We start from the raw sequence: 57,671 nt of genomic DNA, 5'->3' as shown, positions 1-57,671 counted from the left end.
CCTGAAGGCTAAAAAGGACAAGTACGATAAATAATTTTATAGTTTTCATGGCTCTGTTATTTCAGTCGTTTACAAAAAAGGTGCTTTTGAAATCTTTGTAACTAATTGACAGTACAAATATATATGTTTTCTAAGGTACATTGCAATACATAGTACCTTGTTTTTAACATTTTTTTTAAATATTTTTTTCAAACATGCTTATTTTACTCAATGAACGGTCGGTCAGACGGTTGAGAGATGGAAAATTAGTAAGAAAGGTTGCACGGGTAAATAAAAAAATGCCGAACCGCAGGAATTAATATACCAACTGTACAAAAAAGAGGATCAAGCAAAAATGCAGTTTCCCTTAAAACGCAAAAAACCGGCCCAAAGCACTTCCGCCCGGAACCGGTATTCATGTTATTTCTTTAATGTAATTTTCAGAAGGATTTCATTATTCCGAAACCGGAGCCACTTTGACCTTATCGTTACTGAAATACTCTTTCAACTTCAAAAAGTAAGATTCGAAAAAGTAATAACTCAGTGATGCAATGACGTAGGTAAACACCAGGCTTCCGAGCAGGTTGACCGCCCAGTATTTTGTAATGAAAAAGATCTCGAAAAGTTTGAAACAAAAAGGGTGAAAAACGTATAACCCATAGCTTACCTTTCCTGTGTAAATAAGCGGCGTCTGCGTCAAGATTTTTTTTAGCCAGTTGCCTTCCTGCAAGCAGATCACAAAGCCGATAAGGCTGCAAAAAGAAATGGACGTTTGTAGAAAACTCAGCGAATCAACAATGGAAGGACCAACAAACCGGTTCAAAACCCAAACCATATTAACCGGTATCAGCAGCAACAGAAAATATATAGCATTCCTGCGTTTTACAAATCCGTGGTATTCAAGGAGCGCCAGAATCGCGCCGATTGCCAGATCATCCATTCTCGTGAAAGTGAAATGATGGATAAGCGGGTAATGGCGGCTCAGGTAAATCCTGAGAATAAATGATGTGACGATGATAACGCTAATCCAGAAACTTATCGCACGTTCTCTTAAATAATAAATCAAAAACGGCCAGACCAGATAAAAATGCTCTTCCACGGCCAATGACCAGAATTGCCCCGGCCCTTCCGATTTCCAGCCAAACGTGGTTGAAAAATCCTGAAGATAGATCCAGTAATAAATTTGCAGGCCAAATTCAGGAATGGAGCCGCCGAAAAATAATGGCGTCAGATAATAGATAACCAGAAACAGATAATACAGTGGGAATATCCGGAGCGACCTTCTGACAAAAAAGTTGTAGAAATAATTTTTACTTTCTCTGGTCGATAACAAAATCCGGGTGATCAGGAAGCCGGATAAAACAAAAAAAAGGGTTACCCCCGTTTCACCTTTAAGCGCAAGTCGTTTAAGAAATTGAAAAATGCTTCCGTCTGTTTCAAAATCAGAAAAAAAGTGGAAAAACATTACCATCAAAATGGCAATTGCCCTAACTCCATCCAGTTCTGTATAATAGCTTAGTTTACTTTTTTTGTCACCTGAAACCATTAATGTTTAAAAATTAACGTAAACAATTTAAATGAAGCGCGGGTCGATGGATCTTACTATTTTTCAAGCCGCAGCATCCGGAAGAATGTCTGCGGCTTGAAGGTATTTTATTTCTCTCTGAAGAAAATGGTGATCGGTACACCGGCGAAATCAAAGTTTTCACGCATTCTGTTTTCCAGATAGCGCAAATACGGATCTTTCACATGTTTTGGATTACTGCTGAAAAACACAAAAGTCGGTGAAGGCGTCGGCAGCTGGATCATATACTTGATATTGATATACTTTCCTCTGTGTGCCGGCGGCGGGTATTTTTCAATTTCAGCCTGCATCACATCATTCAGTTTTGAAGTGCTGATTTTCTTGGTTTTGTTTTTATAAACCTGCATCGCCATTTCCATCACCTGGTGAATACGTTGTTTTTCAACAACGGATGCAAAAATGATCGGCATGTAGTTCATCGGTGCAAGTTTTTCCAACAGCTGCTTTTTGAACGTATCGGCTGTTTTGGAATCTTTTTCAACAAGATCCCACTTGTTCACCATGATCACAATCCCTTTTTTCGCTCTGTCAGCCTGACCGATGATGGTGATATCCTGCCCTTCCAATCCCAATGTCGCGTCCAAAAGAATGATACAAACATCAGATTCTTCCATGGCTTTGATCGAACGAAGCGTCGAATAATATTCGATATCTTCATTCACACGGGATTTACGACGCAAACCAGCGGTGTCCGTCAGGATAAACTCCATTCCGAAAGCATTGTAATGCGTGTGGATGGCGTCACGTGTAGTTCCGGCGATGTCCGTTACAATACTGCGGTCAGTTCCTGTCAAAACGTTCAGGAAAGATGATTTCCCAACATTTGGACGGCCCATAATCGCAATACGCGGAATACCCGCTTCCGGATCTTCAATACCAGGTGTTTCAAAATGTTTGATTACCTCATCCAGCAAATCACCCGTTCCAAAACCTGTTTGGGCGGAAATCGGATAAATATGGTCGCCCATACCCAGTTCATAGAACTCCGCTGCTGACTGGTAACGATCTGTCGTTTCAGCCTTATTGGCAACCAGATAAACCGGTTTGTTGAAACGGCGCAATACATTTGCAAAATCTTTATCAAGATCGGTAAGTCCTGTCATGGTATCCACCATAAACAAAACCACGGTTGATTCTTCGATTGCAAGTTCAACCTGATCCCGGATTGCTCCTTCAAAAATATCCTCTGACCCTACTACATATCCTCCCGTATCGATCACGGTAAAATACTGGTCCGTCCATTCACCATAGCCATAGTGACGATCGCGTGTAACGCCGCTCTGGTTATCCATGATGGCCTTGCGGCTCTCGATCAGACGGTTAAAAAGTGTAGATTTACCCACGTTTGGGCGCCCTACTATTGATATAACATTTGCCATTTTTATTTTTCTAATCCCTGGCCGCAAGTTTTGACCAGAAACCCATTTTATTTTTATCTTAATGATAGAACCCTGACTGTCAGGATCTGAATGACGGATTGAGAATGACGTTCCTTACTCTTCATATCCAAACTGACGAAGCTTATTTTCTTTGCTTCTCCAATCCGGTTCTACTTTTACGTGTTGTTCAAGGAAAACTTTTTTGCCAAAAAATTCTTCCATGTCCTTGCGTGCCTCGCTGCCGATTTTTTTCAGCATCACGCCTTTTTCCCCGATGATAATCCCCTTTTGGCTTTTACGCTCAACAAGAATCTCGGCCCGGATCACAATCATATCGTCGCGTTCCTTAAATTCTGAAATAACCACCTCGCTGCTGTATGGAATTTCCTGGCGGTAGTTCAGAAATATTTTTTCGCGAACGATTTCCGAAGCAAAGAAACGTTCAGGTTTATCGGTTAGTTCATCTTCATCGAAGTATGGTGGATGAAATGGTAACCGGGTAATGATTGCATCAAACAAAGTCTGTACGTTAGCATTCAACAACGCAGAAATCGGAATAATTGCAGCAGGCTGAATTTCCTTTTCCCACTCTTCTGTTTTACGCTTCAGTTCTTCCTCGTTTGATAAGTCAATTTTATTCAGCACCAAAATAATCGGTGCCGTTGTTCTCTGAAGCAAAGGTATTACTTCATGGTCTGCTGCTTTTTCTCCAACTTCGGTAACAAACAACACCACATCCGCGTCTTCCAGAGAGCCTTTTACAAAGGTCATCATGGAATCGTGCAATTTATACGCGGGTTTTACAACACCCGGCGTGTCAGAATAAACAAGCTGAAAAGGAATTCCTTCATGTTTTCCATTCAGGATCCCCATAATACGGTGACGCGTTGTTTGTGCTTTTGAAGTGATGATCGACATCTTCTCTCCCACCAGCACGTTCATCAGAGTGGATTTACCTACGTTAGGTTTACCTATAATGCTCACAAATCCGGCACGAAAGTCGCGGAGAGCAATTGGATTTTCTATATTTTCGTTCATAAGATTTTTATTGTATTTCGTTGATTCAGAAGTAATCTCAGTTCTAACAACAACGAAACTATTAAGGTGTTACAGTCAGCTTATCGTCCAGCATACGGTTAATATATTGCTGTGCAAAAGCCTTCACCTGTAATTCCATTGGGCCTTGTATGGCGGGTAATTTATCCTTTAAATTATTTTTCAAGAGCTTATCTTCCTGATAATTATACAAACCTACGGTTTTCTGGCCATCAAATTGCAATATATATGGACCATTGAACCATTGATATACACCATCGTAGTTTACCGCGAAGTTAATCGGCGGCTTTTTGAAGATATTTTTGCCGAATGCAAAATAGGGTTTATCGTAGTTGAGATAACTCAAAACGGAAGGCATAATATCGATTTGCTGCACCAGTGTGGAGGTATCGCGACCCGCCAGTGTGCTGTCGCCCGGCGCATAAAAAAGGATCGGGATCGAGAAATTACCAGCCGAAGTCTGATATTCGGGGTAATGTGCAAATGTTGCCGCATGATCTGCGGTGATGATAAACAAGGTATTTTTATACCAGGGCATCGTTTTCGCTTTGGCAAAAAACTTTTTCAGCGCAAAATCCGAATAACCCATAGTCTGGTAAACAGGCAGCGGACCTTTCGGGAATTTTCCTTCATAACGTTGCGGCACCTTATAGGGATCGTGAGACGATACCGTAAACAACGTGCTCATAAAAGGCTCTTTGAAAGTCCCCATTTTATTTGCCCAGAACTGTAAAAATTCCTCATCCCAAATTCCCCAGATTCCATCGTAGTCTGCGTCGTTGTTGTATTCCGTTTTGCCATAATATTTTTCCACACCGATCAGATTAACAAAAGCCTGAAAACCCATCGACCCGTTTGGAGCTCCGTGGAAGAAAGAGGTGGAATAACCTTTTGTTTTTAATATTTCCGGGAAACTTGGCAGTTTGTTATCCGTATAACGCATCGTCACAAATGGCTCTTTGATACCCGGAATACTTGTCAAAACAGACGGAATCGCCTCGATCGACTTGGCACCATTCGCAAAAGAATACCAGTTCACCTTGCTGTGCTGCATCAGCGAGTCAATAAAAGGTGTGTAACCCTTGTACGTTCCGTTTTCAAGATGCCGGTTATAACCACCCACCATCTCCTTTCCGAAACTTTCCCAGATCAGGATCACAACATTCATCGGCTTGAAAGGTGGCTGGCCGGCCTCAGGGGTATGCACGGGATTGAAAATTTTATCGGCATCAGCATATCCCGCAAAATATTTGGCACGTTCATAATCGCTTCGACGGATCGTTTTGTAAATGCAGAACGGCGTATTGAGGACAAGGAACATTTCCTTGGGCTTTTGCACGTATTCACCGGCATTACTCAGCGTGATCGGCCGGATGCTATGGGCAAAACCTCCGCGCACTCCTCCGATGAAGAGGTAAACAATTGCACCCATCCATGCTGCATGCACGAGAAAAAATCCCCACCAGGGTAGTTCCGGACGGTTACCAACGCGGATAATTTTTGTGATTTTAACGAGCGAAACGACCAGCAGAATCCATATCACGGCAACATACCAGTACCTCACAATAAATCCACCGAACAGCGTACCCATGTTATCCTGATTCGAAAATTCTTTCAGGATCGACCAGGTTGTCCGTTTGATCGTAAAACGATAATAGATAAAATCCATACAGTTTGCCGAAAGGGCAATGCTGTTGGTGATGATAAAAAGATAGTCCAGGAATTTCTGATAACCCTTCCGGTATTTGAACGTGAAGGGTACGCACATTAAAAAAATGAAGAGAATATTGGTGTAAAAAACGGCGACGATATCAAATTTTATCCCGCCACCCATCAAACGCAAAGCATGCGCAAAAGAAATTTCAGGAAAAAAAACGGCGTTGAATGAATAAAATAAAATGCGGCAAACCATGAACAAAATCATGATCCAAAGTATCCTAAACAGCAGTACAACGTGAATACGCCCCCTTAACGCGGCAGGTGACAAAGAAAAATTCATATATAATCGGCAGATGTCAGAAGGTCGATGAAAATATTTTTTTGAAATTTTTTACAAAAATAGTTGTTTTTATTGAAACATTAGTCGTATGTTTGCACTCCAATTCAACGACACCGCGGGATGGAGCAGTTGGTAGCTCGTTGGGCTCATAACCCAAAGGTCGCTGGTTCGAGTCCAGCTCCCGCTACAAGAAAGAGGTCACTATCGAAAGATGGTGGCCTTTTTGCGTTTCCGGGCTGATCCAAATTATTTTGCGCAAAAGTCTCGCTCCGTAGGAGCATCCTGTTTATAGCCGGATCACAAAACTCATTTTCCCCGGCTCCATCGGAGCCTCCCTGCAAGGAAAATCCAGATCAGAAAACTCCTAAAGGAGTTACGGAACAAACATGCATCACTCTTCTATAAACAGGATGCTCCTACGGAACGGTGACGTTCGAAGAATTAAAATTTTACTCAAATCAAAAAAATCCAAAGAACCATAAGCTGCGGATGCATATCTCAAATGCGCTGACTCGCCTGGGCGGGTACACAAATACAAAAGGCTGCCATTTACAGCGGCAGCCTCCATATAAAACATTATATTCTTTATCTCAATCCTCAATCAAATCCCTAAGCACCACCGAGGCACAAGTAGCGCCAAAAGTTGCCGGCAAATAGGACATCGTGCCGTATGCCGACTTTTTATAGTTACTGCCGTCTGTCAGCATCAGCGATTCTTTCAGTTGCTCTTCCGTTGAAAAAACGGCTTTGATACCTTTATAAATCCCCTCTCTTTTCAGATTTTTTCTGATCTGCTGGGCGAAATTACAATTGTAGGTTTTAGAAATATCAACAACCTTTAACATTGTAGGGTCCATCCTGCCTCCCGCACCCATCGAACTGACGATGCGCATCTTCCGCTGAAACGCCTCTTTTAAAAATGTAATTTTCGGCGTTACACTATCGATCGCATCGACGATATAGTCATAAGGATGCGCGGAAAGAATCTCTGCCACCGCATCCGGATTGATAAATGTTTTAATCACATGCAGTGTCAATTCAGGGTTGATCGCTTTCAGACGTTCAGCCATGATATCCGCCTTACTTACGCCATGATTGGTTGAAAGCGCTGGCAATTGCCTGTTTCTGTTACTTGGATCGACCGTATCTCCATCTACGATGGTCATCGTACCGACGCCGCCCCGGCAAATAAACTCTGCGGCAAAAGACCCTACGCCTCCCAAACCAATAACCAAAACATGCGCTTTGCTCAGTCTGACTAATTTTTCTCTTCCAATTAACAATTCGGTTCGGGACAGCCAGGCGAAATCTTCCATCATCGGTCAAATACGTTTAAAAAATTTTTTTCGAGCTGCAAAAGAATCTCTTTTTCAGAAATATTCTTAATCCGGGACGCTGATTTATAAATTTCTTTGATGTCAACATCGGCATCATCGGTTTCCAGAAAAACCTGTTCCAGAGGAGTGGATTTAAAAGTATGAAGCGTTGCCTCGTTAATACCCAACAACGATTTTCCGAACGACAAGTAGAAACCACGGTCAATAACCGGCTGAATAATGGAAAGCTTATTATTGATTCCATGGAAAATCACCGGCACCTGTACACCTTTCAGCTGTACCAACACCTCATTATGTGCTTTCACGCAGTGAATGATCATTGGTTTTCCCAACGCATGCGCCAGGGTTATCTGCTTTCGAAAAGCTTCCAGCTGCAAAGCCCAGTCGGTAGCACAAAGTTTATCCAGTCCGCATTCACCGATCGCTAACACTTCCGGCCTGTCTGCGTTATAGGTCAGACTTGCAAGCTCCTTTTCCAGATTACCCGCATCCAGATACCACGGATGCAGCCCCATGCTCACTTTTTTCCCTTTAATATCCTGATCAAAGTTTTTATACAAATTTTCAATAAATAACACGCCGTCACTTTCAACATGCGGATGTGTGTGAACATTATAATACATGGATGTACGGCTTGTTAGGCAAGATTTATGAGAAATAACAATCAGGTTCAAGTTATCCAAAATCTTGAAGTGACTGACAATCCCGATTAAAATTATCAGGTGATTAAGTCCCAAAACCGGCCTGCTGCTCTCGGTCTTTCGAGCAAACGGAAACCGATTCTTAAAATATTTGTCTTATTTTTGGCCTATCTGCTAGATCATAATTGCCGAGTCTCAACAAATATGCTTTACTCTACCTGGTTTGAAAATCCCGACAATAAGCTGAAATTAATCATCGTCGCTTTTGTCGTTCTGCTATTACCATTTCTTCTGCTTTCGTTTTTTGTTTTCCCAACGACCGACGACTATTGTCACGCGCTTGGTGTGATCGACATGGGTTACTGGGGATATCAGGAGCATTACTGGAAAACCTGGTCGGGGCGATATATCGGGACCATCATTTCTGCCACACAGCCCCTTTCATATGGTTCGTATCTGGGTTATAAAATTGCCCCGATTATACTGATTTGCCTTTATGCACACGCCATGTGGGTTTTCGTGAAAGCCATTACACTCAACAAACTGGTTACCTGGCAAACAGCTCTTATTACCTTTCTGCTGGTATTCGTGCTTATCGCCGAGCTGCCAATAGTCTCAGGTTATTTTTACTGGTATACCGGTTATTACTACACCCTGGCGGATATCGGAACGCTCTATTTGTTCGCTTATCTGTTCAGAAATTATACAGCACTCGGCACAAAACATATCGTATTGATATGTATTTCGATGATCATTCTGGTCGGGACCAACGAATATACCCTTGTGTGGCTGGTTGCTTTGACCGGTGCTTTATTTTTCTTTGGCTCACTCGCTAAAAAGAAAATTCAGTTCCCGGCATTGATCATGTTTCTGGTAGCCCTGGCCTTTGGCGTATTGTCAATAACCGCTCCGGGAAACGCCGTACGGGCAGAATCAGGGTTATATCCGACACCTTTGAAATTCAATCTGGTTTATTCCATCCAGCATAGCCTGATCACGGGAGTGTCCAATTTTTCAAAAATGGCGCCTTCCCTTTGCGTTTTGGCACTGGTACTTATTCCTTTTGCCGCACAGCTTTATCACAAAAGAGAAAAAAGTGAGTTCCGGTTTCTATCTGTTCACCCGATCATTTCTTTAATTGTTTTCTTTGGCTGTCTTTTTCTGACTTATTTTCCGACCTACTGGTCCATTGCCGGTCCGCCAAACTTACGCGGACAATGTGTGATCACTTTCTGGACACTCATCGGTTTCAGTTATAATGTATTTGTGATTACTTTCTGGGCTATTGAAAAATATAACTCGAAAGTAATTACCCGCTTTGGTCTGCTTGGATGGGTGATCGCCTTGTATTTTGTCACCATTTACACAAGCAACTTTAATTACAGATCTGCCTGGTCGGATGTACTCACGGGCCGTGCTGCGCGTTTTTATAAAGAAATGGAAGCCCGTACCCAGCAGGTTTACGACACGCCGGAACATTCGGTTTATGTGCCTAAACTGAAAAATATCCCGTATTCTATTTTGATCATTACCGAAGCTCCTGACCCGGCCTGGGGATCAGTAGAATATAACAACGGCTGTGCCGAATGGTACTTCAAAAAGAAATTTTTCTTAAAAGAATAACAAACCTTTAGTCCACTGGCGCATCAGAAAGAGGCCTGAAAATTCTATAAATTTCATAGTACCTGCATGTTATAATTAAAAAAATAATTCAGGTCTTGTCTTAATTAGAAAATTTATTTACCTTTGCAAGCCAAAATTACGGGTAGAAGAGATTTATAGCGCAATAATTTGATAATGAGATGAAACGTACCTATCAACCATCGAATCGCAAGAGGAGAAATAAGCACGGATTCCGTGAAAGAATGTCTTCGGCTAATGGCCGGAAAGTTGTAACGGCCCGTCGCAAGAAAGGTCGTTGGAAACTAACTGTTTCAGACGAAAAACGTCATAAGCAATAATCAAGGTTTGAAAGTTTGAGTAGGGTAATACCTGGTTGGTAGTACCAAATCGTAGACACCTTGTCTTTAATCGTGTATTAAGTTCGATTAATTCTCAAACTTAATACACGTTTTTTTTCTACAAGAACTTGAAACAAACATTTGGTAAAAATGAGCGTTTGTGTAGCCCACGAGTAATCGGACGGCTTTTTCAAAGGGGTAGTGCGGATGTACATACGTTCTACCTCTTTCCTTTTCGGGTATTGTATATCTATGATTCCGAAACTCCTCCCCCATTTCCACAGCTTTTATTTTCGGTTTCCAAACGGCAATTTAAAAAGGCCGTCGACAGAAATCTCGTAAAAAGACGCTGCCGCGAAGCCTATCGCCTCAACAAGGCTGCATTACTTTCTCTTCCTGCTGAATCACGACCTGCTTACATTGCTTTTTTGTATATTGCGAAAGAAATATCAACTTTTGACGTTATTGAAACGGCCATGAAGCAATCGGTAAATCGTTTGCTGAAATTGCCTTCCGCTCTCCGGAAAAATCAAAGTCAATGATTTACGACCATAGATGAAAAAGTATCTTCGTTCAATCTTAATTGCTACCCCGGTGATCGCCGGACTGGCATTTGTGTCTTTCAAGCAGGACGACCGTCTGTTTGAAATTGCGCGCAATCTGGATATTTATGCCACGCTTTTTAAAGAGCTGAACGCATACTATGTCGACGAAATCAATCCTAATCAGCTGATTAAAACCAGTATAGACGGTATGTTGCGATCGCTGGATCCCTACACCGTTTATTACGCGGAAGATGATATCGAGGATTACATGACGATGACTACCGGAAAATATAACGGTATCGGCGCTATGGTTAACTCTTCGGAGGGGAAACATACCGTCATGATGGTTTATGAAGATACACCGGCCCAAAAAGCAGGTTTGCAGCTTGGCGACGAAATCACAAAAATTAACGGTGTTGATCTTTCAACGCGCGAAGATTTTGACTCCGGAAAGTTATTAAAAGGACAAACACAAACCAGTGTTACCCTGACAATCAAACGTTACGGACACACCAAGCCTTTGGAAATCACCCTGAACCGTGATATCGTGAAGGTGACGAATGTTCCGTATTATGGCATGATCAGTGAGGATGTCGGTTATATTGATCTTAAAGATTTTACTGCAACCGCTTCACGTGAGGTAAAAACCGCTTTTCAGGAATTGAAGGGCAAAGGAATGAAACACCTCGTGCTGGACCTTCGTGATAATCCGGGTGGTCTGCTGAATATGGCGATTGAAATTTCCAATATTTTTATTCCGAATGGAGAAGAAGTTGTTTCTACAAAAGGCAAGGTAAGTGAATGGAATAAGTCATACACCGCCTACAACCCAGCTTTGGATACCGAAATTCCTATTGCGGTTTTGACAAACAACCGTAGTGCTTCCGCAGCAGAAATCGTTTCGGGCGTTATTCAGGATTACGACCGTGGCGTATTGATCGGACAGCGGACTTATGGAAAAGGTCTGGTTCAAACGACACGTGATCTTTCATATAACACCAAAATGAAGATCACAACGGCAAAATATTACATTCCAAGCGGTCGCTGTATTCAGGCTATTGATTATGGCCACAGGAACGAAGACGGCAGTGTTGGGAAGATACCGGATTCACTGATGACAGCTTTTAAAACACGTAATGGCCGTGTGGTTTATGACGGCGGCGGAATTTTGCCTGATATCGTTACCGAAAAAGAAACATTTTCGCCTCTGGCTACTTCTCTTGCGCGGAACCGGTTGTTCTTTGACTATGCCATCAAATACCATTTTGAACACCAGACCATCAAACCAGCCAAGGAATTCCACCTGACAGATGCTGAATATGGTGATTTTGTGAAATGGCTGAATAACAAAGAATACGATTACACCACTCAGGTTGAGAAAGACCTGAACAATCTGGAAGCTTCTGCGAAAAAAGAGAAATCGATTGACGTCATCCAGGATCAGCTGAAAGGCCTGAGAGCCAAGCTGGCGCATAGCAAGGATAACGATTTGCAGATATCCAAAGCCGAGATCAAAATGGTTCTGGAAGAGGAAATCCTGAAACATTATTATCTGGAAAAAGGAATGCGCGAAGCTTCATTCAACGAAGATCTTGAAGTAAAGGAAGCTTTGAAATTGTTTAAGGATCAAAATCGTTACAACGAACTTTTAAAAGGAGCGAAAAAATAAGTTGTCGCCACTCGGCTGTCGGCTGTCAGATCTATGCAAAAGCTGATTTTAAGTCCGGATGCGCGCCGATGGCTGACCGCCGAAAGCCGAAGTAATAAATTAATTCATGCTTTTACTTAGTATTGATACGTCTACGCGCGGTTGTTCCGTAGCGCTTCATGGTGATGCCGGCCTGCTGGCAAATTATGAATTATATACCGACCGCTCCTCTTCTGCCATGCTGACAACACTGATCAGCAGTGCCGTTGAACACGCAGGATACACTTTGCAGGATTTAGACGCCATTGCAGTTGCCAAAGGCCCTGGCTCTTACACGGGATTACGTGTGGGAGTTTCCACCGCCAAAGGATTGTGTTATGCGCTTGATAAGCCGCTTATTGCCATCAATACCCTGGAAGCTATGGCTCTTCAGGTCAGTGCTTTTTTCCCAAAAGATTATCTTTTCTGCCCGATGATCGATGCCCGGCGTATGGAAGTGTATTCTTCCGTTTTCGATTCTGACAACCATATTGTGGAACCGACAAAAGCCGTCATTCTTCAGGAAGATTCGTTTGGCACTTTACTTGAAAGCAGTAAGGTTGTTTTCTTTGGCGATGGATCTGCGAAATGTAAACCGTTGTTTGAACAAAACCCGAATGCTGTTTTTATTTCCGAAGATATCAAACCTTCTGCACGCACGGTCGGAAAGCTCGCCGTTATTGCTTTCGAAAAAGGTGAATTTGAAGATGTTGCGGCGTTTGAGCCTTTTTATCTGAAAGACTTCATGACGCCTCCTTCTCGTAAGGTAAGTCCGGCGGTTCAGTAAAATTTTGGTTTTGCCGGAGTTTATGAAAACAAACTGCCCTCATTTCGTGTTATGCTATGCAAACAGCAGAATTTCCTATGCAAACTGAAGAGATTGTCAACCGTGTCGCAACCAGTGGTCTTATTTCCTTTGATCTTGAAGAACTATACCACCCGGGCGACCGCGTGCTTTATGATATAAAAGATAATTTGTTCATGGGTATGATCCTTAAAGAAAAGGATTTCCGTGACTTTCTCAAAGCGCACGACTGGACCCAGTACTCTGGCAAAAATGTAGCCATTATCTGCTCGGAAGACGCCATCGTCCCCACCTGGGCCTATATGTTGCTGGCCATTCAGCTTGAACCTTATGCCAATGCGGTTGTTTTCGGAGATTTGGCGGCTCTGGAAGATAAGCTCTTTTCTGATGCCATCGGCAAAATTAATCCCGAAGAATTTAGTGGAAAAAAAGTAGTGGTTAAGGGGTGCAGCAAAGTGCCTGTTCCCATTTCTGCTTATGTTTCCATCACCAATCTCTTGAAACCTGTGGCGCAAAGTCTCATGTTTGGAGAACCTTGCAGCACGGTTCCGCTGTACAAAAAACCAAAAGTTTAAATATCTTCTGTCGTTTCTTCTTTCAGCAGCCTGAAGCTCATCCGATGGTGCTGACAGGTTCCGTGTAACTTTATCGCTTTCCGATGGTGAATGGTGGGATAACCCGCATTGGTCTCCCAGCCATAGTGAGGAAATTGTGCCGATAACCGGCTCATCAAATCATCCCGGTAGGTTTTTGCCAAAACGGAAGCTGCCGCTATGGATAAGTAATGCGCATCACCTTTGATGATGCAGGTATGAGGGATCATCGGATAAGGTGTAAACCGGTTTCCGTCCACCAGCAAATGTTCGGGTTTGGTATGCAGCTTGTCCACGGCATAATGCATAGCCAGGAAACTTGCCTTTAAAATATTGATCCGGTCAATTTCAAAGTTATCAACCTCTGCCACAGCCCAGGCTATGGCCTCCTGCATAATTTCCTTCTGCAAAACATCCCGCTGAACGCGTGTAAGCTGTTTGGAATCATTGAGGTAAAGATGAAAATAGTCGGGTGGAAGAATTACCGCCGCAGCCACAACCGGCCCGGCCAGACAACCTCTGCCAACCTCATCCAGTCCCGCCTCCCGGACGTCCTTATTATAAAAAGCCTTTAACATTAGTCTTCAAGAATATTGGCCATAAACGTGCTCTTCGTGCTCAGAGCAATGAGAAGCAGTAAAATAGCCCAATAAAGATAAATACGATAATAATCACTCACATCCCGCGACACTACATTCCGGGATTTTACTTTCTCAATCTGGTTGATTTGCTTAAAAACGGCTCCCAAAGCGGTATTATCCGTCGCCCGAAAATATTTCCCGTTCCCCAACGCAGCAATCTTTTGCAGCTCGCTTTCATCCACCAGGGCATTCGAAATATTTAAAGTGTCCTTTTTCACAACCTTAACCGTTTTGCCTACCGAAATACTGTAAACCCGTACACCAAAAGCTTTTGCCAGCTGCGCAGCCGTCGTTGGGCCCAAATTTCCGGAAGTGTTATCCCCGTCGCTGATCAGGATCGCCACTTTGCTTTCGCCCGAAGTTTCCCGCATCCGGTTTACCGCCACGGCCAGGGCACTTCCTATGGCTGTTCCGGCTATCGGAATCATGGTTGGCTGAATTTCATTCAGAAAACCATACAACAGCTCATAGTCCGTCGTAAGCGGGCATAACGAAACGGCTTCCCCGGCAAAAATGATCAACCCGATACGGTCCTGCAAACGGCCTCTAATAAATTGGCGCGCCACCAGCTTAGCCGCTTCCAGCCTGTTTGGGCTCAGGTCTTTTTCCATCATCGAATCCGATATATCCAGCAAAAGCATGATATCGATCCCCTCTGAAAACTTATCCGTTCGTTCCGTTACAATTTGGGGACGGGCTAATGCAACCAGTATCAGGACAAGCGCCAAAGCCACACAAACGGGTTGTAAAAACCGAAGCCAGGTGAACCAATCCTTGCGGGCATGTTCGGCGCTGTAAGTAATAACCAGCCGCTGCTGGTGCTGCCGGTGAAACGCACTTCTCAGCCAAAACAAAAACGGAATGGCCGGCAAAGCATACAGGAAATAGGGATAGGCCCATTCATATGACCTCAGGACATCCCACGTAAACCATCTCGGCGACAACCATTCTTCCATAACTTAAATATCGGCAGATACATTACCTTCTAAAACTTTCCTCCGTTTATTACGATAGAGGCGCATCGCGCCAGCTTTCAAAACCTCCAGCGATTTTTCCATATCCTTGGACTTTACCTGTCCGTAAATAATCCCGTCCATATTTTTCAGGGCTGCGGCGAGTCCTTCATCCGGCAAATTATCCATAATTTCCCTGGTCGTGTAGGTAGCAAAAGGTTTCTTTTCCAGTTTTTCCAGATAATTTTTCCAGACAATAATCGCTTTTTCCGCATCCTTGATATCTTCCCGCTCTTTCGCATTCCGGAGCAGACGGTTATAGGAGCGGTTATATTCGATATGTCTGCGCTGCAATTTGAGCAACTGCCATTGTTTATAAATGTCACTTCCAAAAAGCCAGTAAATACTACCGGCCACACCTATCGCAAGAGCAACAAACCCGAAAAATACCGAAAAGTTAAACTCATGGCTCAACGGCAATAAGCCCAGTTCAGGTTTCAGTGACGTCGTGTCGGTGATACCCTGAAAATTATCTTTTCGTAAAAAAATTGTGTCCGTAATGCTAAACAGCGCCGTACAATCTCTGTCTTTACCTTTAAAAACAAAAACCGGCATTTTTAAAGATTGTCCCCGCGAAACGTTAAAAGAAACCAGCTGATACACGGCACTGTCGAGACTGCCCCGTTTATCGGTTCTGGTTGTAAAATTTTTTTTGGAAATTACTTCGAAGGGAGAAAAATTATAACTCGTATCGGGAAAAAAAACTTCGGTCTGGGACGGATGCAAAAAACTCAAAGAGAAAAAAAACGGTTTGCCGACCTCGATACTATCCGATAAAAACTTCCCGTCCGGTAATTTATTCTGCGCCATGAGCGGCTGTACTGACAGCACAAGTCCAGTCAGAAAGCAGCACAACGCGAAAAAAATTCTCTTGAAAAAGGGATCAATACCGGCAGTAAACGACAATTTCTTTAACCATTTAATAAGTTTAATATATTTTTCCTGTCAGGATGAAGCCATGCCACTTTTCGCATAACGCCTTACCTTAAATAAACGAATAAGTGCGGGAACATAATCTTCCTGGGTGTTAATCGAAATATAATCAGCCCGGTTTTGGCGGCAAAGCTTTTCCAGTTCTGCACTTCTTTTCTGAAAACGGTTGGTCATATCGTCCCGGTAGTGCTTGGATGAAGTATTGACCCAGGTTGTCCGTTGTTTTTCAGCATCATAAAGCGGAATAATCCCCAGTTTCGGCAGGCTTGTTTCGCGCAGGTCATAAAGATGGATCACGATCAGATCATGTTTCCGGGCCAGTGCTTTAAGGTTGTGCTGGTAATCGGCATCAATAAAATCGGATATCAAGAAAATCAGACTCCGCCTCCTCAAAACATTCAAAGCCACTAAAATAGCCTCAGAAATACTCGTTTTCGTTGATTCGGGAACCAGTTTGTAGATTTCTGACAAAACACTGTATCCATGTTTCATGCCGTCGGAAGGGCGGATATAACGCTCATTCCGGTCCGAAAAACAAAGCAGTCCTACCCTGCTCGCTTCCTGGATTGCCGACAATGTTAATACGCCACAAATCTCTTTGGCAATATCAATTTTCAAACGGCTCGCCTCTCCGACTTGCTGGGACGCACTTACATCCAGCATGAAAAAAGCGGTTTGCTCCTTATCTTCCTTAAAAATCTTGATGAAAGTACCGTGTCCTTTGGCCGAAGTATTCCAGTCAATTGCCCGGACATCGTCTCCGTATTGGTAAAGCCTGAGGTCATCAAATTCCAGACCGGAACCTTTAAAAACCGAATGAAAGTTTCCATGCCGCTCACTCGTGACCGCTTTCCTCATCCGTATTTCATACTTTCGGAGTTTCCCCAAAAACAGTTCAAACATATGTTTTCCGAAAAAATTACCACCTTTGTACCTTAGAGCAGCTAAACAAAGATAGGTATTTTGAGAATTATGACGCGACGGATTATTAATTTCTCGTTCAGTTTAATACTGGCAGGAAGTATGGCAATCGTTTTTGCGGCCTGCTCTAAGGAAGAAAAACCACCGGAAGGCACGCTTTCAGAGGAAAAAATGGCCGATATTCTGACTGATATACATATCGCAGAATCCCGTGTGACGCGTTTACAATTGAAATCTCTCGATTCTTCGATTCTTATATTTGACCAGCTGAAAAAACAGATCTGGCAGAAAAATAAGGTAGATACGGTTTTATACCGCAGCAGCTACGATTATTACATGACTCATCCGGAATATATGACCCGGATTTATGAGCAGGTTGCCAAAAAAATTGAGCTTCGGGAGAAAAAAAAGGACATCAAACTTTAAAAAAAGTTAAATGTTCAAAAAGCAAAGACACCAGTTATAAGATCAATCGTTTAAAATAACCGGCAAATCTATTTCTGTAACCCTAATTTGAACCACAGTGAATCACAGTATTGTAGTAATCCCCACCTACAACGAAATAGAAAATATTGAAGCGATCATCAGAAAGGTTTTCAGCCTTTCGAAGCCTTTCGATGTATTGATTATTGATGATGGATCGCCGGATCAAACCGGTGCTGCGGTAAAGGAATTACAGAAAGAATTTGGCGAATCACTTCATTTGGTCGAAAGAAAAGGCAAACTTGGCCTCGGAACTGCTTATATCCATGGCTTCAAATGGGCATTGGATAAGGGCTACGAGTACATTTTTGAAATGGATGCCGACTTTTCACACCCACCGGAAGATCTGATCCGTTTGTACCAGGCTTGTGCCGAACAAGGTCACGACGCCGCCATTGGCTCCCGTTATATCACCGGCGTAAATGTTGTAAACTGGCCGATCAGCCGGGTTTTGATGTCTTATTTTGCAGGATATTATGTGCGGATGGTAACAGGCATGCAGATCATGGACCCTACCGCCGGGTTTATCTGCTACACACGCAGGGTACTGGAAACGATCGACCTGGATAAGATCCGGTTTATCGGGTATGCGTTTCAGATTGAAATGAAATTCAATTCGTGGAAGTTCGGATTTAACATTGTAGAGGTTCCAATCATCTTTACAGACCGGACAAAAGGAGCCTCTAAAATGTCTCCGGGAATTTTTAAAGAAGCTATTCTGGGCGTAATCAGCCTGAAAATCAACAGCTATTTTAAAAGATATATTCCTGCTAAAAAGCAAGTTCAGCAATAGCCAGCCAGCTCATCAGTCCTGGTGCTATTTCCAGCGATGTTTCATCGACATCAAAAGTAGGTGTATGTACGCCAGAGATAATCCCTTTGGCTTCATTACGCGTGCCCAGTCTGTAAAAACAAGAATCAACGACCTGCGAATAAAAGGCAAAATCTTCGCCGGCCATCCATAGGTCAAGATCGATAACATTTTCTGCACCCATATATTCGGTAGCCGCAGTTCTGACACGACGGGTTAATTCCGGGTGGTTTTTCAGGAAAGGATACCCTTTCACGATTTCGAAAACACAGCTGCCTCCCATGGCTTCGGCCATTCCTTCCGCCATTTTTTTCATTTTCCGTAAACCTTCTTCGCGCCACTGTTCATCCATACAACGCCAGGTTCCCTGCAAGGTCACCTCGTTTGGAATGACATTCGTAACACCGTCCGCAATAAATCTTCCGAAAGATAAAACCGAAGGATTGGAAGGTTTGCGGTAACGGCTGATGATCTGCTGCAAGGCCACAACGATATGCGAAGCGATCAAAATCGGGTCGATCAACTGGTCAGGTGCGGCTGCATGTCCGCCCTTTCCTTTCACGGTAACATACAATTCATCGGTACTGGCCATATACATGCCTTCACGGAAACCGATTTTACCAACAGGAATATTCGGTGCCACGTGCTGACCAACCATACTGGCCGGTCTTGGATTTTCCAGCACACCTTCTTTGATCATTAGTGAAGCGCCGCCCGGTGCCTTTTCCTCAGCCGGCTGGAAAACCAGCTTCACGGTACCTTCAAACTGATCCCTTACCTGATTCAAAATTCGGGCAGTACCCAGTAAAGACGCCGTATGCACATCATGTCCGCATGCATGCATGACGCCGGGTACCTGTGATTTGTAAGGTACATCATTTGCTTCCACAATCGGCAAAGCGTCCATATCTGCCCGCAAACCAACTATTTTCTTCCCTGGATTTCTTCCTTCAATCAGTGCAACAAGTCCCGTTCCGGCAATGCCTTCCTGTGGTGTAAGGCCAATTGCGCGAAGTTCTTCTGCAACAAAACGTGCAGTTTTAAATTCCTCAAAAGAAAGCTCCGGATTGGTATGTAAATGCCGGCGATTTGCAATAACACTGGCCGCCTGGTCTTTCGCGAGTGACTTTATTTTTTGTTGCAGGTCAAACATAGGTACAAAGAGAAAATTGAGAGTTTTGAGAATGCCTGAACCGTGAGGTATTCAGGCAAAAGCGATCCAAAGGTACAAAGAAATAGAATCGGGCTGAATGCGGGATGCTGAGGTTTGAGAAAAATCAGCAGATTTATGCAGCCCTTTTAATAACAAGGGTGTCTAATTTTAAAGTACTTCTAAGAAAAAAAAGTAATTTTGGCTTAATACATCAATATAGCAAAAAACATAATGACGCATCAGGATTTTCTAAAAGCGTTGGTTTGTCCGCTTACCGGCAGTCCATTGACAATCGCCGAAGACGGCAAAACGCTTACCAGTGAAGATGGTACAATATATGAAGTAGGTGATACTGGCATTGTTAATATGCTTTATCCCAAAGAATTACTTCCGGGTGATGCTCATGAGCAATATCTATACGATCAGGCATTTCTTCGTTATGACAAAGGTGTTTCCTGGGTTTTTGAAACGCTGAACCACTCAGACGAAGCAGCCACACGTCGCTTCTTTATTGATCTGATGGACCTGAAACCAGGTATGAAAGCACTGGAAGTTGGAGCCGGAACAGGAAAAGATTCTGCCCTGATTCTTGAAAAAGTTAAACCGGGGGGAACTGCTGTTTTGTCAGATTTATCTCCGAACATGCTTAAACTGGCTCAGGAGAAACTTCCTGCTGAGGATGTCAATGTTCATTATTTCCTTGGCAATGGTTCTTACCTGCCATTTGCTGACGATACCTTTGATGCTGTTTTCCATTTTGGCGGTATCAATACTTTCTCGGAAAGAAAAAAAGCATTTGACGAACTGACGCGCGTTGTCCGTCCTGGCGGAAAAGTTGTTGTGGGAGATGAAAGTGTTGCGCCATGGTTACGGAACACCCCTACGTATGCTACTTTATTGAAAGCGAACCCGCTTTTCCGTGCTGAGGTACCTCTTGAAGATGTCCCTGCCAACATAGAAAACTTCAAATTACACTATGTGTTTGGTAACGCTTTTTATGTAATGGAATACACCGTAACGGCAAAAGCACCGGAAGTTGACATTGACCTGCCGATTCCAGGAAAAGATTTTGTAGATAACTGGCGCCTGCGTGCTGAAAAAGCAGAGGCATAATTAAGTTGATTCTATTCATTCATTGATTTTGCAGCCGTAATAAACTGCAACTGATTTGCCGAAAGGCAATGCTTTGAAAAAATTATACATATGTGGGTTAAAAAGGGAGTTGTATATAAGCCCGATGGAACTTTGCCGCACAGCCTTTCGCATGCACAGGTTCCGTTTGCTTACAAGCATAAAGATTTTTTACGCGTCTATTTTTCATCGCGTGATGCCAATGGTCAGTCCAGGCCTACATTTATTGACGTAGATTACGAGGATCCTTCCAAGATCCTTTACATACACGATAAGCCTGTCCTGGAATTGGGTGGCCCCGGCGAATACGACGAAACCGGTGCCATGCCGGCCTGGTTCGTTGATATGCCCAATGGCGATATCTGGCTTTATTACACAGGCTGGAACAGAACGCACGATTCCTATCGTCTTTCCATGGGACTTGCTGTCAGTCATGACGGCGGGTTAACCTTTGAAAAAATGTTCAAAGGCCCGATTATGGACCGCAGCATTCAAAACCCGATCTGGGCTGCACAGCCGTCGGTGATCCGTGAAGACGACGGAACATGGCGGATGTGGTACATTTCCGGACATAAGTGTGAATACATTCACGGGTATCCTGAGCCATTTTACCGTGGTCAGTCGGCAACGTCAAAAGACGGAATCCACTGGGATATCAGCGATATTCCGACGCTTGATTTTGATGATTTCCTTCACGCAGTAGGTCGCCCGAGTGTGTACAAAGAAGATGGCATCTACAAAATGTACTATTCTTACAGACACACCCGTGATTACAGGACAGACCGTAACCAAAGCTATCGCCTGGGTTATGCTGAGTCGGCAGACGGAGAAAACTGGGTGAGGAAAGATAATCTGGTGGGTATTGGAAAATCTGATAATCCGGAAGATTTCGATTACCAGATGATCAATTACGCCAATTTTTACGAGCATAACGGCAAAAAATATCTGCTGTATAACGGCAATGGTTTCGGCGCCGCCGGATTTGCCTATGCTGTTTGGGAAGACTAAGTTTTCCAATCATAAAAAAGAATAACGAAAGTCATTATTTTGACTTCAAAAAGAGTTATAAATTTGCGTGCAACAAATAAGCGGATATCGGTATAATTATGTTTATGTAGATTTCTGGTTTTCAGGTCAGTAAACATAATTATACACTTATCTATTTTCATTTTTTCAAAATCGCAAAATCAATAAAAAATGAGCACACTTCAGCAGCAATTCAATAGCGACGGATACGTTATCCTGCGCAATTTTTTAGATAAAGATTTAATCAATTCGATCTATACAGAAGCCCGTAAAATCTTCGCTGCACAGATCAAAAGAGTAACCGGAAGATCCGTAGACATTGATGATAAGGACGCTTTCGAAAATGCAATGTTTGAATTTTTCGAAAAAGACTTTAACGCTTTCGTAAATACCGGAAAAACCGTTCAGCATTCTTTTTCACTTCACAGACTGGGCGTTGACCCTCAGATCGAAAACCTCTTAAAACAAGTAGGCCTGGAAAATCCGATCATCGGAGCCCGTCCGGCTATGCAGTTTAACAGTCGTTTTTTATCAAAAGACGGTAGCAAACACTGGAAACTGGATGCCCATCAGGACTGGCGCACCGGCCAGGGCTCACTGGACAGCACGGTGATCTGGTTTCCGATGGTTGATGCCGGAGCCGATATCGGCGCTTTGCAGGTCATTCCGGGAAGTCACAAGACAGGGTTGCAGGAATCAAACACTTCCGGCTATCAGGGTGGAATCACTTCGGGTATCAAGGATGAAGATTTTATTCAGACAGAATTTTCGGTTGGTGATATCCTGGTTTTCTCGGCTTTTCTTGTTCACCAATCCGGTAACAACATTACCAACAACATTCGCTGGTCGGTTCAGTTGCGTTACAACAACCTGGAAGAGCCAACATTTATCGAGCGCGGTTATCCGATGGCATACATTTATGCCCCTGAAAAAGAGCTTGTCACACCTAATTTCCCAAGTGTGCAGCAGTTGCAAAATGTATTTAGCTGAAAAAATTCCGGCGCAGGCCATTTCGGGTAAAAGACACGTGAAGAATATCAGCTAATCTATTGACAATAAAATATTATGATCAAAGTAAGTGTCGTTATACTTACGTTTAACCAGGCGGCTTTTATCGGCGATACCATTGAAAGCGCTTTAAATCAAACAACAAATTTCGATTACGAAATTCTTGTTGGAGATGATTTTTCGACGGATGGAGCACGAGATATTATTTTAGATTATCAAAAACGTTATCCCAATAAAGTAAAGGCCGTGCTGCATCCCAAAAATTTGGGACAGAACGGCCTTTTCAATACCATTGAAACGCTTAAACTGGCGCAGGGCCAATACATTGCTCCGCTTGATGGTGACGACTACTGGACCTCCCCGGACAAGCTTCAGAAGCAGGTCGATTTCATGGATTCACATCCTGACTATTCCGCCTGTTTCCATAATGCGCTGATTACATTTGAAGACGGCTCTCCATCCGTTGAGGTGAATCGTCCGGACCAAAAGAAAAAAATCGAGGTAGAAGACCTGATCGGAGAAGATGAAATCTGGTTTATGGCAACCTCAGCCGTGATGTTTAAAAATCATCTGATGTATTATCCGGAATGGTTTTTGAAGTCAACCAGTGGGGATATTCCACGTTATGTCATTCTGGCAAAACATGGCCCTATCGGATATGTTCCTGAACTGATGTCTGTATACAGGAAGAACAAAGGCGGTGCCAGTTTTAAAGACCATTACCGCGACGAGCGCTTTCTGACAAACCGGATCATGATGTATGAAGGTATCAACAAGGAAACAGATTATAAATTCGATAAATCAATGCGCCGGAATATCGCGAGATATTACCGCATGATGCTGGATGCCAGACAATTGTCCGGAAGTTATTTCAAAAAAGCAGCACTGGCAGCAAACTATCTGTTTATGAAAGGTGCCGACCTGGCTGAATGCAAAGAGATTACCCGTGATTACATTTTACCAAAATGGATCATGAGCACATATAGCTTTTTTGCCTTGTTACCGTATAAAATCCGCCAGTCAAGTCATTGAATCATTTCACTCCCAAGACTATGATCAAGGTTTCTGTTTGCGTCCCGACTTTTAACCATGCGCACTATATCTCGCAAATGCTGGAAGGTGCTCTGAATCAGAAAACAACATTTCCATTTGAAATTGTGATCGGTGACGATGGCTCCACAGATGGATCGCAGGACATCATCAGCGCTTTTGCAGAACAAAATCCGGGTAGGATCAGGGCATTTTTACACGCCGAAAACCAGGGCCCTGTTGAGCCCCGGGAATTCGCGGGAAGAAACAATGTCCTGCAATTGCTGAAAGCCTGCCGTGGCGAATACGTGGCCATGTGCGAAGGCGACGACTATTGGACGGACCCGTACAAACTGCAAAAACAGGTGGATTTTATGGAAAATCATCCTGAGTTTTCCATTTGTCACCATAACGTGCTGGTTACTTATGAAGACGGTTCTCCGAGCCATCATTTCAACAAGGACACGCAGCCACCGACCTCCACCATCGACGATATCCTTAAAGATCAATGGTTTATGGCAACGGCAAGCTGGTTATACCGCAATTATTTCCTAACTGAAAGTTTTGCTGACTGGCATGCAAATGCTGCGGCGGGCGACTGGGCTTTAAGCATTCAACTGGCCGCAAAAGGGAAAATTGGTTACCTCCCTGAGGTCATGGGCGTGTACCGCAAACACAGTGCAGGGCTCAGCAACGTACATTCACACAGTAATACCTGGTTTTTGAGAAACAGAAAGGAAATGTTTGAAAATGTAAATGTGTGGCTGGACAAAAAATATGACAAGACGATTATCCGGACGGTTGCCCGGTATGAGGAACAACTCGAAAAATTAGAAAAAATTGGCAGTTCGCTATAATAATCTTTAATTTGTACTGTTTTTCAATCCAGACATACATGAAGCTAAGTGTTGTAATTCCAGCATATAACGAAGAAGAATCTATTACTGACACCCTAAGGTCACTTTACAATACCTTAAATAAGTACAACATCCCTCACGAAATTTTCGTGACGAACGATAACTCAAAAGACGGAACACTGCGTGTTCTTGATGAGCTTTCCCTTGAAATGCCGACACTGGTTTATCAGACAAACCCCGGCCCGAATGGTTTTGGTTATGCCGTCCGTTTCGGCCTTGAAAGATTTTCCGGAGACTGTGTTGCCGTATTTATGGCCGATATGTCCGATGATCCTGAGGATCTTGTCAAATATTATTTCAAGATGCTGGAAGGTGATTATGACTGTGTTTTTGGCTCCCGCTGGGAAAAAGGCGGAAAAGTTATTGACTATCCGGCTTTGAAAAAAGTCATCAACCGTGTAGCTAATTTCATCGTGCGCATGGTGATGGGTATCAAATACAACGATACAACGAACGCTTTCAAACTTTACAAAAGAGAGACAATTGACGGGATAAAACCTTTTCTTGCTCCTCACTTCAACCTGACGATTGAGCTCCCTTTAAAATCAATTGTACGTGGTTACAACTACGCCGTTGTTCCGAACAGCTGGACGAACAGAAAATATGGCGAATCGAAATTAAAAATTAAAGAAATGGGTAGCCGCTATTTCTTCATTCTTATGTACTGTTTCATCGAGAAATTTTTCTCCCGTGGTGATTACATGAAAAAATCGGTCGCGCCGAAAAAAGAAGTCAGCAGATAATAAGACTACAAATATAGATTTTCAAAAAGCGTACAGCGATGTGCGCTTTTTTATTTTATCCATTCCTGAATAAAAGTCATTTTGTGCGCAATGTAGGAGACGAAAAAGCCCCAGCCCAATGCGCTGAGCGTCATCCATAAAAAGATTGAAGTTCTTGGCACACGGAAAGCAACAGCCAGTGCAGTACCAAAAATGGGTGTAAACAAAGGAGGGGTTAATAGCGCAATGCCGATAATCCCGAATTTCTTCCAGATTTTCACAGCAATACGATTTGTCTTGCTGAATTTCTTTGGCGTTTCCTTTCTGTATTTTTTTAAAAGTGCCTGAATGCCTTTCCCTACGTAGGTTACCACCAGGACGCTGAACATCATGCCTGCAATAGAGCAAACAGCCGTTTCAACCCAATTCAGACGCAGGATAACCCCCGTTATAGGGCCTCCGAAAAACTTCAATGTACTGGCGAGTGCAACAGATATATATTTCAAAAAAATGGCTTTCATTTATACTTTTACTTGAATCATTTCCAGGGCAAAGCGCCTTGTAGCTTCGTTCGTTTCGACATAATCAAGATATGCCGGGTTTTCAATATAGGCAATTTTGGCAATGCATTCTGTAATCACATCGGATATTTCTAAAAAACTGATCCTGTCGTGAAGAAATGCTTCCACAGCAATTTCATTTGCCGCATTGACAATGCAGGCTGCGTTTCCACCCCGTTCCAGCGCTTCATAGGCAATCGCCAGGTTACGGAATGTTTCCAGGTCAGGTTTTTCAAAGGTCAGAGACGGATATGCTGTAAAATCAAACCGGGGAAAAGAAGATTTCAGACGGTAAGGGTAATGCAGTGCGTACTGGATCGGCAGCTTCATGTCAGGCAAACCCATCTGCGCCTTAATGCTCCCGTCTGCAAACTGCACCATCGAGTGAATGATACTCTGCGGATGTACGATCACATCAATCTGGCTCGCGGAAAGATCGAACAACCATTTGGCTTCAATAACTTCCAGGCCCTTATTCATCAGCGTAGCCGAATCGATGGTGATTTTGGCCCCCATACTCCAATTTGGATGTTTGAGCGCCTGCTGCTTGGTAACAGCTGCCAAAAAAGCACGATCTTTTCCTCGGAAGGGTCCGCCTGAGGCTGTCAGGATAATTTTTTCTATCGGATTTTTTTCTTCTCCAACCAGGCATTGGTAGATTGCCGAGTGTTCCGAATCCACAGGATAAATGCTGACGTTATTTTCCCTGGCAAGGTTGGTGATCAGCTCACCGGCCACCACCAGCGTTTCCTTATTAGCAAGGGCAATATTTTTGCCCGCTTTTATCGCGTGAATCGTAGGCAGGAGTCCGGCGTAACCTACCATGGCCGTCAGGACAATGTCAATAGAATCGGATTCCACGACTGAAACCAGCGCGGAGTTTCCGGAATAAACCGTAATGGGGAATGAGGCAAGGGCAGCGGTAACTTTGTCGGCCAATAATTCATTGCCAATAACCACTACTTTGGGAGCAAATTTCACTGCCTGCTCGATCAATAAATCTGCATTGTTCTGAGCAGTCAGCACCTCCACGGAAAAAACATCAGGATTGGCTTCAATTACATCGAGTGCCTGCGTTCCGATTGATCCCGTGGAACCCAAAATGGCTATTCTTTTCTTTGACATGTTATTTTAATATTAAACTTTACAACGCATTCATTTTCGTTAGCTCGTCGGCTATCTTACGATCGTTGGAAAGTCTTGGTACTTTATTTTGCCCGCCCAGTTTGCCACTGGCACGCATATAATCTATAAATGAATTTTTTCGCAAAGGCGTCATCACCAACTGGCGAAGAATACTTCCTTTGATCAGATCGTCATAATAAACATTCAATTCCGTCAACCGGCGGTCGATATCCTGAACAAACTGCTCCATGTTCACAGGCATTGTCGCAAACTCGACAAACCATTCGTGGTATGGCAATGTGCCCTGATTCGGTGATACCATCGGTGCCACTGTAAATTCCACCACTTCCACTTCCGGATGCCTTTCCATGGCATACCGAAGCGCCTTTTCTATTTCTTCTCCAATGACGTGTTCACCAAAAGCAGAAATAAAATGTTTTATCCTGCCCGTAACCAGAATGCGGTAAGGGTTCGTGGAAACAAATTTGATCGTATCTCCAATCGAATAACCCCAAAGCCCGGCATTGCTGCTTACGACAACTGCATAATTTTTTCCTACCTCAACTTCTTTGATCGACAACCTTTTCGGATTCTCGTCAAAATAATTTTCAACCGGAATAAATTCGAAGAAAATGCCCGAATTCAGCAGCAAAAGCAGTCCTTCATCCTTCTGAGAATCCTGATAGGCAAAAAAACCTTCCGAAGCAGGATATAACTCTATGGAATCAATCCTTTTTCCGATAGACTCATAAAGTTTCGCGCGGTAAGGTTCAAAATTAACACCGCCGTAAATGAATAAGGAAAAGTCAGGAAAAACATCCTTGATTTTTTTTCCGGTGCGATCAATAATCCTGTCGAAATACATCTGTACCCACGGCGGAATTCCGGAGATCAGTGACATGGGCTGATCAATGGTTTCGTCAATGATTTTATCCAATTTCGTCTCCCAGTCCTCGATACAGTTCGTCTCATAGGTTGGCATCTGGTTTGCACGCAGATACGCCGGGACGTGATGATTCGAAATACCTGACAAACGGCCTGTCAGCACGCCACCCGTTTCGGTCATCACAGGGCTTCCGGAAAGGAAGATCAGTTTTTTATCAAGAAATTCTGCCTTTTTAGTTTCAGCGATATAGCTTAAAATCGCATTACGGGCCGAATTAATATGATTCGGGATGGATTCCTTCGTGATCGGAATATATTTAGTGCCGGACGTTGTGCCGGACGTTTTTGCAAAATAAAGTGGTTTGCCGGGCCAGAGAATATCCGACTCCCCTGCTTTCAGATGAGCGATGTATCCTTTCAGGTCTTCATAGTCCCTTACAGGCACCGCATTTTTAAAATCCTCGTAGGTATGAATGTCCTTAAAAAAGTGATCTTTCCCAAACTGAGTATTTGCGGCTTTTTCAACCAGTTTCGTTCGCCATTCTTCCTGTACTTCCGTACTTCTGGCGATCCAGTTTTGCTGTTCTTCTACGATATATTTAGCCAGCGGCTGGCTCAAAAGTGCTCTGATTCCCATAGTAAAAACAAATGTACACAGGATTTATAAATTCTATTCTACAAGCGCAAATCACACCACCCGAAAGGCTAAAAATCATCCCCTTAGCGAAATTTGTTAAATGCCTTTGTTTGTGGGTAATAATCTGTAATTTTGCACACCTGAAATCAAAGTGAGCGAAAATTTTAAAAATATATATGGGATTGTTTGATTTTTTGACAAGTGATATTGCGATTGATTTGGGTACGGCCAATACTTTGATCATCCATAAAGATACCGTAGTTGTTGATGAGCCGTCCATTATTGCCATGGATAAAACCACTGGCAAGGTGTTAGCGATAGGCCACACAGCGATGCAAATGCATGAAAAAACGAATGAAAATATAAAAACCATTCGTCCCCTGAAAGACGGCGTAATTGCCGACTTTACCGCTGCGGAAATGATGATCCGCGGTATGATCAAGATGATCGATACCGGCAGCCGTTTTTTCACACCATCCCACCGCATGGTTGTTTGTATACCATCGGGAATCACTGAAGTTGAAAAACGTGCCGTAAAGGATTCATGTGAGCATGCAGGAGCCAAAGAAGTTTACATGGTCCACGAACCTATTGCAGCAGCAATCGGTATTGGTATTGATATCACACAGCCTAATGGTGTTATGATCGTTGATATCGGTGGTGGTACTACCGAAATTGCAGTCATTGCCCTTTCCGGTATTGTCTGCGAGCAGTCTGTGCGTATTGCCGGTGATGTCTTCACAAGAGATATCGTTGACTACATGCGTCGCGAGCACAATCTTTTGATTGGTGAGCGTTCAGCTGAGTTGATTAAGATGGCTATCGGTTCAGCTTCTCCGGAACTGGATACGGCACTGGAAGATTATCAGGTGCGCGGTCGTGACTTGATGACGGGTATTCCAAAAGAAATCCGCGTTACTTATAGCGAAATCGCCTATTCATTGGATAAATCAATATCTAAAATTGAAGAAGGCGTGATGAAAGCCCTGGAAATCTCTCCTCCTGAACTTTCGGCTGATATCTTCAAAAACGGTATCTGGCTTACAGGTGGTGGCGCTTTGATCCACGGTTTGGACAGACGTATTTCCCAAAAAACTAAATTACCAGTACACATTGCAGACGATCCGTTAAAGGCGGTTGTTAAGGGAACCGGTGAGGTTCTTAAAAATCTGGAATTGTACAAACCCGTATTGATTTCGTAGTATCGGATCGTTCACAGTATGTCAGTTAAAAGGTCAGATCTTTAACTGACATACTGCGTGTGAACATATTAGCCCATGCTTCAGCTTGTAGATTTCGTTGCCAGGAATCGGTTCTTTTTGGTTTTCGTTTTGCTGGAAATTTTCAGCGGGTGGTTAATCGTGCGCAGTAATTCTTATTGGGGCGCTACGTATTTCAACACATCCAATTATTACGTCGCCAAAACACTTTCTCTTTCAAATTCAGCCCGCGAATACACACGCCTCGGAGAGATCAACTCTGACCTGGCGAATGAAAATGCCCGCCTAAATGCGCTGGTTGCTACATTAAGCCAGAAAAACGCGAAAGACGCGCCGGCAGGTTATGTGCCTGACTCCGCATTTAATTCAAGGTTTACTTACACAGTTGCCAAAGTTGTCGACAACGAAACCAACAGAACCAATAATTACATTACGATCGACAAAGGCACCGATGACGGCATTGAGCCGGATATGGGTGTGATATCGGCAACAGGTGTGGTTGGTAAAGTGCGTTTTTGTTCCAAAAATTATTCGATCATTACCTCCATTCTGCATCCGCAATTTATGGTGTCGTCCAAGCTGATTCGCAGCAATGAAATCGGTACTGCAAAATGGCCAGGGAAGGATCCTAACTTTATCGATATGGTGGACGTTTCCCGTTACACCAAGGTTTACAAAGGAGATTCTGCGGTAACTTCCAATATGAACTCCGTTTTCCCTCCGGGCATTATGGTGGGAAAGGTTAAATCTGTCACGGTGCATCCTGATCAGACGTTTTATAATATCAGCCTGGAATTAGCAACGGATTTCAGAAACCTTTCCTATGTGTATGTGGTGAAAAATCGGCAACTTGGGGAACAGGAAACACTAAAACAACGTATAGGAGAACGTCAATGAGCTTACGCGAGGTAATACAATATTCTTTAATGGTGATCATGTACCTGTTGCTGCAGATTTTCTTCATGCGCAATATGGTTCTGTTTAATTACGCATTTTGTTTTGTTTACGTCGGAGGCCTTCTCATTCTTCCTGCCGAAACCAGCCGGATGTATCTGCTTTTTATCGGCTTTGCATTGGGCTTTACGGTTGATATTTTTTCAAATACGTTTGGTATGCACGCCGCTGCAACCGTACTTATTGCTTACCTCCGCCCGTTTCTGATCCGGTACCAGATGGAGTCCAAAGGCGCAGAACGTGTTGACATCGGGATTAGAAGTCAGGGCATTGGCGCATTTCTGGCTTATATCGCTCCGTTAATTCTGCTTCATCATGCCATGCTTTTCTTAATGGAGATAAATAATTTGGGCATGATATTGCACACACTGATCCGTATCGCAGCCAGCACCCTCTTCACACTGATCATGATTGTTCTTTTGGAACTTTTTTCAAAACGTTAACCTGACAATTTGACGGTGCCAAATATACCTGGCTCGAAATTTGATGTTTATACATCAATAAGCGGTGATAGCATTTTCAGATATCACCAATGTCAGGTAAAGTCCTTTCAGCGAAAAAATGTGCATCCCGAAATAATGGCAGTTCAGGAACTTATAACCGCCGTTCATCAAAATTTGCTTTGTACGATTTGGAGCTGTTGATAATCTTTGTAAATTCAGCATTCCTATGTCAGTTGCCATGTCAGAATCGATCACCACTAATGGATACACCGACGATCTCCGCTACGAGATTTTCAACCGTGAATTCATGCCACACATAGACTCCATGTATAACTTCGCCTTCCGCCTAACCATGGATGAAGACGATGCAAATGACCTGGTGCAGGACACATACCTGAAAGCTTTCCGGTTTATTTCTTCTTTTGAGCAGGGCACGAATGCCAAAGCATGGCTTTTCCGTATCCTGAAAAACAGCTTTATCAACGATTATCGTAAAAAAAGCAAGGAACCTTCAAAAGTTGATTATCAGGAAGTAGAAACAACTTATAACTCAGAGGAAGCTTCTGACACTACTTACACCGTCGACCTTCGGGCCGATGCCGTGCAGGAACTGATCGGAGACGAAGTGGCGAATGCATTGAATGCACTGCCTGTTGACTTCCGTACTGTGATTATTCTTTGTGACATTGAAGGTTTTACTTACGAGGAAATGGCCAAAATTCTGGACATTCCGATCGGTACTGTAAGGTCCAGATTACACCGCGCACGTAACCTTTTGAAAGAAAAACTGAAAAGTTATGCGAGCTCAATGGGATATGATTCTTAACTCATGAAACTTTTTTCATAAACAAATGAGTTATAGGGTACAGTCGTACATATATATTCCAAAAATCAATTTACCAGCATAATTTGTGATGAATGCATCTTCCCATACGCCTTCTGTTACAGAAGAAGCGCAAAAACAACCCATGAAGCATAGTTGCGAGCATCATGCTGAATGTATGAAAATCATTCAGTCGATTCTTGACGATGAAGCTACGGAAGCGGAAAAGGATCATTTCAGGGAAAACATGGATAAATGCCTTCCTTGTATCGAAGCTTATCGTCTTGAAAAGTGCATTAAAGAGTCATTGAGTCTCAAACTCGTGAAAAAGCCCTGTCCACAAAGCATTTTGGATACCATTTTGTCCAAAGTAAATAGTTAATCCGGTTACGCGTGAAAGGTAAGCTTATCATATTTTCTGCCCCATCAGGTTCTGGGAAGACTACCATAGTCCGGCATCTTTTAAATAAATTTTCTTCACAGCTGGCATTTTCAGTTTCAGCCTGTACGCGTTCAAGACGTGAATATGAAGTGGATGGAAAAGATTATTATTTTTTATCCATAGAAGATTTCAGACAACGGATTGCGAACCAGGAATTTGCCGAATGGGAAGAAGTGTATGCCGGAAATTATTATGGTACCCTGAAAGCAGAAATTCAAAGGCTCTGGGATGAAGGAAAACATGTAGTTTTCGATGTGGATGTCAAGGGTGGCCTTAAACTCAAGGAAGCATACGAAAAAGATGCCCTGGCGGTATTCGTAAAAGTTTCTTCGGAAGCTGAAATTGAACGCCGCCTCAACAGCCGCGGCACCGAAACAGCGCAAACAATGGCAACACGTCTTGCCAAGGTTCGTTATGAACAAAGTTTTGAGCACGAATTTGATACGGTGCTGATTAATGATGACCTGGATGAGGCTTTGAAAAAAGCGGAAGATCTGATTCAGGAATTTATTAAGGCATAACAATGATTGCTGTCATACATTTGTCAGTAATTTGTCATTTTTGTCATGACTTCCCAAATATTATTTTATGAAAATAGGTCTGTTTTTCGGATCCTTCAATCCTATACATATCGGTCATTTGATTATTGCCAATACCATGGTAACGTCGACCGATCTTGAACAGGTTTGGTTTGTGGTAAGCCCGCAAAATCCGTTTAAGAAAAACAGCAGCCTGCTTCATGAATTCGACCGCTACGATCTGGTCCAAAGGGCTATTGCAGACAACGCTTTATTGAAAGTGACTGACGTAGAGTTTCATATGCCAAAGCCCAGTTATACCATTGATACGCTGGTCAGGATGCAGGAAAAATTTCCTCAGCATGAGTTCAAACTGATCATGGGCGAAGATAATCTGGCTCAGTTTCCGAATTGGAAAAACCACGACAAAATTCTGGAATACGTTGGCTTATACGTATACCCAAGGCCGAATTCGTCAGCCCATCATTTTAAAGATCATCCCGCCGTTAAATTCGTACAGGCTCCCCTGCTGGACATTTCTGCCACATACCTGAGAGCCTGTCTGAAAAATGGAAAATCCATCCGTTACATGGTTTCCGAGCCGGTTGAAGAAATGATCCGGGTTAAGAAATTGTATGTCTGATTATTTCAAAACGGTAGTCTGATAATTAATTTCCGACAACAAGCCAATTGCATTGAATTTCAATATTACTTTTTTTGCCTCTGATTTTTTGGTGATATCATCACACTGGGGTCCCTTTTCCAGGAAATAAATATAAAACTTCGTATTCCGTTCCCCCAGCTGGTGTATATCCGGACGGCCAAGAATCTTTCCGATATCGTCGGCAAATTTCCCCAATAACTGTTTTTGTTCCCCTCTCAGATCAGCCACCAGCACAGAACGCTCACTCTTGCATCCTCCGCGGTCCTCACGCCACTTTTTCAAGTCAAGCTTACCAAGTGTATCCGGAGGCGTCGAACAGGCTACAAGCCCTAAAAACAGCCCTGCCAGGCATATCCACGATTTAACCTTAATCATATTTTTTCGTATTTCTATCGATCCGTAAAACAAACGCGAATCTAATCATATATTCATAAGGGAGGAAACTTTAGGGCTGTCGGCTTTCGGCCATCTGCGGTCGGCTTCTGCGCATAATAGCAGCCGACGGCCGGTCGCATTATTTTTCCATAAACATTTCACTAAAAATTTGTACAGCATCAGACTTTTTTGCAGCTTCCCAAAACATTTGCTAAAACACGATCAATAAACTCTTTATGAAAAAATTAATGCTTTGCGGTTTGCTTGCAATGGGTTCTTTGACCACCTACGCACAGGCCAGTTTCTCGCGTCCGCAGGATGCAACCGAGTGTTCGAATGCTTTTTTCAAAGCACTTTTGGACGAAGACAGCAATGCGCTAAATAATATTCTGGCCGACGATTTCTCCATCGTAAGCTTCGACGGTCAGCAGGTGGACCGTGATATGTTATCCCAGGGAGTTGCCCAGGGTTATATCGTGGTTGACACCGGTATAACGTCAGGCATCCGCACCCGTGACTATGGTGACGTAGGCGTGGTGACAGGCACATGGAATGTGAAGGGGAAGATCGAAAACAACGGTTTCCAAAACGAGGTAACTTACACCGTGGTTTCTGTTAAAAAAGGGGGAAGCTGGAAGGTTTCAGCCGTTCAGCTTACGCCGGTCAGATAATCTCTCAAAAATGAAAAATGGCTCCCGGGAAATAAAATCCTGGCAGCCATTTTTTTATCGCAGTTATTTACTTTTTACCAACAGGCAAAAGAACCCCAACGTTAATGGAAGCTCCGCGGTTATATAGTTTTGATTCGGCTCCGTCAAAATGCCCTACCAGGTTGTTGATCCCAAAATGATAACGGGCTTCGCCAAATACTTTCAGCGAACCAATCGGATAAGCTACCCCTACACCCGCTACAAGACCGATATCAAACTTCCGTATGCCATCGTCTCCGCTCAAAGATTGATTATCTTTTTCTTCCGAAACAAGTTCTCCGTTTAAATAGGTCTTAGTTGTGCTCTTAAATTTAAGGGGTGTTGTCAGATAACGTAATTCCGGTCCGAAAGACAAAATACCTTCCAGTTTGCCAAATTGCGGTTTATACTGAAACAAAATCGGCATTTCGATATAATTAGCAATAATCTTGCCCTTTCCTTCGATTCTGTACCGCTGGCCACTGAGCACAGTTTCATCAGTTTCATCAATCCTGGCACCACGCTGCGAAAAACCAGGCTCAACCTGAATACTCATAGTAGGTGTCAGGGCATAATTAAATAATACAGCAAAGTTAAATCCGGCCCGGGTCTTAAATCCTGGTGAGTCACTGCTAAAACCGGAATCATAGAAGTCTTCTTCATCAAATGAAAAATTTGATAAGTTAACACCTGTTTTCAAACCCACACTCATTTGTGCCCAGGATGACGAGCTGACAAAGAGGCAAAGTAAAACGGGCAAAAACAGACGGGCGGTTTTCTTCATCATAAACATGGCTTTTATTTCGGTGAGTTAGTTTTGTTAAAGTTATTCCAAAAGAAATAAAAGTTCCAAACAATTAAAGTAAACAAGTGGTAAATAATTTCTGTCAATAGACATTATCACGAATTCTTTATAATGCTTTCGGCAGTCAGCTTTCAGATTAATGTCAAGAACAAAATTTTAAACGATTAAAGGAGTAGATCCGCCGATTGCTGATAGCCGACTGCAAAAATGGCTTACAAAATAATTCGTGATAAGGTCTGATAGAAAACCGACACCGTCGTGCACAAAAAAAGCCGTCCTTTCGGGACGGCTCATTCTTCAAAATATTTATAATCAGAATACTAAACATTCATTAGAGATTCACGACGACGCATCTTACCCGCCGGGATACCAAACATCATCTTGAAACGACGGCAGAAATACGCTGTGTCCTTGTATCCAACATCAGAACCGATGGCACGGATACTTTTCTTCGAAGTACGAAGTAAGTCCACCGCTTTTTCCATGCGCTGATATTCGATGTAATCCTGAGGGTTGATACCTGTCAGCATTTTGAAATACTGTCCAACATAATCCTCGGAAACGTTCGCAACGTTCGCCAAAACTTTGTTGGAAAGATCGCCACCCAAATTGTCTTTAATGTAAGCAAAAATATCGATCAAACGAGGATCTTTGAAATAAGTACTGTTTGTAACAAGTTGTTCAACAAACAATTTATTTTTAAGAATGTAACGAATGATTTCGATTACAACTTCTTCTGTTTTGATTTTAATGATACGTCCTTTACCAGGAATATCAAGCATGTCTTCTGTCAGGATCTGGTTGATCGTGATTGCGATCTGATCGTCTCTTTTGATCAAAAACGGAGGAACATCCAGTGAAGTAAAGAAGTTAACGGTATCAAAAACCTTTGCTTCGAAGGAAATCAGACCGAAAGAATTCGGCAATTTTCCGATCAAAGCAGGGTCATGTCCTGCTTCTATATAATTATCCCGGTTTGTCATGAACTCCTCGTTCGACACGGTTTTCGCAGATTGCGTATTTCCGTATGTTACAGTCGCATGTTTTCCGCCTGGGATAAACAACATGTCACCTTCTTCTACCTTATGAGATTCTTCGCTTCCGAACGAAACTTCTCCATCGTACAAAATTGTAAGTGAATTCTGTACGTCGTAAAAATTTTTGATCGTGATAGGTTGCAGGATACGAATGTGTCGTGCCTTCACAAACTTCACTCCCAATGACTCGATAATCTTATTATAGTCTTCCATACATGTATATATTTAAGGGGCCGAAAAGACCTTTTATTCAATTTTTGTACAAATCTAATAAATTGTACAAAACTAATACAAGCATGTAATAACAAAAAATATAAAAAAAGTATCTTTTTAAGACGAAATTAATCCCACATTTAGAACAATATGTAGAAAAATGCCTTAAACGGGCTATTTTAGCAACTCACGGGCTATCACCAATTTTTGGATTTCAGAGGTACCCTCATAGATTTGTGTAATTTTTGCGTCGCGCATCAACCGCTCGACGTGAAATTCCTTCACATACCCATAACCCCCGTGAACCTGAACGGCTTCCGTTGTCACCCACATAGCCACATCGGATGCATACAGCTTCGCCATTGCAGCCGCCTGGATATAATCCTTGCCCTGATCCTTCAATCTCGCCGCCTTGTAAACAAGCAGTCTTGCCGCTTCAATCTTTGTTGCCATCTCGGCAAGTTTAAATTGTATAGCCTGGTGGTCACTTATCGGTTTTCCAAAAGTTTTTCGCTCCTGCGCATATTTTAACGACAACTCAAAAGCACCCGACGCAATACCCAATGCCTGGGCCGCAATGCCGATCCTGCCTCCATTCAAAACATTCATGGCAAACTTGAAACCGAAGCCATCGTCACCAATCCTGTTTTCCTTCGGCACTTTGACATCAGAAAACATCAGTGTGTGCGTATCGGAGGCCCGGATCCCCATCTTATCTTCCTTCTTTCCAACTATAAAGCCGGGCGCGCCTTTTTCTACTATCAAAACATTGATTCCCTTATGCGCCTTTTCAGGATGCGTCTGCGCCATAACCAGGCAAACACCCGAAGAGTTGCCGTTGGTGATCCAGTTTTTAGTGCCGTTTAATAAATAGTGATCACCTTTATCTTCGGCCGTGGTATGCTGTGAAGTCGCGTCAGAGCCTGCTTCCGGCTCCGAAAGACAAAACGCCCCGATCATATTCCCGGAACTCAGCTGAGTCAGATATTTCTTTTTTTGCTCCTCGGTTCCATAAGCCTGAATTCCCCAGCACACCAGCGAATTATTCACGGACATGATCACCGAGGCGGATGCGTCGATCTTGGAAATTTCTTCCATCGCAATCACGTAGGACAGCGTGTCCATACCACCTCCACCGTATTCCGGCCGCACCATCATGCTTAAAAAGCCAAGTTCACCCATTTTCCGGATAAGAGCCGGATCAAATTTCTGTTCATTATCACGTTCAATAACTCCGGACAACAATTCATTTTGAGCGAAATCTCTGGCAGCAAACTGTACGGCCTCATGTTCCTCACTCAGGTTGAAATCCATTCCGGTAAGTGGCGCATTATACGGCATAAGAAAAGTACTTTTGGTGGTTGTGAAACAATCAAAAATAAGGTTTTGAATTATAGTATGCAAGCATACCAATTTGTAACGCATTAAATCTTTGTGTTTTGCTGATCATTTTGAAAAAAAGTTATCTTAAGTTTGCGCCTTGATATTGATTTTTACTGATAAAACAGACACACTTCATACAAAGATATTCTAGCTCACATGCCCATTCTTACCGTTTTTTATATCAAGCTTCTCATCAATCTCGGCCTCACACTGGGCATTTTCTGGGTGATAAGCCGATCTGATCTTTTTGCAAAATGGCAGCAGGAAAAAGAGAAACTTGTATTCGCTGTCGGTTTTGTTTTGCTCCGTCTGATTCCATGGATCGGCATTTTCCTGATCATCAATGAAGATCCGCGCGGCGACATTCCATTCTTTTTTTACAAAGCCGAAGCCGCAAAGGCAGGCGGTTTCGTTTACCGCGACTTCTGGTCATATCATGCGCCTTTGTATGCTTATATCATCAGCATCCCGGTTTGGATCTGGCATAATTCCCGTGCCATTGTCCTGTTTATGGTATTGATGGAAAGCGCCATTCTGTGGCTGACTTATAAAACCTATAAAATAAAAAGTGTCAGGGCGTTACAGTACGCGATGATCTATCTGCTGCTTCCGGCCGGATTTATGTATATCCTGGTCGACGGGCAGGAGGAAGTCTGGTTTTGGGGCGCGGCATTGCTGATCTGGCGTTACACGCTCAAACACAGAGACAATTATGAAGTGGGCGCAGGTCTTCTTTTTGCGCTGACCTTACTTACAATCAAGGTAACGTTCATATTTCTGCTTCCGGCCATTTTAGTGGTTGTGAAAAAACCGCTAAAAATGCTGCTGGTTATGGCCGCCGTCGGGATTCCTGCTGTGGGTTTTTTATACTGGCAAATTGGCGACCTTTTCCTCATGCCGATTCAGCACACGGAACAGTTGATGACGCCTAATCTTTTTTCAGTCAGCCGTCCGTTTGTAGAGTTATTCATTCATATCAATGAGAAAAAATCTACAATGATCAACTGGGTTGGCTTGTTGTTTACCGTTTTTATTCCGGCCTTTATGGCTTTCAAAGCACGTCACAGACATATCAGCGAGATCCTTCCGGGCATATTCATTTCCGTTTTTGTGTGTATGATGATCTTCCAGGCCAGTGCCATGGGCGCTTACCTGATCGCTTACCTGATGGCCGTTCTTTTCGATATTATTGATATCAGAAAAACCTGGCATATTGTCGTGCTTCTTGCCGTAAACTGGCTCACCGTTGTGCAGCCTTTTGTCTGGGTTTATATTCATCAACCTTCTTATACCTCTTTTGGTATGTTTGGCAACATTTCGAATCTTTTCGAATATGTTTTACAAATCCTGAACGTATTATGTTTCGCGTGGATCCTACGCCAAACGTATCTGAGCGTAGTACATCCTGAAAAACTGGCCGTGGCATGAGTGTAGTTCTAGCAAAAACAGGCATCAGCCTTGCATGTATAATTCTTCTGGTGGTGATACTTTCACAGCGGAAAAGGCTGTCTGGATGGCTTGAAAATAAAAGTGTCAGAGTTTCGCTCATCAGTGGCTGGGTGTTATTCCGCCTGATTCCATTTATTGCAGTTTACCTGATCGCAAACATCACCCCTACCTCCGATGTTCTGGGTTTCTGGGACGAAGGCAGTAAAGCATCCATGGGCCAGGTTGTTTACCGCGACTTCTGGTCTCCGTATTCCCCTTTGTATGCCTATTTTCTGGGCATCTGGTTGAAGATCTGGTATAGTCCGAAAATGATCGTACTTACGATGGCATTGATGGACGGCGTAGCATTATGGATTTCCTGGCATTTTTTCCGCCCTTTTCAGTCACGCGGTGCATTTTTGTTTAAAGCATTGATGTACCTCATCCTGCCGGGTTCTCTGGTGCTTTGTATTGTTGGCGCGCAAGAGGATGTCTGGATGTGGCTGTTTGTGGTGCTGGCTTATCTGGTCAGGGAACGGACAGTCAGAGTCGAATGGTATGCAGTAATTCTGGGACTTGGCCTGCTGATGACCAAAGCTATTTTTGTCCTGATACTGGTTCCATTATTTTTAATTGAAAAACAAAAAATACGTTTCCTTATTCCGATGGTTATCATCGGGATACTTTCGCTGGGTATTTTGTATCCCTTGGTTGGGCTGGAATTTATGCAGCCGATGGATGAGGCCAAGGTATTACGCGCACCGAATATCCTTTCGATTATCAATCCATGGTTTTTTGACGGCATCGGCGTTGGTGAAAAGTTCTGGAACTGGGTCGGCCTTGTTACCTCGGTAGGTTTGGCGACGCTCGCCGCTTTCCGCCTTCAGCATGCCGATTTCAGGGTTATGCTCTCCCGCGTGTGGGTTGTGCTTTATGCCACGATGATGGTGATTCAGCAAAGTGCATACAGCAATTATATTTTCCTGTTTCTGATTCCGCTGGTTTTTTACATTATCGACTGGAAAAGCAGCAAACAGGTTATTCTTTTACTGATTTTCAACATCCTTTGCGTTGTCCACCCGTCTTACTGGTGGCGACTGGGCATGCCTCGTTATCTGAATCCTTCGGATATCACCGCAACGCAGGAGTCTGTTATTGACTATCTCATCCAGGTGAGTATTATCGTCCTGACCGGATATTTTGTCTGGCTGGCTTTTCCTAAAAAGGGCCTTGCTGAAACTACAAACCATTAAGCCAACCGGTTGACTTTTAACTATTTTTAAGAAAATTACTTTCCTGGTTCTGTCTACTTTTGGAGATGTCCTAACCTCTCCAAAATGCAGGCTGTTGATACACAAACGCTTTACGAACTACAAATACTATCCCGGAGTGCCAAGGAAGGCAGCATGCTGCATTTTTTCGATCAGACCAAAACACAGGGCGGACAGGATGCATTGAAAAGAATGATCAGCCGGCCGAAAGCGTCCCTGGAAGAAATTATTTCGTCTCAGCAGCTTTTGAAATTTGTGAGTACGCACGTGGATTTATGGCAGCTGCCTGTTTCCCGCGCTTACATTGCTGCCGTGGAAAATTATTACGCTTCCAACATTTCCTATACCATGTCCCAGGATGTCTTCAAACATTGGGTGGATACACTTTTATACTCCTGGCGAAATCCGGGAGAATTTTACCTCGTCCGCAGCGGTCTTACCGCCCTGCTGTTGCTGATACGCGGTATGCGCGAGCTCATCAATCGTTTTGAAGATATTGTCATACCCGACGAGCTCACGGACGATTTTGCATTCCTCCGCAAATTCCTTTTTTCAGGCAGCATGGAATCCTTTCTCAAAACAAAAGACGAACGGATCTCACTCACCTCTGTTTTTTACCGGGATTACTATTTCAGGGTTTCACATAAAAACGCATTTCGCCGCCTGCTGGATGTCTGTTACACCTTTGACGCCTATCGATCCATTGCCCTCACCAAACAGCTTCGCCATTTAAGCTTTCCTGAATTCACTGAACGTCATTCCGTTTTTGAAGCAAGTAAAATCTGGCATCCCTTAATCTCCAATGCCGTACCAAACAATTTTACCAGCGACGAAAAAACCGCTCTTTGCTTGCTGACGGGCGCCAATACCAGCGGAAAAACCACTTTTTTGAAAACCTGTGGTTTGACAGTTTATCTGGCGCATCTCGGCTGGCCGGTTCCTGCCTGCATACTTCGCCTATCATTCTCTGATAAACTGTTTACCTCCATCCACCTGTCGGATAACCTTGAACTGGGTTACAGCCATTTTTATAATGAGATCATGCGTATCAAATCCATTGCGGAAGCCTTGCATGCGGGAGATAAGTGTTTTGTGATCATTGACGAGCTTTTTCGCGGGACAAACCAGGAGGATGCTTTTCATTGCTCAAAAACGGTATTGGATGGATTTAGAAACTATCCGGGTTCCTCTTTCCTCGTATCCACTCACCTTTACGAGCTCATGGAAAAATACCGAGACTCTGACTCTGTTTCTTTCCGTTGTTTCAAAACAAAAATTACCGGCCACGATTTTGAAAATACTTTTCAGATCGAAGAAGGAATTGCTTCTGAAAGAATCGGACAGTTGATTTTGAAGAAAGTTGGCATTCCGGAATTATTAAATGAAGTTGTTTAAACTTATAGATAATCCCGAAGGGATGGCATTATTATAGAAAATACGGACAAATAACCCTAAAAGGGTGACATAACCATTTCAGAATCATTCCGCTGCCAATCACAACCAATCGGCCACCCCCACGGGGTTTGACGGAACGGCCTGACATTTACTTGCTACAATAATACCATCCCTCCGGGATTTTTTCGGGTTAATGGAAACAGAAAAAGCCTCCACAAATTTATGTGAAGGCTTTTCCTAAATTTATTTTCAACAATATTCTACTCGATTGTATCAAAACCGCAATAAGGCACCAAAACGGCCGGTACACGGATTGTTCCGTCTGCCTGCTGGTTGTTTTCCAATAAGGCCGCTACAATACGCGGTAACGCCAAAGCAGAGCCATTAAGCGTATGCAACAGCTGTGTTTTCTTATCGGCAGATTTATAACGTAGTTTCAAGCGGTTGGCCTGGTACGTTTCAAAATTGGAAACAGAGCTGCATTCCAGCCATCTTTCCTGTCCGGCAGACCAAACTTCAAAGTCAAAAGTAAGTGCAGATGTGAACCCCATATCGCCGCCGCATAAGCGCAAAATACGGAAAGGCAGTTCCAGCTTTTCCAGTAATCCTTTCACATGGTTTGACATATCCGTCAAAGCCTGATAAGAGTCCTCTGGCTTGCATATCTGAACAATTTCAATTTTATCAAACTGGTGCAAACGGTTCAATCCACGAACGTGCGCGCCCCAGCTTCCAGCCTCACGACGGAAACACGGTGTGTAAGCCACATTTTTAACAGGCAGGTCGTTTTCTGCAACGATCACGTCACGGTATAGGTTGGTAACCGGAACTTCCGCTGTGGGGATCAGATAAAGGTCATCCGCAGCGTCATGATACATCTGGCCTTCTTTATCCGGTAACTGGCCTGTTCCAAAACCAGAGTCAGCGTTGATAAGAATCGGAACCTGAACTTCGTTATAACCTGCTTTTCCGGCTTCATCTAAAAAGAAAGCGATCATGGCACGCTGTAAACGGGCCGCTTTTCCTTTGTAAACTGGGAAGCCGGCAGCGGTAATTTTATTTCCCAGTTCAAAATCGATGATCGGAGCCTGTTTTCCGCCCAGCTTTTTGATCAGTTCCCAGTGCGGCTGAGCACCTTCCGGAAGCACAGGTTTTGCACCTTGTTCCAGCTCATTTACGTTATCCTCGGCAGTGCGACCTTCCGGAACACTTTCATGAGGAAGATTAGGAAGTTTTACCAATTCACTTTGCAGCTCCTCCTCAATGGATTTGTGCTGCTCGTCAAGTTCTTTGGATCTTTCTTTCAAAACAGCCGTCTCACCTTTCGCAGTTTCCGCTTCTGCTTTTTTACCCTCTTTCATCAAACCACCGATCTCCTTCGCTTTTGCTTTGGATTGTGTTAATACCGCATCAAGCTCCTGCTGTGTTTCGCGTCGCAGCCGATCCAGTTCTATAATCCGGTCAACAGCTGCTTCCGGATCTTTGTAATGTTTTTTTATTAACCCGGCGATTGTAAGTTCCCTGTTATCGCGGATAAAAGTTGTTTGTAACATGTTTGGCTATCAGCTTGTAGCGATTGGCTATCAGCAAAACGCCAACAGCTAATCGCTGAGTAAGTTAGTCTCGGTTAAATCAGGGAGCCGTAAAAATTCCCTTCATCGCATCTTCATAATAAAAAAGACGCTCGTTAAGCACATTTAATGCCTCAGCTTTGTATTTCGAATGAATTAACAAAGAAAGGTTATGCTCCGAAGCTCCGTACGAAATCATTCGTATTGGAATATTTTTCATCGCATCAAGCACTTTCAAGGCAATTCCCTCTTTGTCCGCGCTGAAATTTCCAACGACACAAATGATATTCTGATCGCTGTCATTTTCTTCCAGATCAGCAAATTCACGCAGTTCAGCAGTAATTGCTTCCAGGTGCTCCGAGTTATCAATCGTAACCGATACCGACACTTCCGAAGTCGTGATCATATCGACAGGCGTTTTGTATTTTTCAAAAATTTCGAAAACACGACGCAGGAAGCCATATGCATTCAGCATACGGGTCGAATGAATATATATCGCTGTAATATTATCTTTCGCAGCGATTGCTTTTATTTCTCTGTCAGAAGACTGGGTAGCGATCAGCGTTCCCGGCGCTTCCGGCTGCATCGTGTTTTTCAAACGTACCGGCACACCACGAAGTTTCGCAGGTGTAATCGTACTTGGATGAAGAATTTTTGCTCCGAAATAAGCCAGTTCTGCGGCTTCTTCAAAAGTCAGCTCACGGATCGGGAAAGTGCGTTTTACGATACGGGGATCGTTGTTATGCATGCCGTCGATATCCGTCCATATCTGGATTTCCTCAGCGCGGATAGCACCGCCAATCAGCGAAGCAGTATAATCCGATCCACCACGTTTCAGGTTATCCACCTCTTCACGCGGGTTTCTGCAAATAAAACCTTGTGTAACGATCGTCTGCTTGTCCGTATGCTGGGCAAGAATAGCCGTCAGTTTTTCTTCGATTGTGTCCAGTTCAGGCTCGTTGTCCGCATCAATGCGCATAAATTCCAATGCCGGAAGCAATACAGAATTATCACCTTTTTCTTCCAGATATCCCTGGAAAAGCTGCGTGCTCAACAATTCTCCTTCGGCAACAATTTCTTTTTCCTGTTTTGCAGAAAAAGGTTTGATGCTTACCAGCGAACGGATAAATCCGAATTCATTATCAATAATTGCCTGGCCTTTGGCTAGACCAGCTTCCGTTGCATAAAGTTCTTTGATAAAAGCATCATAATGTGCCTTCAAATCATCGATTTGCTTTGCTGCCGAGGCATCTTCATTTGCCTTGGCAGCTTCTCCTATCGCAATAAGTGCGTTGGTTGAGCCGGACAAAGCAGATAAAACTACAATTTTACGACTTGGATCCGTAAGAAGAAGCTCACGGATTGAATGCATACGTTCCGGTTTTCCTACCGAGGTGCCGCCAAATTTCCAGACTTGCATAAAATATTAATGATTGAATTTTGATTACTAAATTTTTCCGAAAAGCCGAGGGAGGTCATTTTTTGGTCAGGAGGTGCCATGGATCGCAAAACGAATCATGACAATTGCCTGACAATAGATAACGACTACTTCCCAGCCACCTGCTCTTTCAGCCCTACCATCTTGATGGCTGTCATAGCCGCTTCGTCGCCCTTGTTGCCATGCACGCCACCCGAACGTTCAACAGCCTGCTCCATGTTATTGGGAGTCAATACGCCGAAAATAACGGGTTTGTTGTTTTTGATACTGATATTAGTGATTCCCTGCGCTACGGCATGGTTGATATAATCGTTGTGTTTTGTTTCCCCCTGGATTACCACACCCAACGCTATAACGGCATCGATATCTTCACGCTGTGCGAACCAGTGCGCGCCCAGGGTAAGTTCGAAACTGCCCGGAACATTTCCACGCTCGATATTTTGCCTGGTTGCACCATATTCGATCAGTGTTTTGTAAGCACCGTCATAAAGTGCTTCCGTGATCTCACTGTTCCATTCAGCCACTACGATAGCGAATTTCTTATTGCTAATATCAGGAAGGCCTTCTGTATTGAATACGCTTAGATTTTTATCTGCACTTGACATATAAACTACTTGTTATGAATAGATTATGAAGTAAAATATTTAAAAACAAAAAAAGGATAAAACCGTTGTCGGCTTTATCCTTTTCTGGAACAATAATGGATTACCATTTATTTGCCGACTTGTCCCTCTAACAATCCCATGTACTTCTTAGCGTTCACAACTTCCGATGAAAGTGGGAACTCTTCGATAACACGTTTATAAGAAGCAACAGCATCAGCAGCCTGATTTGCCTTTTCCTGAGCAAGTGCAAGCTTCATTAAATATACTGGCGTAAAAAATTCGTTTTTGTTAGAATCAGCCGCTTTCTTGTAATATGAGATAGCCTCAGCTGCCTGATTTTTTTCAAGATACGCATCACCGATCAATGACTGAGCACGAGCATTTACCAACAGATCAGAAGAACTGAAAGATTCCAGATGGCTGATCGCGTCATCATATTTTCCTTGCTTAAGCAAAGCTACACCTGCATAAAAGTTTGCAAGATTCGCAGCATCTGTGCCTTTATAACCGTCAGCAATCGCTAAAAGTCCTTCATTACCTCCGCTTCCGTTCAATGCTTTCTGCAAAGAATCAGCTTCAAAGTCATAAACTACCGAAGAAAGTGCGTTTTGCGCCGTTCCTTCCTGTCCATCTATATAAAAACGATATCCCGCAAACGCTACTACTGCCACAAGGATTGCTCCTCCGATACCTGCCAGTACTTTGCGATTTTTAAGGAAAAAAACCTCAGCCTTATTGATTTGGCCTGCTAACGCTTCCGGAGTTTCAATAATTTCAAGCCCGGACTCGTCCGTAATTTTCTTGCTCATATCAAATGATTCGTATTTTGGAGTGCAAAGTTATGAAAACTTATTTAAGTCAAAACACTTCTCGCACAATTCTTTACAGTCCGATGAAATTGATCTTCTATATTATATTAACTTTTTGTTTGATTTTTTATTATTTCAACACAATTTTTCCCTGAAAAATAAGTTAAAATCCGTTTTTCAAACAAAATAAAAACTGCGTAACGAATACATTTTCAGTAACATTACGCAGTTTCACATCGTTATATTGGGCTAGTTATTAGCTATACAATGGATATTGTGCCATCCAGTTATTGATCTCCTGTTTCACAGCAGCAATTTTTGCATCCTGATCATGGTTAACCAAAACTGTGTCGATTAAATCAACGATACGTTCCATATCTGTCTCAAGTAATCCACGTGAAGTCATCGCAGCCGATCCAACGCGCATACCCGAAGTTATCATCGGAGATTTGTCGTCGAAAGGAACCATGTTTTTGTTGATGGTGATATCTGCTTTGATCAACGTATTTTCAGCCAGTTTTCCGGTAAGACCAGAAGCTACGCCATTTTTAGTACGCAGGTCAATCAGCATCAAGTGGTTGTCTGTACCACCGGAAATGATCTGATATCCTTTTTCAACAAATGCCTTGGCCATAGCCTGGGCATTTTTCGCAACCTGCACCGCGTAGTTGTAATAACCTTCGCTAAGTGCTTCACCGAAAGCAACCGCTTTCGCAGCAATAATATGTTCAAGAGGCCCGCCTTGTGTTCCAGGGAATACACCTGAATCCAGCAAAGACGACATCGTACGAAGTTGTCCTTTTTGTGTTTTGATACCAAACGGGTTCTCAAAATCGTCACGCATCATAATAACACCACCACGAGGTCCACGCAATGTTTTGTGTGTTGTTGTGGTAACGATGTGGCAATGTCCAAACGGATCGTTTAGCAAACCTTTTGCGATCAGTGCAGCAGGGTGAGAAATATCAGCCAAAAGAATGGCACCCACCTGGTCAGCAATATTACGCAGTCTTTCATAGTCCCAGTCACGGCTGTAAGCAGATGCTCCGCAGATCAATAACTTCGGACGTTCTTTCAAAGCAGTTTCCTCCACTTTATCCCAGTTGATAAGGCCTGTCTCCGCTTCAACACCGTAAAATACAGGCTGGAAATATTTACCTGAAATGTTTACGGGAGATCCGTGAGAAAGGTGACCACCGTGTGCAAGGTTGAAGCCCATAATTTTATCACCCGGGTTCAGACATGCTACAAAAACGGCCATATTCGCCTGAGCACCAGAGTGAGGCTGAACGTTTGCCCATGTTGCGCCGAACAATTCTTTCAGACGGTCAATCGCAATTTGTTCAATTTCATCGACTACTTCACAGCCACCGTAGTAACGCTTTCCCGGAAGACCTTCTGCATACTTATTAGTAAGTACACTTCCTGACGCTTCCATCACTTGCTTGGATGTAAAATTTTCGGAAGCAATCAGCTCAATACCTGATTCTTGACGATGTTTCTCTTTATTGATAAGGTCAAAAACTTGGGTATCACGTACGACGCTTGTGAGTGTAGACATGGTATTTCTCTTGAAATGATGTGATGTTTTTTTAACAGGATACAAAAATACAATAGATTATTTGGTAATGAAATTTTAGCGCACACTTTATGTTGATTTCGTCGTTGAACTATTGCGTGTACGAGCACCCTTTAATAATTAACACAAAGTTATTTTTTAAATTTTTTTAATAATATTCACTTTGTGTTGTAATTTTGCTCCCGAAAATTTTATCATAACTTTAACGCGGTCTATTCGGTATCGCGTTATTTATGATTAAATTTATTGAAAGTTTAATCACTATTTCACAACCGGCTATTCCGAATTTTATTCTTACTAAACTCTTGATCAAAGATCACATTTAATCAAACACATGGACCAACAATCTCTTAATCCGGAAACAATTTTAATGCAGGCGGCAGATAACGCTATTGTCTCAGGCGGAAGTGTAGGACAACCGATCACGTACGAAAAGATTCCGACCCAGATTTTCGCTGATTCCAAAGATGCCTCAAGTGCGGTGGCTAAGGAAATTGCAGACCTTATCCGCCAGAAACAAAAAGAAGGCAAACCTTGCGTTTTAGGATTGGCAACCGGTTCTTCTCCAAAGACGGTTTACGCCAAACTGGTTAAAATGCACAAGGAAGAAGGCCTGAGCTTTAAAAATGTAATTTCATTCAACCTGGATGAATATTATCAGATGGAGCCGGATTCTATCCACAGCTACCACAGGTTCATGAAAGAACAATTGTTTGATCATGTAGATATTTTGAAGGAAAATTATTTCCTGCCGGACGGAACAGTTCCTGCTGCGCTTGTTCGCGACTACTGCACGTCTTATGAAAATAAAATAAATGCGGTCGGCGGACTTGATTTCCAGCTTTTGGGTATTGGTGGAAACGGTCACATTGGTTTCAACGAACCAGGTTCGCTGATCAACGCACGCACCAGATTGATCACCCTTGATCACTCTACACGTGCTGCGGCTGCCATGGAATTTGGCGGATTGCATAAAGTACCCCGCAAAGCGATCACATTGGGTGTTGCTCCTATCCTGAGCGCACGCCGTATTGTTTTGCTTGCCTGGGGCGAGCGCAAAGCATCGGTTATTAAAAGTGCGGTGGAGGGACCTGTTACAGAACGTAACCCGGCTTCTTACCTGCAGGCACACCCGGACGTATCTTTTATCCTTGATGAAAGTGCGGCTTCTGAATTGACACGTGTGAAAACACCTTGGGCGGTTGATTCGGTGGTTTGGGATAATAAAATGATTAAAAAGGCCGTGACTTATTTGTCCCAAAGCCTTAATAAGCCAATCCTGAAACTTACTGACAAGGATTATAACGACAATGGTATGAGTGATTTGCTGGCACAATACGGCGCCTGCTATGAAATCAATATCAATGTTTTCAACCAGTTACAACATACAATCACGGGATGGCCGGGTGGTAAGCCAAACGCGGATGACACCAATCGTCCGGAACGTGCGCAGCCTGCCAAGAAACGTGTGCTTATTTTCAGCCCGCACCCGGATGATGATATTATCTCTATGGGCGGTACTTTCCAGCGTCTGGTTGACCAGGGACATGAGGTACATGTTGCTTACCAGACTTCCGGAAACATTGCCGTTGCCGATGATGAGGCACTTCGTTTTATCGATTTCGTGGTTGACTTTAACAAGGAATTCGGGATCAACAGTCCGGAAGCAACCAAATTATTTACGGATGCAAAAGACTTTTTAAGACATACAAAGGACAGCGAAATCGATACGCCGGAAATTCGTCACGTAAAAGGCTTACTGCGCCGTGGTGAAGCCAAGGCTACCTGTCGTTTTGTTGGCATCCCAACCGCAAACGCGCATTTCCTGAACATGCCTTTCTACGAAACCGGTACAGTTCAGAAAAACCCGATCGGAGAAGAAGATATCCGTATCATCGAAAATCTGATTGAGGAGATCAAACCGCATCAGATTTACGCAGCCGGTGACTTCGCCGATCCGCACGGAACGCACAAAGTATGCTGGGACGCTATCGAAGCGGCATTGGAACGTTCAAAACACAAGAATTTCATGAAGGATTGCTGGGTATGGTTATACCGCGGAGCATGGGCTGAGTGGGATATCTATGAAATTGAAATGGCTGTACCAATGAGCCCGGATCAGGTGCTGAAAAAACGTCAGGGAATTTTCAAGCATCAGTCGCAAAAAGATGGTGTGGTATTCCAGGGCGACGATTCACGTGAATTCTGGCAACGTGCAGAAGAACGCAACAGCGGAACAGCTCAATTGTACGATAACCTCGGTCTTGCCGAATACGAAGCGATGGAAGCTTTTGTTCGCTGGAAATTTTAGACTGAACAATTGATATAAAATGCAAAGAGCTGTAAAAAAATTTTTACAGCTCTTTGCATTTTTGTTAGTATGGGATTTACCCGAAAGATATATTTTAACAATAGTAGTGCGCAATGATTTTCATACCAGACTTCTTAGTATGAAAGGCGGATCGACCGTGAAAGCGTAATCAGGATTACAGTTCCATATCAATCCACATGCGTTGAGCCATTTTCTCAACCATGTTCATAACTCCCTGTACCGCTCCGAAAATAACACACAGAGGCAGTATTACCGGTAAAAAGATGAGCCACTGAAGCGCCATCGTGAAATTGAACTTTTTTAAAACGGGTGCTTTCATAAGATCGGGGGTTATTCAAAGGACCACAAAACTGATTCACAAATTAACTATAATTTACTTATTATCAACGTAAATATAGAATAAAACGTTTATTTGACATTAAAAATTTCAATAAATAATGTAATTATTTCTATGTCATTTTATTGGAAAGCATTTTTCATGCGCGGCCTACCTATCAAAATACCGGCTTGTGTAGAAAAAAATTTGTTAATTTGTTATAGTAAAGCAAACCTACATATTTAAAATATGGCGTCTTCCGACATCATTCAATTATTACCCGATTCCATAGCCAATCAGATAGCCGCCGGAGAAGTTGTCCAGCGTCCTGCATCGGTTGTGAAAGAACTTCTGGAAAATGCCATAGATGCCAAAGCTGGTAATATTCAGGTTATTTTGCGTGAAGCCGGCAGAACATTGATACAGATTATCGATGATGGAATCGGTATGTCTGAAACGGACGCAAGAATGTCTTTTGAACGACACGCCACTTCAAAAATCCGCCAGTCGGAGGATTTGTTCCGTATCCGTACCATGGGTTTCCGCGGTGAAGCCCTTGCATCCATAGCTGCCATTGCCCAGGTTGAACTGCGTACCCGCCAGGCTGACAGCGAGCTTGGAACACTGATACGCATTGAAGGCTCCGAAATAAAAACACAGGAAGCAGTTGCCTGTATTCCGGGAACAAGCTTTTCGGTAAAAAACCTTTTTTACAATGTTCCTGCAAGACGGAATTTTCTAAAATCCAATTCTGTTGAAATGCGTCATATTCTGGACGAATTTCAGAGAATTGCGCTGGCACATCCGGAAGTTGGATTTACGCTTCATCATAACGATACCGAAGTTTTTAATTTATATCCGGGAAAACTGGTCCGCCGGATCATTGATATATATGGCCGCGCTTATCGCGAACAGCTGGCTTTTTGCCAGGAAGATACTTCCTACATCAGCGTCCGCGGATATATCGGCAAGCCCGAATTTGCAAGAAAAACCAGAGGTGAGCAGTTTTTCTTTGTGAATGACCGCTACATCAAGCATAATTACATGCACCACGCGGTAACAAGTGCCTTCGATGGTACCATCCCCGAAGGCAGTCATCCGTTTTACGTGCTCTTTATCGAGATCGACCCGTCGCATATTGACATCAACATCCATCCGACAAAAACGGAAATCAAATTTGATGACGAGCGTTCGGTTTATGCCATCATCATGGCTGCCGTAAAAAAGGCGGTTGGGGTATATAACCTGTCGCAGTCCATCGATTTTGAGGATAATATCAATTTCCTGAATCCGTCACCGTCCGATCCGAATAACGACAGCATCCCCCGCACGGTTTTGCCCGATTGGGCTGCCCAGTCGCGACATGCTGAAAATGGTCCGTCGAAAACAAACCTGACCAACTGGAACAAGTTATTCGAAGGTTTACAAAATACGGACGACAGAAGCCGGGAACTGGCCGCCTTTGAAATGAATTCGACAACGGTTTCCCGTCCGACTTCGTACCAGGAGCAGCCGATGACGATCGCCAGTAAGGTGAACCGGATGGCTTCAGAGGTTATTTCTGCCCCGGAAAGTGATGCGGTACTTTTTCAATTGCACAACCGCTACATTCTTTCTCAGGTGAAGGACGGTATCATGCTGATCGACCAGAAAGCGGCTTATGAGCGCATTCTTTACGAACGATACCGTAAAATGCTTACCAACCGCAACGGAGCCTGTCAGCAGCTTTTATTTCCCAAAACAATCCGTTTGACGCATTCGGATATGCAGCTGGTGAATGAAACGAAAAAGGAAATCCGCAGCCTTGGTTTTGAATTTGATGAATTCGGATCCAACGAGCTGATCATTCGCGGAATTCCGGCCGATTTGCCCGAAGAAAGCGAGCAGGATCTTTTTGAAGAACTGATCGAGCAGCTGAAACAGAGTTATTCGGATTTAAAGCTGAACAAGCCCGAAAGCCTTTCAAGATCGCTGGCACGCCGGTTTTCGGTGCGTTATGCGGTGAAACTTTCGTTCCTTGAAATTCATACATTGATCGATCAGCTTTTTGCTTCAACAGACCCAAACAGGACACCAAGCGGCGAAGCAATTATCGTATTATTAACGATGGATAAGTTAAGCAGTATCTTTAAAGGTTAAGGAAACGAAAATGAACCTTAAAGAGTTATAGATTACAAACTTTTGATTTTGAATAGACAATGTTACAAATCACACCGACTGTTAAAAACTTACTGATACTGAACATAGTGTTTTTTATTGTTGATGCATACATTTTACCTCTATCTTCCAGGTTTGCGTTAATGCCGGTGCTATCACCTTCATTTATGCCTTACCAGTTTGTAACCTATATGTTTCTGCACGGTGGCATCGGCCATTTGTTTAGTAATATGTTTGGTTTGTTCATGTTTGGTCCATTGCTGGAAAGAATGTGGGGACCCAAGCGTTTTCTGTTTTTCTACTTTTTTACAGGGATCGGAGCCGGTATACTTTTCTCCGGAATTGGCTACTACGAAAACTCGCAACTGCTTAAAGCTGTGGAGGTTTATGTACAATATCCAACACCGGACGGGCTGGTCGACTTCATGAGTCACCATGCAAAAGGTTTTTATCAGGCCAATCTTGATTTTTTTAACGGATTTGAAGAAAATCCTACCAATACTTCGTATATTCAAAATAGTATTAGCCTGGTTAAAAGTGTGTATCAGGCCAATATCGATATACCGATGGTTGGCGCATCAGGCGCCATTTTCGGGATTTTAATGGCGTTTGGGTTATTGTTTCCAAACACCGAGCTGTTCATGCTCTTTATTCCGTTTCCGATCAAGGCAAAATATTTTGTCGCGTTTTACGGTTTATATGAGTTGTATTCGGGTATACAAAATGTACAATCCGATAATGTTGCTCACTTTGCGCACGTTGGAGGAATGCTATTTGCATACATATTGTTGCGTTATTGGGGCACACAGAAACAAAATTTTTATTGAAAGAAGAAAATGAGCAATATTGTTGACGACATAAAGAGAGAATTTCAAAAATCGGAGAATTCGCTCGTAAAAATTATATTAATTAATACGGCCGTTTTTCTGGTGTTATTATTGGTAAAAATAATTTTTACGCTCAGTCAGTCATCCAATATTTATGTCTGGATTATTGACATGCTCCAGTTACCGGCATCGCCTCAAGAGTTTATCCGGAAGCCCTGGACACTGATAACTTATTTTTTCACACACGAGGATATTTTCCATATTCTCTTCAATATGCTGTTTTTCTACTGGTTTGGCCGGTTGATCGACGAATATTTAGGAGCTAAACGTGTTGTTGCCTTATACTTTCTGGGTGGGATCACCGGTGGTTTGATATACATGCTGATCTATAACCTGTTACCTTTTTTCCAATCACAGGTGGAAAGTTCTACTATGCTGGGAGCATCTGCCGCAGCGTTTTCTGTGGCTGTCGGCGCTTCCACGCTGCTTCCGAATTATACCTTTAACCTGATTTTTTTAGGGCCGATACGGATCAAATTTATTGCACTTTTTTATATCATTTTATCCCTTGCACAAACCGTTGGGCCTAATGCAGGTGGAAACCTTGCACATTTGGGTGGCGCACTGGTTGGGTATATTTTTATCAAATTGTTGCAAAACGGTACCGACTTGGGTAAACCTATCTACGCCATCATGAACGGCTGGTCGGGACTTTTCCGCAGACGCCCTTCCATGCAGGTGACTTATCGCGAAAAACAGGTTTACAGAAGCACAAGTGTCTATTCTTCGTCCACTTCATCATCGACGATAGAAATGCCTGACCAGCATGAAATTGACACGATTCTGGATAAAATCTCGAAGTCGGGCTATGAAAGCCTTACCAAAGAGGAGAAGCAAAAATTGTTCAAGGCCAGTCAGCAAAAATAAAAAGTCGTAGTCATCATCTATTTGTTTAATTTTGCGCGTCTTTTTAGATAAGGCCGATTACCAAAATCTGATTTTCAATAGCTTTCTATATGCTTATAACACCAGGAAAACTACTTGCTAAGATTGATTCTCCCGAGGATTTAAGAAAGCTGGACCGTACTCAACTTCCTCAGGTTTGTAACGAATTACGCCAGTTTATAATAGATAATGTTTCTGTTTACGGAGGTCATTTTGGTGCCAGTCTGGGTGTTGTAGAGTTATCGGTTGCCCTTCATTACGTATTCAATACACCCGACGACCAGCTGGTATGGGACGTTGGGCATCAGGCTTATGGCCATAAAATATTAACCGGTCGACGGGATAATTTTCACTCCAACCGTACTTACGGCGGACTTTCGGGTTTTCCAAAGCGGAAAGAAAGCATTTATGATGCCTTTGGTGTAGGACACTCTTCTACTTCCATTTCATCTGCACTCGGTATGGCCGTAGCGTCAGCACTTCAAAATCACCACGACAGGCAGCATATCGCTATCATCGGCGACGGCGCTATGACGGCCGGGATGGCTTTTGAAGGTATGAACCATGCAGGCGCAACAGATTCCAATCTGCTGATTATCCTGAACGATAACTGCATGGCGATTGATCCCAATGTGGGCGCTTTGAAAGAATATCTGACAGATATCACTACTTCTCAGACTTACAACAAGTTCAGAGACGAGGTTTGGAATATGCTCGGCAAGATGAGCAATTTTGGTAAAAGTGCGCAGGAAGTTGTTTCGAAGGTAGAAGCTGTGATGAAAACGGCGATACTTCGTCAAAGCAATCTTTTTGAGTCACTGGGTTTGCGTTATTTTGGACCGATCGATGGAAATGACATCGGACATCTGACGGAGGTACTGAAAGATCTCAAAAGCATTCCCGGACCGAAACTTTTGCATTGTTTAACGGTAAAGGGAAAAGGATACGGTCCTGCGGAAAAGGACCAGACCAAATGGCATGCTCCCGGAGTTTTTGATAAGATTACCGGAGAAATAAAGAAAAAAGTTTACGATACGCCGCAGCCTCCAAAATATCAGGATGTTTTTGGCAATACGCTTGTTGAACTGGCAGAGAAAAACCCAAAAATCGTTGGCGTGACGCCGGCAATGCCATCAGGATCTTCTATGAATATCATGATGAAAGCAATGCCGGACAGAGCCTTTGATGTGGGTATTGCAGAACAGCATGCGGTGACTTTTTCAGCCGGTATGGCTACCCGCGGTGAAGTTGTTTTCTGTAATATATACTCTACTTTCATGCAGCGCGGTTATGATCAGGTTGTTCATGACGTGTGTATGCAGGAGCTTCCTGTTATATTTTGTCTGGACAGGGCCGGTTTAGTGGGCGCTGACGGGCCAACGCATCACGGCGCTTATGATATTGCATTTATGCGGTGCATCCCGAATATGATCATTTCTTCGCCGATGAACGAGCAGGAACTTCGTAATTTGATGTACACGGCCCAGCTGGACATTGTTCAGAAGGGAACGCAGGCATTTACAATACGATATCCCCGTGGAAACGGAGTGATGCCTCAATGGCAAACGCCATTGGAAGAAATTAAAATTGGTACCGGTCGGAAAATAAAGAACGGTACAGATATCGCTATTTTAACTCTGGGACCCGTTGGAAATTATGTTACCGATGCTTGTGATATTTTAGATAAGGAAGGTTTCGATGTAGCGCACTATGATATGCGTTTTGTAAAACCTCTGGATGAAAATATGCTCCATGAGATTTTCAGAAATTTCGACCGTGTCATAACGGTTGAGGATGGCTGTTTGCAAGGTGGTTTTGGAAGTGCGGTTCTTGAATTTATGGTTGATCAGGGTTATAACTCAAAAATTAAAAGGTTAGGTATTCCTGATGCCCTTGTAGAGCATGGAGAACCGTCCGAATTACACCACGAATGTGGATTTGATACGGAGGGAATCATTAGTTCAGTCCGTTCCTTTATGCATACATCCGCTTCTGTGCGTGTTTAGAGAGCTTTAAAAAATTTGAGCCGTGGTGATTTAATCTTCATCACGGCTTTTTTATGCTCCTAAATCAATATAGCTCACAAATATTACGCAGCTGTCTCTAAATTAAAAGTCCAACCATTTACACTCTTTCATGCATTGTTGTTCATTGTCGGCGGAACATTGTGGGCTATTTACAATTGAACCCGATTCCAACGTTAATTGCCATTACCGTTCAGTAATACAAGATGAATCTCAAAACTGATTGCTGCGGTTTACAGGACAAGTATATGCTGCCAATATAATAACAGTAATTTTCTTCAAGAATAATGCTGCTTAGATCCCAGATTCGTTCCTAGGGCACGTTGTAGTAAGTAAGCAAGGGAATAAGGTCAACCCTTGGGATTTAGCATATCCAGGGACTTAATAGGGGCAGAATTACCTTTCATAAGCTGAGCTCGTTCAACCATATATTGATATTATTCCTGTCTGCTAATAACCAATGAGGAAAATAACCGAACAGCAAAACTAAATTGCATGAAAATTAAAGTTTTGTTTGACGGTTCTCAGCTGTGAATGGTTTGGAAAAAATACACCGATAAAACTTCCAAATTTGACGTAAGCAGCGCTCAAATATTATTAATGAGCGAGAGAACCTTGTGACAGGTAAAGAAAGCTCAAATCATCCTATTTTGCTGTACTTGCCCAAGTCATTTACTTTGGCAGCCCAGCCAGTAGGATAATAGATTTACATGATGTAGTAATGAAAGCTGAAATTTCAAAAATTCGAAAGCCCTGAAAACAAAAAAGAGGCTGTCTCAAAAAGGCAGTCTCTTTTTACTTTTATTAGTGTTGTTTATTTTTTTGAATTGCTTATCTTTAGGTATA

Annotated in this window: 56 protein-coding genes and 1 tRNA gene (1 of these 57 running past the window's edge); 31 read left to right on the top strand and 26 right to left on the bottom strand. The window is 43.1% G+C overall.

Translation table 11 applies throughout. The features are described from left to right. The 5 genes from M1L62_RS09375 to M1L62_RS09355 all read right to left on the bottom strand — a co-directional run. Window positions 1-49, bottom strand: the 5' end (the start) of a protein-coding gene (locus tag M1L62_RS09375; RefSeq protein ID WP_254412780.1) for a hypothetical protein. It extends 359 nt beyond the left edge of the window; 49 of the gene's 408 nt are visible here — the first part of the coding sequence; it begins with the start codon at window positions 47-49; its stop codon lies beyond the left edge, outside the window. 384 nt (window positions 50-433) lie between these two features. Beyond that, on the bottom strand, window positions 434-1,525 hold the full coding sequence (locus M1L62_RS09370; protein WP_254412779.1) for an acyltransferase family protein: 1,092 nt from the start codon (window positions 1,523-1,525) through the stop codon (window positions 434-436). Window positions 1,526-1,632: 107 nt separating this feature from the next. Beyond that, complete coding sequence (gene der, locus M1L62_RS09365) at window positions 1,633-2,943, bottom strand: ribosome biogenesis GTPase Der (protein ID WP_254412778.1); 1,311 nt, start codon at window positions 2,941-2,943, stop codon at window positions 1,633-1,635. A gap of 114 nt (window positions 2,944-3,057) precedes the next feature. Beyond that, window positions 3,058-3,981 carry a GTPase Era gene (era, locus tag M1L62_RS09360; protein WP_254412777.1) on the bottom strand — a complete coding sequence of 308 codons (924 nt, stop codon included), beginning with the start codon at window positions 3,979-3,981 and terminating at the stop codon, window positions 3,058-3,060. 61 nt (window positions 3,982-4,042) lie between these two features. Beyond that, a complete protein-coding gene (locus M1L62_RS09355; RefSeq protein ID WP_254412776.1) occupies window positions 4,043-5,998 on the bottom strand; it encodes an LTA synthase family protein in 1,956 nt (651 codons plus the stop codon). 114 nt (window positions 5,999-6,112) lie between these two features. Here M1L62_RS09355 and M1L62_RS09350 point away from each other — a divergent pair. Further along, window positions 6,113-6,185 (top strand) — tRNA-Met (locus M1L62_RS09350). A gap of 403 nt (window positions 6,186-6,588) precedes the next feature. On the opposite strand, the gene M1L62_RS09345 is transcribed toward M1L62_RS09350, so the two are convergent. Further along, entirely contained in the window at window positions 6,589-7,317 is a 729-nt protein-coding gene (locus tag M1L62_RS09345) for a tRNA threonylcarbamoyladenosine dehydratase (protein WP_310589966.1), read from the bottom strand. After that, window positions 7,314-7,958, bottom strand: a complete 645-nt coding sequence (locus M1L62_RS09340; RefSeq protein ID WP_254412775.1) for a TatD family hydrolase — start codon at window positions 7,956-7,958, stop codon at window positions 7,314-7,316. Before M1L62_RS09340 ends, M1L62_RS09345 begins: the two co-directional genes overlap by 4 nt. A gap of 222 nt (window positions 7,959-8,180) precedes the next feature. On the opposite strand from M1L62_RS09340, the gene M1L62_RS09335 reads away from it, so the two are divergent. The 6 genes from M1L62_RS09335 to M1L62_RS09310 all read left to right on the top strand — a co-directional run bounded on the left by M1L62_RS09335 (window position 8,181) and on the right by M1L62_RS09310 (window position 13,549). Then, on the top strand, window positions 8,181-9,599 hold the full coding sequence (locus tag M1L62_RS09335) for a hypothetical protein (RefSeq protein WP_254412774.1): 1,419 nt from the start codon (window positions 8,181-8,183) through the stop codon (window positions 9,597-9,599). 179 nt (window positions 9,600-9,778) lie between these two features. Beyond that, complete coding sequence (gene rpmH, locus M1L62_RS09330; protein ID WP_090336744.1) at window positions 9,779-9,937, top strand: 50S ribosomal protein L34; 159 nt, start codon at window positions 9,779-9,781, stop codon at window positions 9,935-9,937. A gap of 128 nt (window positions 9,938-10,065) precedes the next feature. Beyond that, window positions 10,066-10,479, top strand: coding sequence for a ribonuclease P protein component (locus M1L62_RS09325; RefSeq protein WP_254412773.1), 414 nt, complete (start codon window positions 10,066-10,068; stop codon window positions 10,477-10,479). Window positions 10,480-10,492: 13 nt separating this feature from the next. Next, window positions 10,493-12,151, top strand: coding sequence for a S41 family peptidase (locus M1L62_RS09320; protein ID WP_254412772.1), 1,659 nt, complete (start codon window positions 10,493-10,495; stop codon window positions 12,149-12,151). Window positions 12,152-12,257: 106 nt separating this feature from the next. Next, window positions 12,258-12,956 carry a tRNA (adenosine(37)-N6)-threonylcarbamoyltransferase complex dimerization subunit type 1 TsaB gene (gene tsaB / locus M1L62_RS09315; protein ID WP_254412771.1) on the top strand — a complete coding sequence of 233 codons (699 nt, stop codon included), beginning with the start codon at window positions 12,258-12,260 and terminating at the stop codon, window positions 12,954-12,956. A 77-nt stretch (window positions 12,957-13,033) separates the two neighbouring features. Beyond that, a complete protein-coding gene (locus M1L62_RS09310) occupies window positions 13,034-13,549 on the top strand; it encodes a DUF2480 family protein (protein WP_254412770.1) in 516 nt (171 codons plus the stop codon). Here the strand turns inward: M1L62_RS09310 and rnhB are convergent. The 4 genes from rnhB to M1L62_RS09290 all read right to left on the bottom strand — a co-directional run bounded on the left by rnhB (window position 13,546) and on the right by M1L62_RS09290 (window position 17,057). Continuing rightward, window positions 13,546-14,145, bottom strand: a complete 600-nt coding sequence (gene rnhB, locus M1L62_RS09305) for a ribonuclease HII (protein ID WP_254412769.1) — start codon at window positions 14,143-14,145, stop codon at window positions 13,546-13,548. The two genes, M1L62_RS09310 and rnhB, sit on opposite strands and share 4 nt — an antisense overlap. Next, entirely contained in the window at window positions 14,145-15,164 is a 1,020-nt protein-coding gene (locus M1L62_RS09300; protein WP_254412768.1) for a VWA domain-containing protein, read from the bottom strand. The genes rnhB and M1L62_RS09300 overlap by 1 nt, the downstream gene beginning before the upstream one ends. Before the next feature lie 3 nt (window positions 15,165-15,167). Continuing rightward, entirely contained in the window at window positions 15,168-16,031 is an 864-nt protein-coding gene (locus tag M1L62_RS09295) for a hypothetical protein (RefSeq protein ID WP_254412767.1), read from the bottom strand. 135 nt (window positions 16,032-16,166) lie between these two features. Then, a complete protein-coding gene (locus M1L62_RS09290; RefSeq protein ID WP_254412766.1) occupies window positions 16,167-17,057 on the bottom strand; it encodes a DUF58 domain-containing protein in 891 nt (296 codons plus the stop codon). A 120-nt stretch (window positions 17,058-17,177) separates the two neighbouring features. On the opposite strand from M1L62_RS09290, the gene M1L62_RS09285 reads away from it, so the two are divergent. Both M1L62_RS09285 and M1L62_RS09280 read left to right on the top strand, forming a co-directional pair. Continuing rightward, complete coding sequence (locus tag M1L62_RS09285; RefSeq protein ID WP_254412765.1) at window positions 17,178-17,501, top strand: DUF4296 domain-containing protein; 324 nt, start codon at window positions 17,178-17,180, stop codon at window positions 17,499-17,501. 97 nt (window positions 17,502-17,598) lie between these two features. Beyond that, complete coding sequence (locus M1L62_RS09280) at window positions 17,599-18,351, top strand: polyprenol monophosphomannose synthase (RefSeq protein WP_254412764.1); 753 nt, start codon at window positions 17,599-17,601, stop codon at window positions 18,349-18,351. Here M1L62_RS09280 and M1L62_RS09275 read toward each other — a convergent pair. Beyond that, complete coding sequence (locus M1L62_RS09275) at window positions 18,329-19,522, bottom strand: M20 metallopeptidase family protein (RefSeq protein WP_254412763.1); 1,194 nt, start codon at window positions 19,520-19,522, stop codon at window positions 18,329-18,331. The genes M1L62_RS09280 and M1L62_RS09275 overlap by 23 nt on opposite strands. 231 nt (window positions 19,523-19,753) lie before the next feature. On the opposite strand from M1L62_RS09275, the gene M1L62_RS09270 reads away from it, so the two are divergent. The 6 genes from M1L62_RS09270 to M1L62_RS09245 all read left to right on the top strand — a co-directional run bounded on the left by M1L62_RS09270 (window position 19,754) and on the right by M1L62_RS09245 (window position 25,376). Beyond that, window positions 19,754-20,635 (top strand): class I SAM-dependent methyltransferase, encoded by an 882-nt coding sequence (locus M1L62_RS09270; RefSeq protein ID WP_254412762.1) that lies wholly within the window; start codon window positions 19,754-19,756, stop codon window positions 20,633-20,635. 90 nt (window positions 20,636-20,725) lie between these two features. After that, window positions 20,726-21,661 (top strand): hypothetical protein, encoded by a 936-nt coding sequence (locus tag M1L62_RS09265; RefSeq protein WP_254412761.1) that lies wholly within the window; start codon window positions 20,726-20,728, stop codon window positions 21,659-21,661. A 189-nt stretch (window positions 21,662-21,850) separates the two neighbouring features. Further along, window positions 21,851-22,669: a phytanoyl-CoA dioxygenase family protein gene (locus M1L62_RS09260; RefSeq protein ID WP_254412760.1), complete on the top strand. Its 819-nt coding sequence runs from the start codon at window positions 21,851-21,853 to the stop codon at window positions 22,667-22,669. A 75-nt stretch (window positions 22,670-22,744) separates the two neighbouring features. Then, a complete protein-coding gene (locus tag M1L62_RS09255) occupies window positions 22,745-23,719 on the top strand; it encodes a glycosyltransferase family 2 protein (RefSeq protein WP_254412759.1) in 975 nt (324 codons plus the stop codon). Window positions 23,720-23,739: 20 nt separating this feature from the next. Continuing rightward, entirely contained in the window at window positions 23,740-24,573 is an 834-nt protein-coding gene (locus tag M1L62_RS09250) for a glycosyltransferase family 2 protein (protein WP_254412758.1), read from the top strand. Between the two features lie 38 nt (window positions 24,574-24,611). Beyond that, window positions 24,612-25,376, top strand: a complete 765-nt coding sequence (locus M1L62_RS09245; protein ID WP_254412757.1) for a glycosyltransferase family 2 protein — start codon at window positions 24,612-24,614, stop codon at window positions 25,374-25,376. A gap of 50 nt (window positions 25,377-25,426) precedes the next feature. On the opposite strand, the gene M1L62_RS09240 is transcribed toward M1L62_RS09245, so the two are convergent. From M1L62_RS09240 to M1L62_RS09230, 3 genes are read right to left on the bottom strand one after another with little or no spacing between them, the layout of a single operon-like run. Further along, window positions 25,427-25,876 carry a hypothetical protein gene (locus M1L62_RS09240; RefSeq protein WP_254412756.1) on the bottom strand — a complete coding sequence of 150 codons (450 nt, stop codon included), beginning with the start codon at window positions 25,874-25,876 and terminating at the stop codon, window positions 25,427-25,429. Next, window positions 25,877-27,040 (bottom strand): 1-deoxy-D-xylulose-5-phosphate reductoisomerase, encoded by a 1,164-nt coding sequence (locus tag M1L62_RS09235; protein ID WP_254412755.1) that lies wholly within the window; start codon window positions 27,038-27,040, stop codon window positions 25,877-25,879. 19 nt (window positions 27,041-27,059) lie between these two features. Then, window positions 27,060-28,562: a GH3 auxin-responsive promoter family protein gene (locus M1L62_RS09230; RefSeq protein ID WP_254412754.1), complete on the bottom strand. Its 1,503-nt coding sequence runs from the start codon at window positions 28,560-28,562 to the stop codon at window positions 27,060-27,062. 176 nt (window positions 28,563-28,738) lie between these two features. On the opposite strand from M1L62_RS09230, the gene M1L62_RS09225 reads away from it, so the two are divergent. The 3 genes from M1L62_RS09225 (at window position 28,739) to M1L62_RS09215 (ending at window position 31,179) form a co-directional block, all read left to right on the top strand. Continuing rightward, complete coding sequence (locus M1L62_RS09225) at window positions 28,739-29,764, top strand: rod shape-determining protein (protein ID WP_090336705.1); 1,026 nt, start codon at window positions 28,739-28,741, stop codon at window positions 29,762-29,764. Between the two features lie 75 nt (window positions 29,765-29,839). Next, window positions 29,840-30,679, top strand: coding sequence for a rod shape-determining protein MreC (mreC, locus tag M1L62_RS09220; protein WP_254412753.1), 840 nt, complete (start codon window positions 29,840-29,842; stop codon window positions 30,677-30,679). A 38-nt stretch (window positions 30,680-30,717) separates the two neighbouring features. Further along, entirely contained in the window at window positions 30,718-31,179 is a 462-nt protein-coding gene (locus tag M1L62_RS09215; RefSeq protein ID WP_254412752.1) for a hypothetical protein, read from the top strand. A 54-nt stretch (window positions 31,180-31,233) separates the two neighbouring features. Here M1L62_RS09215 and M1L62_RS09210 read toward each other — a convergent pair whose 3' ends face one another. Beyond that, the gene (locus M1L62_RS09210) at window positions 31,234-31,419 is read right to left on the bottom strand and encodes a hypothetical protein (RefSeq protein ID WP_254412751.1); all 186 of its coding nucleotides are present in this window, start codon (window positions 31,417-31,419) and stop codon (window positions 31,234-31,236) included. Here M1L62_RS09210 and M1L62_RS09205 point away from each other — a divergent pair. From M1L62_RS09205 to nadD, 4 genes are all read left to right on the top strand, one after another. Continuing rightward, on the top strand, window positions 31,406-32,005 hold the full coding sequence (locus M1L62_RS09205) for a sigma-70 family RNA polymerase sigma factor (RefSeq protein WP_090336699.1): 600 nt from the start codon (window positions 31,406-31,408) through the stop codon (window positions 32,003-32,005). The two genes, M1L62_RS09210 and M1L62_RS09205, sit on opposite strands and share 14 nt — an antisense overlap. Window positions 32,006-32,093: 88 nt before the next feature. Next, window positions 32,094-32,384: a phosphohydrolase gene (locus M1L62_RS09200; protein WP_254412750.1), complete on the top strand. Its 291-nt coding sequence runs from the start codon at window positions 32,094-32,096 to the stop codon at window positions 32,382-32,384. A gap of 11 nt (window positions 32,385-32,395) precedes the next feature. Next, window positions 32,396-32,965 (top strand): guanylate kinase, encoded by a 570-nt coding sequence (gmk, locus tag M1L62_RS09195; protein WP_254412749.1) that lies wholly within the window; start codon window positions 32,396-32,398, stop codon window positions 32,963-32,965. Window positions 32,966-33,032: 67 nt separating this feature from the next. Then, window positions 33,033-33,605, top strand: a complete 573-nt coding sequence (nadD, locus tag M1L62_RS09190) for a nicotinate (nicotinamide) nucleotide adenylyltransferase (protein ID WP_254412748.1) — start codon at window positions 33,033-33,035, stop codon at window positions 33,603-33,605. On the opposite strand, the gene M1L62_RS09185 is transcribed toward nadD, so the two are convergent. Beyond that, on the bottom strand, window positions 33,606-34,001 hold the full coding sequence (locus tag M1L62_RS09185; RefSeq protein ID WP_254412747.1) for a hypothetical protein: 396 nt from the start codon (window positions 33,999-34,001) through the stop codon (window positions 33,606-33,608). 236 nt (window positions 34,002-34,237) lie between these two features. Between M1L62_RS09185 and M1L62_RS09180 the strand changes: the two genes are divergently transcribed. Continuing rightward, window positions 34,238-34,672, top strand: coding sequence for a nuclear transport factor 2 family protein (locus M1L62_RS09180; RefSeq protein ID WP_254412746.1), 435 nt, complete (start codon window positions 34,238-34,240; stop codon window positions 34,670-34,672). Between the two features lie 67 nt (window positions 34,673-34,739). Here the strand turns inward: M1L62_RS09180 and M1L62_RS09175 are convergent, their stop codons facing one another. The 3 genes from M1L62_RS09175 to M1L62_RS09165 form a co-directional block, all read right to left on the bottom strand. Next, entirely contained in the window at window positions 34,740-35,477 is a 738-nt protein-coding gene (locus tag M1L62_RS09175) for a porin family protein (RefSeq protein ID WP_254412745.1), read from the bottom strand. Window positions 35,478-35,815: 338 nt separating this feature from the next. After that, the gene (locus tag M1L62_RS09170; RefSeq protein WP_090336674.1) at window positions 35,816-36,745 is read right to left on the bottom strand and encodes an AraC family transcriptional regulator; all 930 of its coding nucleotides are present in this window, start codon (window positions 36,743-36,745) and stop codon (window positions 35,816-35,818) included. A 174-nt stretch (window positions 36,746-36,919) separates the two neighbouring features. Further along, window positions 36,920-38,059, bottom strand: coding sequence for an acyl-CoA dehydrogenase (locus tag M1L62_RS09165; protein ID WP_254413383.1), 1,140 nt, complete (start codon window positions 38,057-38,059; stop codon window positions 36,920-36,922). 225 nt (window positions 38,060-38,284) lie between these two features. Between M1L62_RS09165 and M1L62_RS09160 the strand changes: the two genes are divergently transcribed. The 3 genes from M1L62_RS09160 to M1L62_RS09150 all read left to right on the top strand — a co-directional run bounded on the left by M1L62_RS09160 (window position 38,285) and on the right by M1L62_RS09150 (window position 42,222). Beyond that, the gene (locus tag M1L62_RS09160; protein ID WP_254412744.1) at window positions 38,285-39,556 is read left to right on the top strand and encodes a glycosyltransferase family 39 protein; all 1,272 of its coding nucleotides are present in this window, start codon (window positions 38,285-38,287) and stop codon (window positions 39,554-39,556) included. Further along, window positions 39,553-40,809: a hypothetical protein gene (locus M1L62_RS09155; protein ID WP_254412743.1), complete on the top strand. Its 1,257-nt coding sequence runs from the start codon at window positions 39,553-39,555 to the stop codon at window positions 40,807-40,809. The genes M1L62_RS09160 and M1L62_RS09155 overlap by 4 nt, the downstream gene beginning before the upstream one ends. Window positions 40,810-40,893: 84 nt before the next feature. Then, window positions 40,894-42,222 carry a MutS-related protein gene (locus M1L62_RS09150; protein ID WP_254412742.1) on the top strand — a complete coding sequence of 443 codons (1,329 nt, stop codon included), beginning with the start codon at window positions 40,894-40,896 and terminating at the stop codon, window positions 42,220-42,222. A 260-nt stretch (window positions 42,223-42,482) separates the two neighbouring features. Here M1L62_RS09150 and serS read toward each other — a convergent pair whose 3' ends face one another. The 5 genes from serS to glyA form a co-directional block, all read right to left on the bottom strand. Beyond that, window positions 42,483-43,775: a serine--tRNA ligase gene (gene serS / locus M1L62_RS09145; RefSeq protein WP_254412741.1), complete on the bottom strand. Its 1,293-nt coding sequence runs from the start codon at window positions 43,773-43,775 to the stop codon at window positions 42,483-42,485. Between the two features lie 79 nt (window positions 43,776-43,854). Further along, the gene (locus M1L62_RS09140; RefSeq protein ID WP_254412740.1) at window positions 43,855-45,213 is read right to left on the bottom strand and encodes an aspartate kinase; all 1,359 of its coding nucleotides are present in this window, start codon (window positions 45,211-45,213) and stop codon (window positions 43,855-43,857) included. A 125-nt stretch (window positions 45,214-45,338) separates the two neighbouring features. Then, entirely contained in the window at window positions 45,339-45,836 is a 498-nt protein-coding gene (gene ribH, locus M1L62_RS09135; protein WP_254412739.1) for a 6,7-dimethyl-8-ribityllumazine synthase, read from the bottom strand. 107 nt (window positions 45,837-45,943) lie between these two features. After that, window positions 45,944-46,645, bottom strand: coding sequence for a tetratricopeptide repeat protein (locus M1L62_RS09130; protein ID WP_254412738.1), 702 nt, complete (start codon window positions 46,643-46,645; stop codon window positions 45,944-45,946). Window positions 46,646-46,901: 256 nt separating this feature from the next. Continuing rightward, window positions 46,902-48,206 carry a serine hydroxymethyltransferase gene (gene glyA, locus M1L62_RS09125; protein WP_254412737.1) on the bottom strand — a complete coding sequence of 435 codons (1,305 nt, stop codon included), beginning with the start codon at window positions 48,204-48,206 and terminating at the stop codon, window positions 46,902-46,904. Between the two features lie 388 nt (window positions 48,207-48,594). On the opposite strand from glyA, the gene nagB reads away from it, so the two are divergent. After that, entirely contained in the window at window positions 48,595-50,535 is a 1,941-nt protein-coding gene (nagB, locus tag M1L62_RS09120) for a glucosamine-6-phosphate deaminase (protein ID WP_254413382.1), read from the top strand. 175 nt (window positions 50,536-50,710) lie between these two features. Here the strand turns inward: nagB and M1L62_RS09115 are convergent, their stop codons facing one another. After that, window positions 50,711-50,875 (bottom strand): hypothetical protein, encoded by a 165-nt coding sequence (locus tag M1L62_RS09115; RefSeq protein WP_254412736.1) that lies wholly within the window; start codon window positions 50,873-50,875, stop codon window positions 50,711-50,713. A gap of 246 nt (window positions 50,876-51,121) precedes the next feature. Between M1L62_RS09115 and mutL the strand changes: the two genes are divergently transcribed. The 4 genes from mutL to dxs all read left to right on the top strand — a co-directional run bounded on the left by mutL (window position 51,122) and on the right by dxs (window position 56,807). After that, window positions 51,122-53,011 (top strand): DNA mismatch repair endonuclease MutL, encoded by a 1,890-nt coding sequence (gene mutL / locus M1L62_RS09110; RefSeq protein ID WP_254412735.1) that lies wholly within the window; start codon window positions 51,122-51,124, stop codon window positions 53,009-53,011. A gap of 59 nt (window positions 53,012-53,070) precedes the next feature. Next, on the top strand, window positions 53,071-53,856 hold the full coding sequence (locus M1L62_RS09105) for a rhomboid family intramembrane serine protease (RefSeq protein WP_254412734.1): 786 nt from the start codon (window positions 53,071-53,073) through the stop codon (window positions 53,854-53,856). A gap of 9 nt (window positions 53,857-53,865) precedes the next feature. Then, on the top strand, window positions 53,866-54,783 hold the full coding sequence (locus M1L62_RS09100; RefSeq protein ID WP_254412733.1) for a rhomboid family intramembrane serine protease: 918 nt from the start codon (window positions 53,866-53,868) through the stop codon (window positions 54,781-54,783). A gap of 89 nt (window positions 54,784-54,872) precedes the next feature. After that, complete coding sequence (gene dxs, locus M1L62_RS09095) at window positions 54,873-56,807, top strand: 1-deoxy-D-xylulose-5-phosphate synthase (protein WP_254412732.1); 1,935 nt, start codon at window positions 54,873-54,875, stop codon at window positions 56,805-56,807. Window positions 56,808-57,671 lie beyond the last annotated feature (864 nt).

The sequence above is a fragment of the Dyadobacter diqingensis genome (assembly GCF_024220585.1).
GTDB classification, from domain to species: domain Bacteria; phylum Bacteroidota; class Bacteroidia; order Cytophagales; family Spirosomataceae; genus Dyadobacter; species Dyadobacter diqingensis.
Note: the sequence above shows the minus strand (reverse complement) of the source record. Positions and strands in the feature narration are given on the sequence as shown.

What these genes read in the sequence shown, in the direction of transcription:
- M1L62_RS09370 (WP_254412779.1), bottom strand. Translation starts at nt 1,525, where the DNA reads ATGGTTTCAGGTGACAAAAAAAGTAAACTAAGCTATTATACAGAACTG.
- der (WP_254412778.1), bottom strand. Translation starts at nt 2,943, where the DNA reads ATGGCAAATGTTATATCAATAGTAGGGCGCCCAAACGTGGGTAAATCT.
- era (WP_254412777.1), bottom strand. Translation starts at nt 3,981, where the DNA reads ATGAACGAAAATATAGAAAATCCAATTGCTCTCCGCGACTTTCGTGCC.
- M1L62_RS09355 (WP_254412776.1), bottom strand. Translation starts at nt 5,998, where the DNA reads ATGAATTTTTCTTTGTCACCTGCCGCGTTAAGGGGGCGTATTCACGTT.
- M1L62_RS09345 (WP_310589966.1), bottom strand. Translation starts at nt 7,317, where the DNA reads ATGATGGAAGATTTCGCCTGGCTGTCCCGAACCGAATTGTTAATTGGA.
- M1L62_RS09340 (WP_254412775.1), bottom strand. Translation starts at nt 7,958, where the DNA reads ATGTATTATAATGTTCACACACATCCGCATGTTGAAAGTGACGGCGTG.
- M1L62_RS09335 (WP_254412774.1), top strand. Translation starts at nt 8,181, where the DNA reads ATGCTTTACTCTACCTGGTTTGAAAATCCCGACAATAAGCTGAAATTA.
- rpmH (WP_090336744.1), top strand. Translation starts at nt 9,779, where the DNA reads ATGAAACGTACCTATCAACCATCGAATCGCAAGAGGAGAAATAAGCAC.
- M1L62_RS09320 (WP_254412772.1), top strand. Translation starts at nt 10,493, where the DNA reads ATGAAAAAGTATCTTCGTTCAATCTTAATTGCTACCCCGGTGATCGCC.
- tsaB (WP_254412771.1), top strand. Translation starts at nt 12,258, where the DNA reads ATGCTTTTACTTAGTATTGATACGTCTACGCGCGGTTGTTCCGTAGCG.
- M1L62_RS09310 (WP_254412770.1), top strand. Translation starts at nt 13,034, where the DNA reads ATGCAAACTGAAGAGATTGTCAACCGTGTCGCAACCAGTGGTCTTATT.
- rnhB (WP_254412769.1), bottom strand. Translation starts at nt 14,145, where the DNA reads ATGTTAAAGGCTTTTTATAATAAGGACGTCCGGGAGGCGGGACTGGAT.
- M1L62_RS09300 (WP_254412768.1), bottom strand. Translation starts at nt 15,164, where the DNA reads ATGGAAGAATGGTTGTCGCCGAGATGGTTTACGTGGGATGTCCTGAGG.
- M1L62_RS09295 (WP_254412767.1), bottom strand. Translation starts at nt 16,031, where the DNA reads ATGGCGCAGAATAAATTACCGGACGGGAAGTTTTTATCGGATAGTATC.
- M1L62_RS09290 (WP_254412766.1), bottom strand. Translation starts at nt 17,057, where the DNA reads ATGTTTGAACTGTTTTTGGGGAAACTCCGAAAGTATGAAATACGGATG.
- M1L62_RS09285 (WP_254412765.1), top strand. Translation starts at nt 17,178, where the DNA reads ATGGCAATCGTTTTTGCGGCCTGCTCTAAGGAAGAAAAACCACCGGAA.
- M1L62_RS09275 (WP_254412763.1), bottom strand. Translation starts at nt 19,522, where the DNA reads ATGTTTGACCTGCAACAAAAAATAAAGTCACTCGCGAAAGACCAGGCG.
- M1L62_RS09270 (WP_254412762.1), top strand. Translation starts at nt 19,754, where the DNA reads ATGACGCATCAGGATTTTCTAAAAGCGTTGGTTTGTCCGCTTACCGGC.
- M1L62_RS09265 (WP_254412761.1), top strand. Translation starts at nt 20,726, where the DNA reads ATGTGGGTTAAAAAGGGAGTTGTATATAAGCCCGATGGAACTTTGCCG.
- M1L62_RS09260 (WP_254412760.1), top strand. Translation starts at nt 21,851, where the DNA reads ATGAGCACACTTCAGCAGCAATTCAATAGCGACGGATACGTTATCCTG.
- M1L62_RS09255 (WP_254412759.1), top strand. Translation starts at nt 22,745, where the DNA reads ATGATCAAAGTAAGTGTCGTTATACTTACGTTTAACCAGGCGGCTTTT.
- M1L62_RS09250 (WP_254412758.1), top strand. Translation starts at nt 23,740, where the DNA reads ATGATCAAGGTTTCTGTTTGCGTCCCGACTTTTAACCATGCGCACTAT.
- M1L62_RS09245 (WP_254412757.1), top strand. Translation starts at nt 24,612, where the DNA reads ATGAAGCTAAGTGTTGTAATTCCAGCATATAACGAAGAAGAATCTATT.
- M1L62_RS09240 (WP_254412756.1), bottom strand. Translation starts at nt 25,876, where the DNA reads ATGAAAGCCATTTTTTTGAAATATATATCTGTTGCACTCGCCAGTACA.
- M1L62_RS09235 (WP_254412755.1), bottom strand. Translation starts at nt 27,040, where the DNA reads ATGTCAAAGAAAAGAATAGCCATTTTGGGTTCCACGGGATCAATCGGA.
- M1L62_RS09230 (WP_254412754.1), bottom strand. Translation starts at nt 28,562, where the DNA reads ATGGGAATCAGAGCACTTTTGAGCCAGCCGCTGGCTAAATATATCGTA.
- M1L62_RS09225 (WP_090336705.1), top strand. Translation starts at nt 28,739, where the DNA reads ATGGGATTGTTTGATTTTTTGACAAGTGATATTGCGATTGATTTGGGT.
- mreC (WP_254412753.1), top strand. Translation starts at nt 29,840, where the DNA reads ATGCTTCAGCTTGTAGATTTCGTTGCCAGGAATCGGTTCTTTTTGGTT.
- M1L62_RS09215 (WP_254412752.1), top strand. Translation starts at nt 30,718, where the DNA reads ATGTACCTGTTGCTGCAGATTTTCTTCATGCGCAATATGGTTCTGTTT.
- M1L62_RS09205 (WP_090336699.1), top strand. Translation starts at nt 31,406, where the DNA reads ATGTCAGTTGCCATGTCAGAATCGATCACCACTAATGGATACACCGAC.
- M1L62_RS09210 (WP_254412751.1), bottom strand. Translation starts at nt 31,419, where the DNA reads ATGGCAACTGACATAGGAATGCTGAATTTACAAAGATTATCAACAGCT.
- M1L62_RS09200 (WP_254412750.1), top strand. Translation starts at nt 32,094, where the DNA reads ATGAATGCATCTTCCCATACGCCTTCTGTTACAGAAGAAGCGCAAAAA.
- nadD (WP_254412748.1), top strand. Translation starts at nt 33,033, where the DNA reads ATGAAAATAGGTCTGTTTTTCGGATCCTTCAATCCTATACATATCGGT.
- M1L62_RS09185 (WP_254412747.1), bottom strand. Translation starts at nt 34,001, where the DNA reads ATGATTAAGGTTAAATCGTGGATATGCCTGGCAGGGCTGTTTTTAGGG.
- M1L62_RS09180 (WP_254412746.1), top strand. Translation starts at nt 34,238, where the DNA reads ATGAAAAAATTAATGCTTTGCGGTTTGCTTGCAATGGGTTCTTTGACC.
- M1L62_RS09175 (WP_254412745.1), bottom strand. Translation starts at nt 35,477, where the DNA reads ATGATGAAGAAAACCGCCCGTCTGTTTTTGCCCGTTTTACTTTGCCTC.
- M1L62_RS09170 (WP_090336674.1), bottom strand. Translation starts at nt 36,745, where the DNA reads ATGGAAGACTATAATAAGATTATCGAGTCATTGGGAGTGAAGTTTGTG.
- M1L62_RS09165 (WP_254413383.1), bottom strand. Translation starts at nt 38,059, where the DNA reads ATGGATTTCAACCTGAGTGAGGAACATGAGGCCGTACAGTTTGCTGCC.
- M1L62_RS09160 (WP_254412744.1), top strand. Translation starts at nt 38,285, where the DNA reads ATGCCCATTCTTACCGTTTTTTATATCAAGCTTCTCATCAATCTCGGC.
- M1L62_RS09155 (WP_254412743.1), top strand. Translation starts at nt 39,553, where the DNA reads ATGAGTGTAGTTCTAGCAAAAACAGGCATCAGCCTTGCATGTATAATT.
- M1L62_RS09150 (WP_254412742.1), top strand. Translation starts at nt 40,894, where the DNA reads ATGCAGGCTGTTGATACACAAACGCTTTACGAACTACAAATACTATCC.
- serS (WP_254412741.1), bottom strand. Translation starts at nt 43,775, where the DNA reads ATGTTACAAACAACTTTTATCCGCGATAACAGGGAACTTACAATCGCC.
- M1L62_RS09140 (WP_254412740.1), bottom strand. Translation starts at nt 45,213, where the DNA reads ATGCAAGTCTGGAAATTTGGCGGCACCTCGGTAGGAAAACCGGAACGT.
- ribH (WP_254412739.1), bottom strand. Translation starts at nt 45,836, where the DNA reads ATGTCAAGTGCAGATAAAAATCTAAGCGTATTCAATACAGAAGGCCTT.
- M1L62_RS09130 (WP_254412738.1), bottom strand. Translation starts at nt 46,645, where the DNA reads ATGAGCAAGAAAATTACGGACGAGTCCGGGCTTGAAATTATTGAAACT.
- glyA (WP_254412737.1), bottom strand. Translation starts at nt 48,206, where the DNA reads ATGTCTACACTCACAAGCGTCGTACGTGATACCCAAGTTTTTGACCTT.
- nagB (WP_254413382.1), top strand. Translation starts at nt 48,595, where the DNA reads ATGCAGGCGGCAGATAACGCTATTGTCTCAGGCGGAAGTGTAGGACAA.
- M1L62_RS09115 (WP_254412736.1), bottom strand. Translation starts at nt 50,875, where the DNA reads ATGAAAGCACCCGTTTTAAAAAAGTTCAATTTCACGATGGCGCTTCAG.
- mutL (WP_254412735.1), top strand. Translation starts at nt 51,122, where the DNA reads ATGGCGTCTTCCGACATCATTCAATTATTACCCGATTCCATAGCCAAT.
- M1L62_RS09105 (WP_254412734.1), top strand. Translation starts at nt 53,071, where the DNA reads ATGTTACAAATCACACCGACTGTTAAAAACTTACTGATACTGAACATA.
- M1L62_RS09100 (WP_254412733.1), top strand. Translation starts at nt 53,866, where the DNA reads ATGAGCAATATTGTTGACGACATAAAGAGAGAATTTCAAAAATCGGAG.
- dxs (WP_254412732.1), top strand. Translation starts at nt 54,873, where the DNA reads ATGCTTATAACACCAGGAAAACTACTTGCTAAGATTGATTCTCCCGAG.